57 protein-coding genes (2 of these 57 running past the window's edge) are annotated in these 57,671 nt (G+C 49.0%); 24 read left to right on the top strand and 33 right to left on the bottom strand.

Going from position 1 to position 57,671, the window contains the following annotated elements:
* The 6 genes from ACO0LL_RS05255 to ACO0LL_RS05230 all read left to right on the top strand — a co-directional run.
* Positions 1-177 carry the 3' portion of a Maf-like protein gene (locus ACO0LL_RS05255; RefSeq protein WP_422949831.1) on the top strand. It extends 435 nt beyond the left edge of the window, so the window shows 177 of its 612 coding nt (coding positions 436-612); its start codon lies beyond the left edge, outside the window; its stop codon occupies positions 175-177.
* Between the two features lie 55 nt (positions 178-232).
* Complete coding sequence (locus ACO0LL_RS05250; protein ID WP_422949830.1) at positions 233-985, top strand: SAM-dependent methyltransferase; 753 nt, start codon at positions 233-235, stop codon at positions 983-985.
* Between the two features lie 65 nt (positions 986-1,050).
* Positions 1,051-2,211 carry an iron-containing alcohol dehydrogenase gene (locus ACO0LL_RS05245; RefSeq protein WP_422949829.1) on the top strand — a complete coding sequence of 387 codons (1,161 nt, stop codon included), beginning with the start codon at positions 1,051-1,053 and terminating at the stop codon, positions 2,209-2,211.
* Between the two features lie 516 nt (positions 2,212-2,727).
* Entirely contained in the window at positions 2,728-3,750 is a 1,023-nt protein-coding gene (locus ACO0LL_RS05240) for a phospholipase (RefSeq protein WP_422949828.1), read from the top strand.
* A 7-nt stretch (positions 3,751-3,757) separates the two neighbouring features.
* Complete coding sequence (locus tag ACO0LL_RS05235; RefSeq protein WP_422949827.1) at positions 3,758-5,155, top strand: peptidylprolyl isomerase; 1,398 nt, start codon at positions 3,758-3,760, stop codon at positions 5,153-5,155.
* Between the two features lie 24 nt (positions 5,156-5,179).
* Positions 5,180-5,773, top strand: a complete 594-nt coding sequence (locus ACO0LL_RS05230; RefSeq protein ID WP_422949826.1) for a hypothetical protein — start codon at positions 5,180-5,182, stop codon at positions 5,771-5,773.
* A gap of 114 nt (positions 5,774-5,887) precedes the next feature.
* Here ACO0LL_RS05230 and ACO0LL_RS05225 read toward each other — a convergent pair whose 3' ends face one another.
* From ACO0LL_RS05225 to ispD, 8 genes are all read right to left on the bottom strand, one after another.
* Entirely contained in the window at positions 5,888-7,111 is a 1,224-nt protein-coding gene (locus tag ACO0LL_RS05225; RefSeq protein WP_422949825.1) for a hypothetical protein, read from the bottom strand.
* A gap of 86 nt (positions 7,112-7,197) precedes the next feature.
* Positions 7,198-7,968, bottom strand: coding sequence for a hypothetical protein (locus tag ACO0LL_RS05220; RefSeq protein ID WP_422949824.1), 771 nt, complete (start codon positions 7,966-7,968; stop codon positions 7,198-7,200).
* 9 nt (positions 7,969-7,977) lie between these two features.
* Positions 7,978-8,580 (bottom strand): hypothetical protein, encoded by a 603-nt coding sequence (locus tag ACO0LL_RS05215; protein WP_422949823.1) that lies wholly within the window; start codon positions 8,578-8,580, stop codon positions 7,978-7,980.
* Positions 8,577-8,855 carry a DnaJ domain-containing protein gene (locus ACO0LL_RS05210; protein WP_422949822.1) on the bottom strand — a complete coding sequence of 93 codons (279 nt, stop codon included), beginning with the start codon at positions 8,853-8,855 and terminating at the stop codon, positions 8,577-8,579. The genes ACO0LL_RS05215 and ACO0LL_RS05210 overlap by 4 nt, the downstream gene beginning before the upstream one ends.
* 128 nt (positions 8,856-8,983) lie before the next feature.
* Entirely contained in the window at positions 8,984-9,463 is a 480-nt protein-coding gene (locus ACO0LL_RS05205) for an FKBP-type peptidyl-prolyl cis-trans isomerase (protein WP_110253571.1), read from the bottom strand.
* A 309-nt stretch (positions 9,464-9,772) separates the two neighbouring features.
* Positions 9,773-10,045 (bottom strand): DUF4404 family protein, encoded by a 273-nt coding sequence (locus tag ACO0LL_RS05200; protein WP_110253575.1) that lies wholly within the window; start codon positions 10,043-10,045, stop codon positions 9,773-9,775.
* Positions 10,046-10,112: 67 nt separating this feature from the next.
* Positions 10,113-10,616 carry a 2-C-methyl-D-erythritol 2,4-cyclodiphosphate synthase gene (ispF, locus tag ACO0LL_RS05195; protein ID WP_422949821.1) on the bottom strand — a complete coding sequence of 168 codons (504 nt, stop codon included), beginning with the start codon at positions 10,614-10,616 and terminating at the stop codon, positions 10,113-10,115.
* Between the two features lie 10 nt (positions 10,617-10,626).
* Entirely contained in the window at positions 10,627-11,355 is a 729-nt protein-coding gene (ispD, locus tag ACO0LL_RS05190; RefSeq protein WP_422949820.1) for a 2-C-methyl-D-erythritol 4-phosphate cytidylyltransferase, read from the bottom strand.
* A 126-nt stretch (positions 11,356-11,481) separates the two neighbouring features.
* Between ispD and mfd the strand changes: the two genes are divergently transcribed.
* Both mfd and serB read left to right on the top strand, forming a co-directional pair.
* Positions 11,482-14,913, top strand: a complete 3,432-nt coding sequence (mfd, locus tag ACO0LL_RS05185; RefSeq protein ID WP_422949819.1) for a transcription-repair coupling factor — start codon at positions 11,482-11,484, stop codon at positions 14,911-14,913.
* A 37-nt stretch (positions 14,914-14,950) separates the two neighbouring features.
* Positions 14,951-15,799, top strand: coding sequence for a phosphoserine phosphatase SerB (gene serB / locus ACO0LL_RS05180; protein WP_422949818.1), 849 nt, complete (start codon positions 14,951-14,953; stop codon positions 15,797-15,799).
* A gap of 60 nt (positions 15,800-15,859) precedes the next feature.
* Here the strand turns inward: serB and ACO0LL_RS05175 are convergent, their stop codons facing one another.
* A complete protein-coding gene (locus tag ACO0LL_RS05175) occupies positions 15,860-16,363 on the bottom strand; it encodes a hypothetical protein (protein ID WP_422949817.1) in 504 nt (167 codons plus the stop codon).
* A gap of 406 nt (positions 16,364-16,769) precedes the next feature.
* Here ACO0LL_RS05175 and ACO0LL_RS05170 point away from each other — a divergent pair, with 406 nt between their 5' ends.
* Both ACO0LL_RS05170 and ACO0LL_RS05165 read left to right on the top strand, forming a co-directional pair.
* Complete coding sequence (locus ACO0LL_RS05170) at positions 16,770-17,837, top strand: phosphotransferase family protein (protein WP_422949816.1); 1,068 nt, start codon at positions 16,770-16,772, stop codon at positions 17,835-17,837.
* Between the two features lie 69 nt (positions 17,838-17,906).
* The gene (locus ACO0LL_RS05165) at positions 17,907-19,166 is read left to right on the top strand and encodes an acyl-CoA dehydrogenase family protein (RefSeq protein WP_422949815.1); all 1,260 of its coding nucleotides are present in this window, start codon (positions 17,907-17,909) and stop codon (positions 19,164-19,166) included.
* Between the two features lie 162 nt (positions 19,167-19,328).
* On the opposite strand, the gene hmpA is transcribed toward ACO0LL_RS05165, so the two are convergent.
* The 3 genes from hmpA to ACO0LL_RS05150 all read right to left on the bottom strand — a co-directional run bounded on the left by hmpA (position 19,329) and on the right by ACO0LL_RS05150 (position 21,749).
* Positions 19,329-20,546, bottom strand: coding sequence for an NO-inducible flavohemoprotein (gene hmpA / locus ACO0LL_RS05160; RefSeq protein ID WP_422949814.1), 1,218 nt, complete (start codon positions 20,544-20,546; stop codon positions 19,329-19,331).
* A gap of 228 nt (positions 20,547-20,774) precedes the next feature.
* On the bottom strand, positions 20,775-21,335 hold the full coding sequence (locus ACO0LL_RS05155; protein WP_422949813.1) for an HNH endonuclease: 561 nt from the start codon (positions 21,333-21,335) through the stop codon (positions 20,775-20,777).
* Positions 21,336-21,515: 180 nt separating this feature from the next.
* Complete coding sequence (locus tag ACO0LL_RS05150) at positions 21,516-21,749, bottom strand: hypothetical protein (protein ID WP_422949812.1); 234 nt, start codon at positions 21,747-21,749, stop codon at positions 21,516-21,518.
* Positions 21,750-22,220: 471 nt separating this feature from the next.
* Between ACO0LL_RS05150 and ACO0LL_RS05145 the strand changes: the two genes are divergently transcribed.
* Positions 22,221-22,415: a hypothetical protein gene (locus ACO0LL_RS05145; protein ID WP_422949811.1), complete on the top strand. Its 195-nt coding sequence runs from the start codon at positions 22,221-22,223 to the stop codon at positions 22,413-22,415.
* 165 nt (positions 22,416-22,580) lie between these two features.
* Here ACO0LL_RS05145 and ACO0LL_RS05140 read toward each other — a convergent pair whose 3' ends face one another.
* Entirely contained in the window at positions 22,581-23,540 is a 960-nt protein-coding gene (locus tag ACO0LL_RS05140; protein WP_422949810.1) for a helix-turn-helix transcriptional regulator, read from the bottom strand.
* A 100-nt stretch (positions 23,541-23,640) separates the two neighbouring features.
* Between ACO0LL_RS05140 and ACO0LL_RS05135 the strand changes: the two genes are divergently transcribed.
* A complete protein-coding gene (locus ACO0LL_RS05135) occupies positions 23,641-24,129 on the top strand; it encodes a DUF1579 domain-containing protein (RefSeq protein ID WP_422949809.1) in 489 nt (162 codons plus the stop codon).
* Positions 24,130-24,186: 57 nt separating this feature from the next.
* Here ACO0LL_RS05135 and ACO0LL_RS05130 read toward each other — a convergent pair whose 3' ends face one another.
* Positions 24,187-25,146: a bifunctional helix-turn-helix transcriptional regulator/GNAT family N-acetyltransferase gene (locus tag ACO0LL_RS05130; RefSeq protein ID WP_422949808.1), complete on the bottom strand. Its 960-nt coding sequence runs from the start codon at positions 25,144-25,146 to the stop codon at positions 24,187-24,189.
* A gap of 259 nt (positions 25,147-25,405) precedes the next feature.
* Here ACO0LL_RS05130 and ACO0LL_RS05125 point away from each other — a divergent pair, with 259 nt between their 5' ends.
* The 4 genes from ACO0LL_RS05125 (at position 25,406) to ACO0LL_RS05110 (ending at position 28,529) form a co-directional block, all read left to right on the top strand.
* On the top strand, positions 25,406-25,717 hold the full coding sequence (locus ACO0LL_RS05125) for a FeoA family protein (RefSeq protein WP_422949807.1): 312 nt from the start codon (positions 25,406-25,408) through the stop codon (positions 25,715-25,717).
* On the top strand, positions 25,717-27,606 hold the full coding sequence (gene feoB, locus ACO0LL_RS05120; protein WP_422949806.1) for a ferrous iron transporter B: 1,890 nt from the start codon (positions 25,717-25,719) through the stop codon (positions 27,604-27,606). The genes ACO0LL_RS05125 and feoB overlap by 1 nt, the downstream gene beginning before the upstream one ends.
* A 2-nt stretch (positions 27,607-27,608) precedes the next feature.
* Complete coding sequence (locus ACO0LL_RS05115) at positions 27,609-27,872, top strand: hypothetical protein (RefSeq protein ID WP_422949805.1); 264 nt, start codon at positions 27,609-27,611, stop codon at positions 27,870-27,872.
* Positions 27,873-27,986: 114 nt separating this feature from the next.
* Positions 27,987-28,529, top strand: a complete 543-nt coding sequence (locus ACO0LL_RS05110; RefSeq protein ID WP_422949804.1) for a hypothetical protein — start codon at positions 27,987-27,989, stop codon at positions 28,527-28,529.
* 107 nt (positions 28,530-28,636) lie between these two features.
* On the opposite strand, the gene ACO0LL_RS05105 is transcribed toward ACO0LL_RS05110, so the two are convergent.
* Together ACO0LL_RS05105 and ACO0LL_RS05100 are read right to left on the bottom strand one after the other, a co-directional pair.
* Positions 28,637-30,238 carry an ABC-F family ATPase gene (locus tag ACO0LL_RS05105; protein WP_422949803.1) on the bottom strand — a complete coding sequence of 534 codons (1,602 nt, stop codon included), beginning with the start codon at positions 30,236-30,238 and terminating at the stop codon, positions 28,637-28,639.
* Positions 30,239-30,465: 227 nt separating this feature from the next.
* On the bottom strand, positions 30,466-32,544 hold the full coding sequence (locus ACO0LL_RS05100) for a 3-hydroxyacyl-CoA dehydrogenase NAD-binding domain-containing protein (RefSeq protein WP_422949802.1): 2,079 nt from the start codon (positions 32,542-32,544) through the stop codon (positions 30,466-30,468).
* A gap of 351 nt (positions 32,545-32,895) precedes the next feature.
* On the opposite strand from ACO0LL_RS05100, the gene ACO0LL_RS05095 reads away from it, so the two are divergent.
* Positions 32,896-34,368, top strand: coding sequence for a diguanylate cyclase (locus ACO0LL_RS05095; protein WP_422949801.1), 1,473 nt, complete (start codon positions 32,896-32,898; stop codon positions 34,366-34,368).
* Positions 34,369-34,473: 105 nt separating this feature from the next.
* Here ACO0LL_RS05095 and ACO0LL_RS05090 read toward each other — a convergent pair whose 3' ends face one another.
* A complete protein-coding gene (locus tag ACO0LL_RS05090) occupies positions 34,474-35,247 on the bottom strand; it encodes an SDR family oxidoreductase (protein ID WP_422949800.1) in 774 nt (257 codons plus the stop codon).
* A gap of 208 nt (positions 35,248-35,455) precedes the next feature.
* Positions 35,456-36,136 carry an SDR family NAD(P)-dependent oxidoreductase gene (locus ACO0LL_RS05085; RefSeq protein ID WP_422949799.1) on the bottom strand — a complete coding sequence of 227 codons (681 nt, stop codon included), beginning with the start codon at positions 36,134-36,136 and terminating at the stop codon, positions 35,456-35,458.
* Positions 36,137-36,292: 156 nt separating this feature from the next.
* On the opposite strand from ACO0LL_RS05085, the gene ACO0LL_RS05080 reads away from it, so the two are divergent.
* Positions 36,293-37,183 (top strand): LysR family transcriptional regulator, encoded by an 891-nt coding sequence (locus tag ACO0LL_RS05080; protein WP_422949798.1) that lies wholly within the window; start codon positions 36,293-36,295, stop codon positions 37,181-37,183.
* Between the two features lie 466 nt (positions 37,184-37,649).
* Here ACO0LL_RS05080 and ACO0LL_RS05075 read toward each other — a convergent pair whose 3' ends face one another.
* The 12 genes from ACO0LL_RS05075 to mltG all read right to left on the bottom strand — a co-directional run bounded on the left by ACO0LL_RS05075 (position 37,650) and on the right by mltG (position 49,335).
* Positions 37,650-38,360, bottom strand: a complete 711-nt coding sequence (locus ACO0LL_RS05075) for an ABC transporter ATP-binding protein (protein WP_422949797.1) — start codon at positions 38,358-38,360, stop codon at positions 37,650-37,652.
* Positions 38,357-39,121: an ABC transporter ATP-binding protein gene (locus ACO0LL_RS05070; RefSeq protein ID WP_422949796.1), complete on the bottom strand. Its 765-nt coding sequence runs from the start codon at positions 39,119-39,121 to the stop codon at positions 38,357-38,359. The genes ACO0LL_RS05075 and ACO0LL_RS05070 overlap by 4 nt, the downstream gene beginning before the upstream one ends.
* Positions 39,118-40,404 carry a branched-chain amino acid ABC transporter permease gene (locus ACO0LL_RS05065; protein ID WP_422949795.1) on the bottom strand — a complete coding sequence of 429 codons (1,287 nt, stop codon included), beginning with the start codon at positions 40,402-40,404 and terminating at the stop codon, positions 39,118-39,120. Before ACO0LL_RS05065 ends, ACO0LL_RS05070 begins: the two co-directional genes overlap by 4 nt.
* A gap of 3 nt (positions 40,405-40,407) precedes the next feature.
* On the bottom strand, positions 40,408-41,355 hold the full coding sequence (locus tag ACO0LL_RS05060; RefSeq protein WP_422949794.1) for a branched-chain amino acid ABC transporter permease: 948 nt from the start codon (positions 41,353-41,355) through the stop codon (positions 40,408-40,410).
* A 94-nt stretch (positions 41,356-41,449) separates the two neighbouring features.
* The gene (locus ACO0LL_RS05055; protein WP_422949793.1) at positions 41,450-42,685 is read right to left on the bottom strand and encodes a branched-chain amino acid ABC transporter substrate-binding protein; all 1,236 of its coding nucleotides are present in this window, start codon (positions 42,683-42,685) and stop codon (positions 41,450-41,452) included.
* A 98-nt stretch (positions 42,686-42,783) separates the two neighbouring features.
* The gene (locus tag ACO0LL_RS05050) at positions 42,784-44,436 is read right to left on the bottom strand and encodes a 3-(methylthio)propionyl-CoA ligase (RefSeq protein ID WP_422949792.1); all 1,653 of its coding nucleotides are present in this window, start codon (positions 44,434-44,436) and stop codon (positions 42,784-42,786) included.
* A 265-nt stretch (positions 44,437-44,701) separates the two neighbouring features.
* Positions 44,702-45,607, bottom strand: coding sequence for a 23S rRNA (adenine(2030)-N(6))-methyltransferase RlmJ (locus ACO0LL_RS05045; RefSeq protein ID WP_422949791.1), 906 nt, complete (start codon positions 45,605-45,607; stop codon positions 44,702-44,704).
* Between the two features lie 94 nt (positions 45,608-45,701).
* The gene (locus tag ACO0LL_RS05040) at positions 45,702-46,205 is read right to left on the bottom strand and encodes a GNAT family N-acetyltransferase (RefSeq protein WP_422949790.1); all 504 of its coding nucleotides are present in this window, start codon (positions 46,203-46,205) and stop codon (positions 45,702-45,704) included.
* 5 nt (positions 46,206-46,210) lie between these two features.
* Positions 46,211-46,600 (bottom strand): PilZ domain-containing protein, encoded by a 390-nt coding sequence (locus ACO0LL_RS05035; protein ID WP_162041274.1) that lies wholly within the window; start codon positions 46,598-46,600, stop codon positions 46,211-46,213.
* 24 nt (positions 46,601-46,624) lie between these two features.
* Entirely contained in the window at positions 46,625-47,665 is a 1,041-nt protein-coding gene (holB, locus tag ACO0LL_RS05030) for a DNA polymerase III subunit delta' (RefSeq protein ID WP_422949789.1), read from the bottom strand.
* Positions 47,662-48,309 carry a dTMP kinase gene (tmk, locus tag ACO0LL_RS05025; RefSeq protein ID WP_422949788.1) on the bottom strand — a complete coding sequence of 216 codons (648 nt, stop codon included), beginning with the start codon at positions 48,307-48,309 and terminating at the stop codon, positions 47,662-47,664. The genes holB and tmk overlap by 4 nt, the downstream gene beginning before the upstream one ends.
* Positions 48,310-48,348: 39 nt before the next feature.
* A complete protein-coding gene (gene mltG, locus ACO0LL_RS05020; protein ID WP_422949787.1) occupies positions 48,349-49,335 on the bottom strand; it encodes an endolytic transglycosylase MltG in 987 nt (328 codons plus the stop codon).
* Positions 49,336-49,475: 140 nt separating this feature from the next.
* Here mltG and ACO0LL_RS05015 point away from each other — a divergent pair, with 140 nt between their 5' ends.
* From ACO0LL_RS05015 to ACO0LL_RS05005, 3 genes are read left to right on the top strand one after another with little or no spacing between them, the layout of a single operon-like run.
* Entirely contained in the window at positions 49,476-50,516 is a 1,041-nt protein-coding gene (locus tag ACO0LL_RS05015) for a YgfZ/GcvT domain-containing protein (RefSeq protein ID WP_422949786.1), read from the top strand.
* A 29-nt stretch (positions 50,517-50,545) separates the two neighbouring features.
* A complete protein-coding gene (locus ACO0LL_RS05010; RefSeq protein WP_422949785.1) occupies positions 50,546-50,833 on the top strand; it encodes a DUF4936 family protein in 288 nt (95 codons plus the stop codon).
* Positions 50,824-51,570 carry an NRDE family protein gene (locus ACO0LL_RS05005; protein WP_422949784.1) on the top strand — a complete coding sequence of 249 codons (747 nt, stop codon included), beginning with the start codon at positions 50,824-50,826 and terminating at the stop codon, positions 51,568-51,570. The genes ACO0LL_RS05010 and ACO0LL_RS05005 overlap by 10 nt, the downstream gene beginning before the upstream one ends.
* Before the next feature lie 26 nt (positions 51,571-51,596).
* Here ACO0LL_RS05005 and ACO0LL_RS05000 read toward each other — a convergent pair whose 3' ends face one another.
* From ACO0LL_RS05000 to ACO0LL_RS04990, 3 genes are all read right to left on the bottom strand, one after another.
* Entirely contained in the window at positions 51,597-52,838 is a 1,242-nt protein-coding gene (locus ACO0LL_RS05000) for an MFS transporter (protein ID WP_422949783.1), read from the bottom strand.
* A gap of 85 nt (positions 52,839-52,923) precedes the next feature.
* On the bottom strand, positions 52,924-54,234 hold the full coding sequence (locus tag ACO0LL_RS04995; protein WP_422949782.1) for a homoserine dehydrogenase: 1,311 nt from the start codon (positions 54,232-54,234) through the stop codon (positions 52,924-52,926).
* A gap of 28 nt (positions 54,235-54,262) precedes the next feature.
* On the bottom strand, positions 54,263-55,492 hold the full coding sequence (locus ACO0LL_RS04990; RefSeq protein WP_422949781.1) for a pyridoxal phosphate-dependent aminotransferase: 1,230 nt from the start codon (positions 55,490-55,492) through the stop codon (positions 54,263-54,265).
* Positions 55,493-55,855: 363 nt separating this feature from the next.
* Between ACO0LL_RS04990 and bla the strand changes: the two genes are divergently transcribed.
* The 3 genes from bla to ACO0LL_RS04975 form a co-directional block, all read left to right on the top strand.
* Complete coding sequence (gene bla, locus ACO0LL_RS04985; RefSeq protein WP_422949780.1) at positions 55,856-56,767, top strand: class A beta-lactamase; 912 nt, start codon at positions 55,856-55,858, stop codon at positions 56,765-56,767.
* Positions 56,768-56,841: 74 nt separating this feature from the next.
* Positions 56,842-57,219 (top strand): Mth938-like domain-containing protein, encoded by a 378-nt coding sequence (locus ACO0LL_RS04980; protein WP_422949779.1) that lies wholly within the window; start codon positions 56,842-56,844, stop codon positions 57,217-57,219.
* Positions 57,216-57,671, top strand: the 5' portion of a protein-coding gene (locus tag ACO0LL_RS04975) for a glycosyltransferase family 39 protein (protein ID WP_422949778.1). Its footprint extends 1,236 nt past the window's final position; 456 of the gene's 1,692 nt are visible here — the first part of the coding sequence; the start codon lies at positions 57,216-57,218; its stop codon lies beyond the right edge, outside the window. The genes ACO0LL_RS04980 and ACO0LL_RS04975 overlap by 4 nt, the downstream gene beginning before the upstream one ends.

Here is a 57,671-nt window from a genome sequence, read left to right as displayed (position 1 = left end):
GCCTATTTGCGCATAGAACAACCTTATGATTGTGCAGGCAGCGCCAAAAATGAAGGCCTGGGTATCGCCATCATAGAAGGCATCAACAGTAATGATCCGACAGCGCTGACTGGCCTGCCGCTGATTGCCCTGACCAGCATGTTGCGCAATACTGGCCTGAGCTTCTTCAATCTTTGAATTGATCACATCATTGATAACTTCATCCATTTCATAAAATAAAAAATTAAAACCTATGACAGGCACGCTTTATTTAATCCCCAATACCCTTGGTCTGAACGAAGATCAGCAAGTTAATTTACTTGCCAGCATCATCCCTGACACCGTACAAAAAATGACGGCCGAACTCAGTCATTTTGTCGCTGAAAATGCCAAAACCACGCGCGCTTATCTGAAATACCTGTCACAGGCACACCCTCTGCAAAAAGCCATGCAGGAAATCCAGATCAGCGAATTGAATATCAACACGCCTGCGCAAGCACTGGAAGGCTTGCTGCAACCACTATTGCAAGGTCATGATGTGGGTTTGATATCTGAGGCTGGTGTGCCCGCCGTTGCTGACCCTGGTGCTAACCTGGTCAGGCTCGCTCATCAGCGTAATATTAAGGTGCGCCCACTGGTTGGCCCCTCCTCGCTATTGCTGGCCTTGATGGGCAGTGGACTGAACGGCCAGAGTTTTGCCTTTTATGGCTATTTGCCGACAGATGCTGCGCTGCGTGCAAAGCGCATTAAAGAACTCGAAGAGAGATCAAAAAAAGAGAAACAGACACAGCTACTCATAGAAACTCCTTACCGCAATGCAGCCATGCTGGAAGCACTGAGTAATCACTGCAATCCAGGCACCCTGATATGCGTCGCAACAGATTTGAGCCTCGATACAGAGTCACTGCAAACAAAAACTGCGGCTGAGTGGAAAAGCAGTTTAAACAAGCAACAAGGCCCTGATTTTCATAAAAAACCGACAGTTTTCTTATTCTTGAGCAATTAAAAAAGTGCACGACCGGTCGATTTTTTCTATTTGCGCTAAGATGTCTTTTTTCTGGAGGAATGCACATGCTGAATTTTGATTTTTATAACCCCACACAAATCCTGTTTGGCAAAGGACGCATAGCCGACCTGAATAAAGCCATCCCGGCTGAAGCTCATGTGTTGATGCTGTATGGCGGTGGCAGCATCAAACAAAATGGCGTCTATGATGAAGTCATCGCTGCACTTGGCACACGCCAGGTGACGGAATTTACTGGCATAGAACCCAATCCCAGCTATGAAACCCTGATGAAGGCTGTTGAACTCATCAAGCAAAACAAGATAGATTTTTTGCTTGCAGTTGGTGGTGGCTCTGTTATCGATGGTACCAAATTCATCGCCGCTGCAGCCTTGTTTGAAGGCGATGATCCCTGGGTCATCATGGAAAAACGTGGCAGCAATGTGACCAAGGCCATGCCATTTGGCAGCGTACTGACTTTGCCAGCAACTGGCTCTGAAATGAATAATGGCGGTGTTGTTACCCGCAAATCCATCAAGGCAAAAATGGCTTTCTCCAGCCGTCATTGCTTCCCGCAATTCTCGGTACTTGACCCCGCCAAGACTTTCACCCTGCCAGTACGCCAGATAGGCAATGGCGCAGTTGATGCTTTTGTCCACATCATGGAACAATACCTGACCTACCCAGTGAATTCACCAGTGCAAGACAGGTTTGCTGAAGGCTTGTTGCTGACTTTGATAGAAGAAGGCCCGAAAGCCCTGGCCAACCCTGAAGATTATGACGTGCGCGCCAACCTGATGTGGTGTGCCACCATGGCTCTGAATGGCCTGATCTCTACCGGCGTGCCGCAAGACTGGGCCACGCATATGATAGGTCATGAACTGACCGCCTTGCATAACATTGACCACGCCCAAACCCTGGCCATCGTCCTGCCTAGCATGCTGCGCGTACGCAAAGAAGGCAAACGGGCAAAGTTGCTGCAATTTGCAGAGCGAGTCTGGGGCTTGCACGATGGGGATGAAGACAGCCGTATAGAAACTGCCATCAGCCGCATGCAGGATTATTTTGAGCAAATGGGTGTCAAAACCCGTCTCAGTGATTATCAACTCGGCAGCGACGATATTGCACCTATCCTGTCAGCACTGGAAACCCATCGCATGGTCAGCCTGGGTGAGAAACGTGATGTGACGCTGGATGTCAGCCGTCAGGTACTGGAATTAAGTCTGTAACGTGCATACCTGGGATTTGCCATCTTTTGAAACGAAAGGATGGCAAATCCCGGCAAATACTACCGTTACGTTTTAACAACATCACCCCCTGTGATTTTTGAAATTTTCACCGCCAGCCCCTCCTCCCGATATTATTCCTCAAGGAATATCTGCTGCACCGCAATGCATTAACAAGTCAGCCTCAAACTCATATCCTGCCTGAGATTCCTCACCATTGTGCGCATCCCGAAGTTTGCATCACAGCAATCAAAAAAGATTACTTTTTCTTATATCTACGCACAAAAAATGACATATTGATTACGGAAAACTAGAGGTCAACTTCTAGAAAAAACAGTAATGCCGCCGTTTTCGTCCATGTTAAAAAGCCAATTCGCTGAAATTATTTAATTTCCAATATCTGCACATGCCAGCGGCTGCTTCCGGTTTCGCTCTGTAGAGGGCGGGAGTTTGTCACGGCAATCATTTCAGCGGTCTGAGTTTCGCTCCTTTTCACAAATCAAACCTGAAGGACGTTCCATGAAATCCGTTTTTAAACTGGCTGCTGTCACCGCCTTACTCTGTTGTTTTACCCCTGCACATGCTTTCCTGCAAGAGACCCATCGCCGTATCGCTATTGATGCCGTCAACTTCATGAAAAACAACCCCGACAAAACCAATTACAAAGCACTGGCAAGTGGCTTGGCTCGGGCAGGTATTACCGTGGATCAGTTCGCCACGGCCATGGGCCAGGGTGCCTATGATGTTGATGATTTTGCTGATACTTATATTTGCGGTGCAGTGACCGGCGATTGCCAGTTGGCACCTATCTGGGGCGCAGCACAAAGTATCGTCAAATATACTTCTTACTGGCATTTCCAAAACCATACTGCTGGCCCTGATGTGCATGGCAATCCATTTGGCGGCTATAACTATGCCAAACTCACTGTCGCTGGTGATGTAGATAATCTGGCAGCATCCTGGCTGGTCGGCGATTATCTTGATGACGGTCCTGGCGGTATGAAGGGCTGGTTTGGCGACAATAGCAAGTACAACACTTACGGCGTCACCGAGGCGCATTACCGTCTGGGCGGCTACTCCACACCCAGTCAGTATGCTGACTTTGAAAAAATCCCATTCCAGCCCATAGACAACCTGGCGCAATACTGGTTCCAGCAGTTTCTGAGCAGCCCCAGCCTGCAAAGCCTGGGGTTTGTCATGCATTCCACCGACTTGTTGCAGCCTCATCACACCTGGACTACATCAGCCCGCAATCATTCAGGCTGGGAACAATGGGTCGGCAGCTATTACGATAGCCAACAACTGAATGACCCAGCTTTGGTTGCTGCAGCGATGGCCGACTTCACTCCTTTGGCTGCGAATGCGACTGACATACGCCAGTTGCTGACACAAGGTGGCACATATTCTTACCAAAACGGTGGCATCGTACTGTCCTCCACCGACCAGAATGACCGCGTCCGCGTTGGTCGCCTGGTAGTGCCGCACGCCATTGCCATGATGGTTCATGTATTGAACCGCGCTGCCAACCGTCTCAATAGCTGAGGTTACCATGTACAGACCAGGTCATAGCCTGCAATGGAGTATACGCATCACAGGCTGTTGCCTGTCTGTTCTGTATCTGACAATGTCTGCCGCCGCCGTGGCGGTGGATATTGCCCCAGCGATTGCCCCAGCGACGAAACAGAATCAAATAGCACTGCAGCCCGAGCTGGCCGCACATCTCAATGGTGCGCCGGTTTACAGACTGACACTGGATGTGCTTACCCAGATGGCGCAATTGGAGAAACCCAAAACCAGAAGCACTGACATCCTTGACAGCATCATCAATAATCGTCTGCTCACTGACAAAACGCGTAGCCAGTTTACTGATGAAGAACTGCAAGCGTCCCGCCGGGTAGCCTTTGAACCTGATGTGGTGCTGGATAATCAATTAAGCGGTTATTTGCGCACCGTTTATCGCAAGGATCTGGAAGCTTCGATAAGCAAGCTTCCGGGCGGCAAGCTGGATGCACTGATACAGGAACAGGGCAAGCTGGGGGAAGATGAACTGAACAGTGTTTTCGGCGCCAGGAACAGAGTGATACTCGATTACACCCTGGGCACAGCCCAACAGGCTGCCGCCGCACAAGTGACCGTCCTGCGCTGCAACTTTGCGGCCGCCACCACCACCATCAGCCTTTATGATGTGTTCCGCCGCCAGAATGTGCAAGGGCGAGTAGAATTTTTTAACCGCAACCGTGACTTCATACGTCAGCAAGCCCAACTTTATCTGGCCAACCTGTATGTGCTTGACTGGGCACGCCTGCGTTTTGGCGAAGCGGCACTCAGAGATTTACGGCAGGCAGTTGCGGAGCAAAATTCGGTCAGAGCCATCAAGAGTCTGCATGGCATAGGCGCTGATACCGATTCAGAAAGCCGGCTTTTAAACCAGCTCGCTGCTGAGGTAAAACCAAAAGAAGTGTCAGCTTATTTCCGCAGTCATAAGGAAGAATTTAAACGCATTGTTTCCGTCAGATCGCGCCACATCCGCCTCGACAATGAAGCACAGGCAAGGCAGGTTGCCGAACTGGCGCGCCAGGGCAGCAATTTTGCCAGTCTGGCACAGCGATATTCCACTGCGGCAGATGCAAGGCAAGGCGGCGACATGGGCATGATTGTTCATAACGGACAATTATCCTGGCTGGAGCAACTGGCTTACATGCAGGAGCCCGGCAAAGTGTCCGCCCCCATTCGCGCCGCCGTTGCACCTGATGAGAAAGCCCATTGGGAAATCGTGCTGGTGGAACAACGCAATGACGGCTACCAGGACCCAGCCTCAGAAGAAGTACGTTATCAAGCCAGCCGGGCACTAGCGCAGGAAAAAGCGATCCGTCAGCTATCTGTTCTGCAAACGCAATTACGTAAAAACGCAAGAATTGACGTTAACAAAACCGTACTGACAAATTAATTGAAATTGTGAGGCAATGTATTTATGAACAAAGGCATACTCATTGCAATGACCATACTTGCAGCTGCAACACTGATGATCTGGCAACTTTGGCCACAAGCTGAAGATAGTCAAGCCAGCCATCCAGAAACAGTTTCTACATCCAGCGCCAATGCAACTGGCAAACCTGAGCAGATGAGGACATCTTCCTGGCCGCCACCATTTCCTGAATCGGTAGAGGAGAGAAAATTTGTTCCACTACTGCCTACCGGGCCAGAGCTTTCTGCGGCCCAGAGCCTGGTAACCACCCGCGATGGTGATCCGCGCACGCCACCCATTCAGCATGATGAACCGATACAGGAAACACCTACGGCAGCCGAACTTGCTGATGCCAAGGCTTACCAGCAATATGAAACCAGGCAAAATAGCCGTCTGTATGCTGCCTATGTGAAAGCCGCGGATGAAGAAATACCACGCCTGCGTGAAGCGATAGTCCGGGCACGAGATATGGGCATTCCGGCAGCAGAAATTGCCAAGGGCGAAGAAAAACTACGCCGCATCACTGCCATGCAAGGTCAAATGCTTGCCGAGCACCCGGAGCTGCAAAATATTGCAACTGGCAGGGCGGGGCAGAAATGAAAAATTTAAATTCAAATCGAAAGATATTGACCTGACACGGTGTCTTGTCGTGCTCGAATGCCACAGAAGCATGCCGGATTAAATTGCAGCAAGAAATCAATCCGGCGTCGGGATTTATTTCTTGACTGTTTTTTGAATATGACAATTCGCATCCAGGAAACGCATGGCCCCGGTGTAATTGGTATCCCAGTCATCCATTAAATAATTACCGGCTTCTTCGACGAAATTATTCCAGTCTTCCAGCAAGCCTTCCTGCTTTTCGTGAGGTGCTGCTGTTTTAATCCAGTCTGTTGCCAGTTCTGGAGTAAATCCCTCATCACGAAATTTTTTCACCAGGCTTTTTGCTGTTTTCTCTGGCAAGGTGGTTTTAGGTGTAATGCCGCCGACAATGCAGACAAACAAAGTCAGCAAGGAATCGATGTCGGTTTTACCCTTGGTTAATTTCGTCCATTCCTTGGACACCAGGGCATCGTATTCAGAAGTGTCTTCGACTTCATGATCACGCAAATAATAACGATCCTTGAGTTCATACACCAGCTTATCAAGAGATGCCGATTTATCCTGCAGGCGCGGCAGATCATGGGATTTGATCTCACCCAGTACGCGCTCAACGATGGCATGAAATTTCTCTGGTATATCAGCCAGATCTATTACGGATAAAGCCTTCTTCAACTTCGCTGCAGTATATGCACGGATAGCGTCGATGAGGCTGGCGAACTCCACCTGGTTTTGCAGTGTCGCCTCAGGCTTGCCAAACATTTGCAACAACAAAGCGGTGCGGACTACGGAGACAGCCTCGACATCTTCTTCTTTGAGGTAACTGGCAGACAAGCCCAGTTCTTCACCAAACCAGTAGCCAGCTTCGATTTCCAACGCATTCATTTGACGGTGTTCAAGCGTATTCCTATATTCAATCGGCTTTTCCTTGAGTGACCAGGCTTCCAGAAAATCTTCTACCTTGCCCTTGGCTTCATGACCCAGCAAAGCATATTCCGGCATGGCGAACAAGGCTTTCAGCAAACCTGATCCGCCGCGCGACAAAGTCAAAAAGGTATTGTCTCGTATCAATTTGGCAGCCAGTTCCAGGTCACCCTTGGTGGTCTCAATCAGATACAAACTAGCCAGGTTGACGATACGCTTGCGTGCCGCTTCAATTTCAGGGCGCAGGTATTTACTGCCAAAAGCATCCGCTATCTGCACCATGCCTTTTGGGGCTTCTGCCTCAATCGCAGCAATTTTGGTGGTGGAGATAATTGCCTTTTGCACGCCATAACGCAGCGCCGTTTCAAAGTAAGGGCGATTATCAAGCAGGGCAATTTCAAAAGTATTTTCAGGCATAAATACCAGAATAGAAGCAGGCTATGGAAATGAAAAGCAGGCAGAAAAACTTCTGCCTGCCACGTACATCAAAATAACATCAACAATTACAAGGCTGACTCTTCGTCATCATCCTTGTCGTCGCCATCATCATTGTTTTTAGGACGTTCCTCCTGCTCTTCTTCAGCAGCGCCCTCGCCACCTTCCAGCAACTCATCTTGCGCCAGGCTAGCTTGATAAGCCTTGTAACGTGCGCGCAATTTCATCAACACTTCGCGGAAAATTTCTGGCAATTCATAGCGCAGGACGTATGTCACCTGCATCCAGTCATGATCTTCCAGATTGGCCATATCCAAAGGCGACGCCAGGCTCTCGGTGTCACGTGTCAGGTTCAACAAATCATCATCACGTGCCTGGGTTTTGTTGTCGTCACCGTATTCATACAAGTCGAAAGTCGCGTAGCGGTAAAAATGCTCTACCATTTGCGCCCTGTCGAGCAGGTAATCGACAAGGGCGTCATAGCCACCCTCCACTTCTGCGATTTCATACAAAAATTCTGCCGGGTCAGCACCTTCACGGAAAATAACGGAATTGACCATGCCACGCAATTGCTCGTGGGTCTGGTCGCCATAGCGGCGTTCCAGCACCACGGCCTGGGCAAATTGCTCAGGGGTGACCAGCAGATTCACCAAAGACTCTTTGGATGCATCGTATTCGCGGATAATCGCCAGCAAATCCTTTGCGGGGAATTCATCCAGGGCGGCTACCAGTGCTTTGTCGCCTTCGGTTTCGGCCAGATTAGCCAGCGCATGTTCAGCACCGGCGATATCACCCGCCTTGACCAGGCTTTGGGCTTCGATTAATGCAGGATAATTCATCTGTACTCCTTATTCTTTGCGGTCAAAACCTTGCTCAGCCAACCAGTCTGCACCGGCTTCGCCCAGATCATAATCATCACCATCATCACCGTCATCGCGACCATGCCTGCCATACTGGCCATCAAGGTCGCCATGTTCTTTCAGCTCTTCATTTTCCTCATTGGCTTCTTTATCTTCATCCTCGTCAGCACCTGCCGCATCGCTGGCACCAGCCTTGCGTGTGGTATTGCTGCGATTCAGATATTCAAGCGCTGCCGCCGTCACCATAAAAGCTTCGCCGTCAGGGTCTTTCAGAACAATACGGCTCAGTGGTTCAGCCCAAGGTTCAAGCTTGACTGCTGCTGACAAAGTTTTCCAGGAAGGGAATTTGCCTGCTTCTTTGGTAATCAATGATTCCATTGTTAATGGATTCATGAAGATGAAACCCTGATGAAAAGCCACTGCCAACATTTCAGGATTACTGGCCATCATGGGCAGCAACATGGGTAGTTGTTCAGCCTTTTCACGCAATCTGGCCTTGAGCACGTTTTTGCCCTCGGAATCGGATTTCAAATCTTCCAATTCAGCCTTATAGAGCGGGATAATATCTTCAAAAAAACGTGACAATTTCACTGCAATACTCCTGATAAATAATTTTTCCAGATTTCGGTCGCTGTCTCGATAGGAGAATCCAGCAAATTGCGCCTGCGATTTTCATCATAGGCAGTACGTGCTGCCTCATCCGACAAAATATCGTAAGCTTCTTTGACCGCATGGAATTTTTCCGGCGCCAGTTCAGAATCATTTCTGTCTGGATGAAACTCTGCAGCCTTTTGACGAAACGCCTTCTTGACGTCTGTCAGACTCGCATTGGTGGCAATACCGAGAATAAAATAATAGTCTTTCATACACACCCTTGGCTTGCACTTGGACTTGAATTGACACTGCAGATCAGCAGCGAAGAACAAGGGGAACCATGTAAATGGATTCCCCTATGCAGGAACAAGCAGAATTCAGCTATTCCTGTGCATACATATTAATGATGATGACCGTGTTCGCCATGTACGTGACCGTGCACAACTTCTTCATCAGTGGCTTCACGAACTTCCAGCACTTCTGCATCGAAACGTATGGTCATGCCAGCCAGGGGATGGTTACCATCGACAGTGACCACGCCTGCATCGATAGCAGTAACGCGGAATTGCATGGTTTCGCCAGTTTCTGGCTCGCGTGTCTCAAACATCATGCCAACTTCGATATCAGGAGGGAAAGCGCTGATATCTTCTTCGCGCACGAATTCCGGATCAAATTCGCCAAAACCTTCTTCTGGTGCCAAAGTCACAGAGACTTTGTCACCTACGGCTTTACCATCCAGCGCGGCTTCCACTGCTGGCAAAATATTATCATATCCACCATGCAAATAAACGATGGGCTGCTGATTCTGGTCTATGACCTCGCCCTCAGCACTGAACATGGTGTAATTCAAAGTGACAGCGGTATTTTGTGTGATTTGCATGACAAATAAATAGAGTAATTGCGCATTACTGCGACAAGATTGAAATGAGAAACCCATGAAAGGCTCAGATACCTAGCCATATATAGCCTACAAGCACCCATTTCAATAGGCTAACCGCGTATTGTAGCAGAGCTGTCCTCTATTTTTGGCGTTTGCTATCTTTGTTATTCTGTCTCTCCAGTTCGAGATATTTTTTCTTCGACCTTTACTGAGGGCTTAGCTTGGCTATAACGCAATCTTATTTTCCATCGGGCAATAAAAAACCGCCAGCGGCGGTTTTAAAAGTGATGCTGGGTTGATGAATGCCTCTCAAACACCAATTTTTTCAAGCATGGTGCCCAGTTCACGTAAGGCCGGTTCCAGCTTGGGGTGCTGTGCAGCAAATTTCGCTGACAGAGCCTGCGAACGCTCACTCAAAGCCGCGAATACGGGGTCATCATGATTTTGTGTGTTTGCCAGGACATGTTGAATATCCTCATTCAATTTCTCCAGCAAGGACTTCAATTCATCATCAACCGCTTCAGTGCTTGCCAGTTCTTGATGCAACAGGCCCAGCAGATGTTTCAATTGTTCTTGTTTCATATCGTATCTCCTTGATGGAACATTCTTAACTTCGTTGCAGCTTAGCTTTTTGCAGCTTACTTGGAGTTTAGTTGCTGACTCGCGGAAAAACCAGTACCACGGCTTCGGCAGCTATACCCTCTTCCCTACCCAGATAACCAAGACGTTCATTGGTTTTTGCCTTGATATTGACCTGATTGATATCGACCTGCATATCTTCTGCAATATTTGCCGCCATGCCTGCAATATGCGGTGCCATCTTCGGTGCCTGGGCAATGATGGTGGCATCCAAATTACCCACCTCATAACCCGCAGCATGAATACGTTTGACAGCCTCACGCAGTAAAACACGCGAATCAGCACCGGCAAAGCGGGTGTCGGTATCCGGGAAATGCTTGCCTATATCACCCAGGGCGACTGAACCAAACAGCGCATCGGTAATCGCATGCAATAACACATCTGCATCTGAATGCCCAAGCAAGCCTGTGGTGTGCGGAACAGTCACCCCACCAATAATCAATTTACGACCAGGTACCAATGCATGACAGTCATAACCCTGACCTATTCTGAGCGGTAACATCTTATTTTGCATCAAACTTCCTTTATTCTTGCGAGCTATTCAAATACTGGGCGATTAATGCCATATCGCCGGGCAAAGTCAGTTTCATATTGCGCACATGTCCTTCAACCAGTATGGGGGCATGGCCAGCAGCTTCAATAGCACTGGCTTCATCAGTAACCTGATCTGCCGCATCCAGAGCGTCGCACAATAGCTGATAACGGAACATTTGTGGGGTTTGTGCCAGCCACAAGCCATCACGGGATATGGTTTGTACTTTGCCGTTTTCTACTCGCTTGACCGTGTCAACCACAGGCAAGGCAAGCAATCCGCCGACTGTATCGTCCGCAACACTATCAATCAAATGTTGCAGCAAGCCAGATGTCAAACCTGGCCTGGCAGCATCGTGTACAAGTACCCAGTCCTGATTGTCCAAAGTATTGGCTAGCTCGCTCAAGCCATTTCTGACCGTATCACGGCGACTGGCACCACCACAGCGCAAGACGCTCAGGTTTTCTGCTTTTGCCAGATATTCATCGACATAAGCATCATCCAGACTAACGACAACATAGGTATGCTGTATTTTAGAAAAACCAAGAAATGCATCGACAGTGTGTTGCAAAACTGATTTACTACCTATGCACATATATTGCTTAGGTGTGGTTGCACCCATACGCGAACCCACGCCCGCAGCAGGAATCAGCGCAACATAGCGAGGCGTATTTGTCACCTTTTCAGCTTCAGAATGATGTTCTTGCAATTGTTTTTCCATGAATGTCACAAGCTCTTGAAGCTGCCCCGATAAGAAAGAGCCCCTTCGTTTATAATTAGGCGCTCATTTTAACCGCGTATCTTGTTCCGTAAGCAGCTTTTACGGCATTCCACATGTATAGCCGCAATGTCATTTGATTTCAGCAAATCCTTAGCAAAACCCGGCCATAAACTGGCACTCCCCAATTTGCATGGTTCTTCCGATGCTTATGCCTTGGCGCAAGCAGCGACGGCGCTCAAGGCTGACAAGCGCATGCTGACCATTTTTGTCGCCAACCCGGGAGATGCCCAGCGCCTGCTGGATGAAATCCCCTGGTTTAATGCAGAATTGCGCTGCCATTTGCTGCCAGACTGGGAAACCCTGCCTTACGATGCCTTTTCACCGCATCAGGACCTGGTATCTGAACGCCTGGCCAGCCTGCATGAAATCCAGAATGGCAATTGCGATGTCTTGCTGGCACCGGCTACTACCGCCTTGTTGCGCATGGCACCGCCCTTTTTCCTGGCAGCCTACACCTTCTTTTTCAAAAAAGGTGACCGTCTTGATGAGGCGAAGCTAAAAACCCAGCTGACACTGGCGGGTTACAGCCATGTCAACCAGGTCATGTCGCCGGGTGAATATTCTGTGCGCGGTGGCCTGATCGACCTGTTTCCCATGGGTTCAGCCCTGCCTTACCGTCTGGATCTGTTTGGCGACACCATAGAAACCATACGCACTTTTGATGCTGACACCCAGCGCTCGCTCTACCCTGTGCCGGAAGTACGCTTGCTGCCTGGGCGCGAATTTCCCATGGATGAACCTGCGCGCGCTGCCTTTCGCAGCCGCTGGCGCGAAACTTTTGAAGGTGATCCTTCACGTTCCAGCATCTACAAGGATATAGGCAATGGCATACCCTCAGCCGGCATAGAATATTACCTGCCGCTGTTCTTTGAGCAAACCGCCACCTTATTTGATTACCTGCCGGAAGCGCCGCATTTTGCCTTGGTCGGCGATATCGACGATGCCATCAGACGTTTCTGGAACGATACCCGCTCACGCTACCAGTTTTTAAAGTCTGACCGCGAACGTCCGGTACTGGCACCAGAAACTGTATTTTTACGCGATGAAGACTTCTTTGCTGCGATGAAACCGCTGGCACGCTGGACTATCGCGGCCACAGATAAAGCCGCTGCTGCTTCAGAAGTGTCCAGCTTTTTACCAGATATCGCCGTCAATCGCCGCGCTGATGATCCGCTGACGAACTTGCGCTCCTTCCTGCTGCAAACAGATAAACGCGTAATGATCTGCGCCGAGACTCTGGGCCGGCGCGAAACCCTGCAGCAGTATTTCACTGAATACGATATCCGGCTGAGCCTGTGCGAAGGCTATACCGACTTTGCCACGGCAGATGCCAAGCTCATGCTAGGAGTTGCGCCCCTGCACGCTGGCTTTGTGCTGGCAGATGGTCTGGCTTTTATTACCGAAGCCGAGCTGTATGCCGGCAGTGGCAAACGCATAGGCCGTAAAAAGCAGGAAGCAGTTACTCAGGTTGAGCACATGGTGCGCGATCTGTCAGAACTTAAAATTGGCGATCCCGTCGTTCATAGCAACCATGGTATAGGCCGTTACATGGGCCTGATCAGCATGGATCTGGGCGAAGGTGAAACTGAATTCCTGCATCTGGAATACGCTAAAGATACCAAGCTGTATGTACCGGTATCGCAATTACATGTCATTTCACGTTACTCCGGCGCTTCGCCAGATGACGCGCCCTTGCACAGCCTGGGTTCTGGTCAGTGGGAAAAAGCAAAGAAAAAAGCGGCTCAGCAAATTCGCGATACTGCCGCCGAACTGCTGAACCTGTATGCCCGTCGTGCAGCACGCCAGGGTCATGCCTTTGAATATTCTGCGCGTGACTACGAAGCCTTTGCCGACAGCTTTGGCTTTGATGAAACGCCGGACCAGGCAGCCGCCATCACCGCCGTGATTGGCGACATGACCTCGGGCAAGCCTATGGACAGGCTGATTTGCGGGGACGTGGGCTTTGGCAAGACAGAAGTGGCATTGCGTGCCGCCTTTGTAGCCGTCATGGGTGGCAAGCAAGTCGCCATCCTGGCGCCTACCACCCTGCTGGCCGAACAACATGCCCAGACTTTTGCTGACCGCTTTGCCGCCTGGCCGGTGAAAATTGCTGAATTATCGCGCTTCCGCTCTGGCAAGGAAATCAGCATCGCCATGAAGGGAATGGGCGACGGCACTGTTGACATCGTCATTGGCACGCATAAATTACTGTCTGGCGACGTCAAATTCTCGCGCCTTGGCCTGGTGATTATTGATGAAGAACACCGCTTTGGTGTACGCCAAAAAGAAGCCTTGAAGGCCTTGCGTGCAGAAGTTGATGTGCTGACGCTGACCGCAACACCGATACCACGCACCCTGGGTATGGCGCTGGAGGGCTTGCGCGACTTTTCTGTCATCGCGACAGCCCCGCAAAAACGTTTGGCAATCAAGACATTTGTACGCGGCGAAGATGATTCCGTCATCCGCGAAGCCTGTTTGCGTGAACTGAAGCGTGGCGGCCAAGTTTATTTCCTGCACAATGAAGTCGAGACCATAGAAAACCGCAAGGCCATGCTGGAAGCCCTGCTGCCAGAGGCACGCGTAGTCGTGGCACATGGTCAGATGCATGAGCGTGACCTGGAAAAAGTCATGCGTGACTTTGTGGCTCAGCGGCATAATATTTTGCTGTGTACGACGATTATTGAAACCGGTATCGACGTACCCACTGCCAATACCATCATCATGCACAGGGCGGACAAATTTGGCCTGGCGCAGTTGCATCAGTTGCGTGGCCGCGTAGGTCGTTCCCACCATCAAGCCTATGCCTATTTGCTGGTGCATGATGTACAAAGCTTGACCAAACAGGCGAATCGTCGCCTGGAAGCTATCCAGCAGATGGAAGAACTGGGTAGCGGCTTTTACCTGGCCATGCATGATCTTGAGATACGTGGCGCAGGTGAAGTGTTGGGTGATAACCAGTCTGGTGAAATGCATGAAATAGGTTTCCAGATGTATTCCGACATGCTCAGTGAAGCAGTGCGCTCGCTGAAGAACGGCAAGGAACCCGATCTGGCCGCGCCGCTGTCGACGACGACAGAAATCAACCTGCATATCCCTGCCCTGCTGCCGAATGAATTCTGTGGTGACGTACATGAACGACTGTCCATCTACAAGCGCCTGGCCAATTGCAGCAGCGCCAATGGCATTGATGATATGCAGGAAGAAATGATAGACCGCTTTGGCAAATTGCCAGAACCCGTTAAGTCACTGCTGGAAACACATAGACTGCGCGTTGCAGCCAAGCCACTCGGCATCATCAAGATTGATGCGCATAGCGAAGCCGCGACCCTGCAGTTTGAACCCAAGCCGCCGATAGATGGCATGCGCATCATAGAACTGGTGCAAAAAAACAAAAACATCAAGCTCAATGGTCAGGACAAGTTGCGTATCACTGCCGCCATGCCGGATCTGGCCAGCCGCGTAGCCCAGATCAAGGCTACCATCAAGGCGTTGCATTAATTAATTAAATAAAATAAGCAAATAAAAAGAGATCACCATGCATTTGACCATACAAGGCGTGAACAACACACTCAGCAATAACACTGCACTCATTCAGAATATCGCAGGCCAGACCAAGGCAAAACTGGTGCAATTGAATGCCCAGGCAGTGCGCCTTGATGATGCAGAATATGATGAACAGACCTTAAGCGCAATACGCGAAAACTGCTTCGCTGCCCAACTGGATATCACGGATCTGGACCAGCAACTTGCCATGGCAGATTTCAAGCTGGTCGCCATGGACATGGATTCAACCTTGATCAGCATAGAGTGCATCGATGAAATCGCTGACATGCAGGGCTTGAAACCGCAAGTAGCAGAAATCACCGAGGCCGCCATGCGCGGCGAGCTGGAATTCCAGGAAAGCCTGATCCGTCGCGTCGCCCTGCTCAAAGGACTTGACGCCAGCGCCTTGCAACGCGTCTATGACGAACGCCTACAATTGTCCCTGGGTGCGGACCAGATGTTGAAGTCCATACAGCGAGCCGGTCTCAAGACTTTGCTGGTGTCCGGCGGCTTTACTTTCTTCACCGACCGCATGAAGTCACGCCTGAATCTGGACTACACCCACTCCAATGTGCTTGAAATTCAGGACGGCAAATTGACTGGCAAAGTCATAGGCACCATTGTCGATGCTGATGAAAAGCAGAGAACCGTGGAACGCGTATGTGCCGAGATGGGTATTCCCACCAGCCAGGCCATCGTCATGGGCGACGGCGCAAATGACTTGAAGATGATGAAAATCTCTGGCCTGTCAGTCGCATTCAGGGCCAAACCTGTGGTGCGTGCACAGGCAGATGTGGCCCTGAATTTTGTCGGGCTGGATGGGGTGTTAAATCTGCTTTGAATATATGGTTTGGTTCAATGCTTAATCTGCCACTAGTTACAATGGGCGTCAGCCACTGGTCTAATCGAACAGATTCGACAACAGCGGCCCAAAGTGATTAGCCGGATGCACGGGGTCACGTTTCCTGTCGCTTATTCTCGTCGCTGAATCCGGCTTTTCCAAATAGGTCTGGTAAGTTTTTTGCGTATACACGTAGTCGTTATAGGTAAAAGCGATACCACCGTTCCATGCCAAACCTAAGGGCATGCCTTCATACTTTTCAAGAAAGGCCATCAATCCTTCTTTGGTACGCAGCTCGGGATAGTCGTTCTTCTGTATCCTGGCTTCTACATATAAATTCAAATTGTTTTTGAAGGTATCCCATGCTTCCATGCTGACTCCAGCTTGCGGGCTCACTGCAGCCCTAACCTTATCGAGCTCAGCTTCAGACAAGGACTTGGGTATTGAGGTATACACTGTCACATTAGGTTTTCTGGCATCAATAATCACATAGCCAGGCGCTGCGGCCGCTGGCATAGAAGTGAACAACAAGATGGCGAGGCTGACGAGGATATGTTTGAGCATGTATATTTCCTTGTATGGCAAAGTTATAGAGGAAATACAAGTCTGCGGCATTGAACCAGGCACAGCAACAAGCTACTAAAAAGTCGCGTTTCCTTATACAGAGCGTATCGTCAAAAACACGCCCCGATAAATAATAGATTGTAGTAATTGAAGTGGAAGGCAGCACTTCAGAGTAAGGTGTGAGGCTCAAAGGAACAGTGCGCGCATGGCCAGCTCTCTACGTTCAACTGGGCACCTCGCTAACTTTCAACAATGCAGTCGTTCAAAAAATGAGCAAATGTCATAAGCACACAATAAATAGTACGAACGTTCTATTATTTGAGTTAGAATAGTTTCAGCTCATCCAGCACATCCACCTGTGCCAGGAGTAAGATCATACAAAAACTGAAACAATTGGGAGACACCGATGTTTGAAGAATTCATGGGCACCATGCCGGTAGCTGAGCGTCAAAAATTTGATATGGCGGCACTGGCAGACTATATGCGTCAGCATGTGGAAGGTTTCGACGCTGCGCTGGCAGACAAGCTGGTCGTGGAGCAATTCAAGGGTGGGCAGTCCAACCCTACTTTCAAACTCAGTGCGGGTGATCAGCGTTATGTCATGCGCGCCAAACCCGGCCCAGTCGCAAAACTGCTGCCTTCTGCCCATGCCATAGAACGTGAATTCAAAGTCATGAATGCCTTGAACAAGGCAGGCTTCCCGGCAGCGCGCCAATATGCCTTGTGTGCGGATGAGGATGTTATGGGCCGCGCCTTCTACATCATGGAATTTGTCGATGGCCGCGTGCTGTGGGATCAATCCCTGCCAGGTATGACGCCAGTTCAACGTGGTGAAATCTACGACGAAATGAATCGCGTCATCGCGCAATTGCATACCATCGACTATGCCGCTATTGGTCTGGCCGACTACGGCAAGCCAGGCAATTATTTTGCCCGCCAGATAGATCGCTGGACCAAACAATATCGTGCTTCCGAGACTGAAAAAATCGAAGCTATGGACAATCTTATTGAATGGTTGCCGCACAATATCCCACCTGGTGACGACACGAGTATCGTACATGGCGATTACCGTCTGGATAATATGATGTTTCATCCAACTGAGCCACGCATCATGGCGATACTGGATTGGGAACTGTCTACTCTCGGCCACCCTCTGGCTGACTTCTCTTACCACTGCATGAGCTGGCATGTAACCCCCGGCCAGTTCCGTGGCATCGCCGGTCTTGATCACAAGGCATTGGGTATCCCCAATGAGCAGGAATACATTGCCAAATATTGCGAGCGCACTGGTAAAACCATACGCCAGGAAGATTTCAATTTTTATCTGGCCTATAACCTGTTCCGCATGGCGGGGATTTTGCAAGGCATCATGAAACGTTATGTTGATGGCACAGCGTCCAGCGCCCAGGCCAAAAAATCTGGCGAAGCGGCACGCCCCATGGCTGAACTGGGCTGGAGCTACGCTAAAAAGTAATCATTTATTCAGACAGCACATTCTCTCAGTTCCAAAGCAGCGCAAAACGACAATATCATTGGAGACAACATGGAATTCGAATACTCAGATCGCTGTAAAGACTTGCAAGGCCGGCTCTTGCGTTTCATGGATGAGCATATTTATCCTAATGAAAAAGCTTATAAAGAAGAAATTGACCGCAATGGCCTGGAAAAAGGCAATCGCTGGATCGCCACCCAGATCATTGAAGACTTAAAGCCGAAAGCGCGTGCGCAAGGCTTGTGGAATTTATTCCTGCCAAAATCGGTACGCGCGCCAGAAGGCTTGTCGAATCTGGATTACGCGCCACTGTGCGAAATCATGGGCCGTGTAAGCTGGGCACCAGAAGTATTCAACTGCTCGGCCCCTGACACCGGCAATATGGAAACCATAGAACGCTATGGCAGCGAAGAACACAAAAAACAGTGGCTGGAGCCGCTGTTGCGTGGCGAAATCCGCTCTGCCTTTGCAATGACAGAGCCTGGGGTTGCCTCATCAGATGCCACCAACATAGAAACCCGTATTGACCGCGATGGCGACGACTATGTCATCAATGGCCACAAATGGTGGATATCTGGCGCAGGTGACCCACGTTGTGCGGTTTATATATTGATGGGAAAGACTGATTTCAACGCTGCCCGTCACTCACAACAATCGATGATACTGGTGGATGCCAAAACCCCGGGCATTACGGTAGTACGCCCTCTTCCCGTGTTTGGTTACGACGATGCACCACATGGTCATTGCGAAATCCTGTTTGAAAACGTGCGTGTGCCTGCATCGAATATTCTTTTAGGTGAAGGCCGTGGTTTTGAAATTGCCCAAGGTCGTCTTGGCCCTGGCCGTATCCATCACTGCATGCGCGCCATCGGTGTGGCAGAACGCGCACTGGAATTGATGTGCAAGCGCCTGAACAACCGCACTGCCTTTGGCAAGAAGATTTCTGAACAAAGCATCTGGCGTGAGCGCATTGCAGAGTCGCGCATACAAATTGATACGGCACGTCTGTTAACCCTGAAGGCAGCTTATATGATGGATACCGTCGGCAACAAACATGCGCAGGCAGAGATCGCCATGATCAAGGTTCTGGCACCGAACGTCACCCAGCAAGTGCTGGACTGGGCGATACAGGCCCATGGTGCTGGTGGTGTTTCTGGCGATTTCCCGCTGGCGGCACAATGGGCTGGCAACCGCACTTTACGTCTGGCAGATGGCCCGGATGAAGTGCATAGAAATGCGATCGCCAAACTAGAGTTGGCCAAACATATCAGCCTGACTGAAGATCTGGGTTTGCCAATTACCCGTTCCTGAATAAACTCAGATTGAATCAGTGCGCAATTCGTTGGCAACATGAGTTGCGCACTGTACCCTCACCTGATTTTATTTGACCTGAAAAATCACATTAATACAGAGCTACAGCAAGGCAATAGCATAGGTTTCAAATTACACAAAGCCTGACATTGCGGTGGCTCATCAATGTGCGAATCCGCCACTCCCAAAAGCCTCTTTATGAATACGTGCAGATGTGATGCCAAGGCTCTGCAAACTGGCGATTTGCGCCTGCATGAACGGACGCGGTCCACAGATGTAATAATCGGCTTCAGGTAAAATAAAATCACTCGCCACAGTCTGCAGATCCAGTCGCCCTTGCTGATCATAATCTATGGACTGCAGATCTTCTGCGCGAGGCACCTCGTAATACGTCAATGATTTGATCTGTCCGTATTGCTCGCTCAATTCGCGAACTTGTTGTTTGAATGCATGCACTCCACCATGCCTGCAAGCATGCACGAAACGTATTTTGCGTCTGGTGTTTTGTTTGAGCAAATGCTCCAGCATGGCAAGTTTGGGAGTTACACCTACACCCGCACTGATCAGAACCACGGGTGTATCCCTGTCCTCATGCAAGACATAATCCCCCATAGGTGGTGCCACATCAATTAATGCTCCTTCATGACAGTCCCTGTGCAATACATTGGAAACCAGGCCAGCTGGTTTGGTCGCCATTGCAGCCTCACGTTTGACGGATATACGCAAATAGGCTTGACCAGGCGCACATGAAAGGCTGTACTGACGTGGTTGCATCATACCCAATTCAGGCACAAATACTTTGACAGAGATGTACTGACCTGGCTTGTAATCAGGCACCGATCCACCATCGGCAGGTTGCAAATAGAAGGACGTTATTTCTTCACTTTCCACTACTTTTTTGCTGACGATGAAGCCGCGCCATCCTGTCCACCCTCCGGAGGTCATTGCCGCTTTTGCATAAATGGCGCTCTCTTGTGCAATCAATATATCTGCCAGTTGCCCATAGGCTGCAGCCCAGGCTGCCAATAACTCATCGCTGGCAGCGTCTCCCAATACCTCTTTGATCGATGCCAATAGATGCATGCCAACGACAGGATAATGCTCTGCCCTGATACCAACGCTGACGTGCTTGTTCGCTACCAGGGTCAAAACCGGCATCAGGACCGAAGGGTCATCAATGTGTTCGGCATACGCCAATACAGCCATTGCCAAAGCTTGTTGCTGGCTGCCAGATTGCTGATTACCCTGATTAAAGACAGGTTTCAATTCCGGGTTATGTAAAAACATGCGCGCATAAAAATGGCGGGTCAAGGCGACACCATGTTCTTTCAATACCGGTACCGTGGCTTTTACTAGATTTCTTGTATTAATGTTTAACATATCCAATTATATAAATGTATTTTAAATGCATGTTTAAAGCCAAATGAAAATGAAAGACTTTAAACAATCGGTGAAATTCAAAGTTAATGTGGAGCCATCATACCCCATATAACATGCATTGTAAATGCATGTTATAAATTGCACTGACAATTGTGCTGCTTGAATAAAATCCTGAATTTAAAAAGGCATGAATCCACTTACATGCAGCAAGGATTCATGCCCCACGCGCTACAGCAGACGACTGTGTCTGGGTAATTTCGCTGAAAGATACTCCAGTTGATCAGCAATCACATTCCTGCCGCTAAGGATGAAATGCTCGAAACGGCAAGGTGCATACGGCACATAAATCAAAGGTTTGAAGTCATGCACAAACTTGTTACCTTTGGCGTGATTGCATTCCTTGCAAGCAGTTACGCAATTTTCCCATGCATCTTTTCCACCGCGAGAAGTTGGCAGAATGTGGTCGCGTGATAATTCCTGGTAAGGAAAAGTCTCGCCACAATAAGCACAGATGTGCCTGTCACGCGCATATAGCAGGCGGTTACCGTCGCCCAAGGGAATCTGATGACGGCTGTTCCTGGACATGCGTTCACTATTACGTATAGAAATAATAGGCTTGATGAAGATTTTTGATTGTTCACCATCCTTGTTGTAGCCACCACGCAGCATGATGACCCGATCACCTATATCCCATGCCACTTTTTTTGCGGCGTACTGAGTCGCAGCGTCGTTCTGACTTATCCAGTCATACGGTACCCCTGCTATATCCAAAACCAATATTTGTTGCATACATCACCTGTTTGTATGGGATGTTTTTCCAATTTGGGAAGACGGATTGATAGGTGCTCGCTGCACATGCCATCGCAATCACGACGACTTGTTCTTTCATTGTAGCCACGATTTGCTGATGCTGTAAGGCATGATGATCAAATTTCAGCCGAATCGGCATTTCACTGCGTTTCACTGGATTTAACGACGTTTTTTCCAGGAATATTCTGGCCCAGCATCAGCGACACCAGCATGACCAACTAAATCAGGATTTTCACACGACATAGTGATATGGCGAATCGCTGCGCCATGACGCTGCTCTGCGCGCAAAGACTCAGTGAATCGCAAGGCATCAGCCATGCAATCATTGGCAAACTCTTTCGAACAGGCCTGTTCTTTTCCATCAGTACGGATGGACCAATAAATCATAAACATAATTTTCTATTTTTCTTGTTTTTATAGGATGACAAAATACATGCCTTAACTCGCCACAGGAATTTTCTTTTTTGCAGTGTTATCCGTAGTGGGAAGTATAGGCCTCATCACAAAATGAAGCGCCAGCATGTTAAAAATGACCTGATCTCAAGTCACTTTTAACATGCTGCGAATATCATTCAATATTCACAGCATGCCCCCTGCCCGTCACATGCACAAACATGTAGCGGAAGGGGCTATCTATACATCTTCCCGAATTGTTAAAGAATCCCGTGTTATCCGGCGTTTCCCGGCACGACCGCCAAACGGCGGGTTTTACTACTGGGTTTCCAAAAGCCATCTGTCAAAGCATGGATTTTAGAAACCAAAAAAGGCAAAAAGCCCGGAGCTTTAAAGGCATCCGGGCTTTTCAGCTCTCATCAAGTAGCAGATTCATATCTGCTTTCTTGATTTCAAGGGTTTGCACCCCGAATGTCCATCATCATAGCCCTGCAGAATGCAAGCTCACTGCCGCCATCCTGGCCGCCAAAGCCTGTGGCCGTGTCGCATGCCGGCACCAGTGCCGCCGCAGAAATCGTTCCTGCTGCAATAACTTCAGCTTCGCTTATCCCCATCCACTTGCCCAATAGCCTGCCTGCCCGCGTCGCGAGGCCAGGACTTGCCTGAATCAGTGATTGATAAGTGCTTTGCGTATTCATATGCTTGTTAATTGCTAGGCTTTCTCATTATTGACCATGCCATCTTGTCATAGTTTTTTCTAATTCACAAGCCTAAAAGAATAATTTCTTCATTTAAAGAAGAAATTATATGCTTTGTGGCGTTTATCTCAGATTAGGGCAGGCAATTCTGTAATAAGCGGTTTGCCACATCTTTAAGCTCAGTGTGCAATTGCGCAGGCTTACGAATTTCAAAATCAAAGGGCAAAGCGGCCAATTGTCTTGCAAACCAAGTCAAATCTTCAGACTGGTTATACAGCAGCACTCCCTCCGTAGTTTGCTCCAACACAGCAATCGAGTCAGACAGATGTCTGCGCGCCCTTTGCATATCCGTTTTCAACAAAACTTCGACACTATAGGCGCGGGGAATAGCCGCCACAGCGCTACGCAGATACGTGATGACACTGAAATTGGCAGGAACATCAAAATGTCTGGCCTGTAGACCTGCATGTATCACCCTGTCGAGCCTGAAACTACGTATATCTCGTCGTAAATGGCAAAAGCCAACGAAGTACCAGCATGCTGCGTGGAAGGCCAGACCATAGCCATCGACCACCCTTTCGCTTTCAACATCATTCGCACCGCGGTATCGCAAGTGCATCGCTTGTTTGTGCGCAACGGCATGGCTTAGCATGGCCAAGATATCTTTATCTGCCGGTATTGCCGCGGATTGAAGATTGAGTTCTATCGCTGCATCTGCGGCCTTCAATCTTTGTCTGAGCTTGTCCGGCAGGATTCTTTGTAATTTTGCTTGCGCGCTTTCTATGGACGATGCAGCGTCCAGCAGCTTCATTTGACGTGCAACAGACAGGGCAATGGAAATGGCAAAGCCCTCCTCTTCATTAAACATCATGGGCGGCAATTTAAAACCGGGCATGATGGAATACCCGCCATGGCGACCGCGCGCAGTCATGATGGGTATGCCCATTTCTTCCAGCGTGACGATATAACGACGCAGACTGCGCCGGTCAATGTCGAGTTTTTGCGCCAGGTCGGCACCACTAATCTGCCCTTGATTTTGCAAGAGTTCCAGCAGTGCGAGGACGCGGGTGGTCGGATGATAACTTTGAGACATATGCCAAGTTTATGCAATTAATAGGATGAATTATGCCCTATATAGTCTCTATTCTTTCGCTTATTGCTTCTACCGGAGCATATTTAACTGAGGGGAAAACATGAATATCGCAACAAATACTACAGGCGTTGCCGATTTTGATTTTTTTATTGGTAGTTGGAAGGTCAAACATCGCCGCCTTAAAGAGCGGCTTGCTAACTGCCAGGACTGGCTGGAATTTGATGGCAATACCACCGTCAGCAAAATTCTCGGCGGCGCTGGCAATGTCGATGACAACTTGCTTGATATGCCAGGTGGCGCATACCGTGCAGCGACCTTACGTTCATTCGATGTAGAAAAAGGCATCTGGTCCATCTGGTGGCTGGATGGCCGTTACCCGACTCAACTGGACGTGCCCATGCAAGGACGTTTTAAGAATGGCAAGGGACAATTTTATGCAGATGACATCTTTGCTGGCCAGGCAATACGAGTGCGCTTTTTATGGAGCGTGCCAGCGCCCGATCAACCTCGCTGGGAGCAGGCATTTTCAGTGGATGGTGGTACTCATTGGGAAACCAATTGGGTCATGGATTTTCACAGAATAGAATAATTTCGCAAGCATGTCGCCTGTGCGCTGTACTGCTGGTAACCAAAATTTAACGGGCCTTTACCTCATAATGCGGCGTGCAAATCGTTGTTCTATGACCTCCTCGCCCCATTGTCGGCCCGGGAGCTCTTCAAGCATGATAAAGCCAGCTTGTTCATACAAGCGGCGTGCGGCATCCAGGCCTTTAAATGTCCATAGTTGTATTTCACTGAATTGCTGCTGCTCGCAAAAGGAAACTGCTGCACTCAGTAAACGCCTGCCCATCCCGCTACCACGTAATTCGTCATCGACGATAAACCAGCGCAGGTGAGCAATGTTGTCGCCAAGGTCTTCACCATCGATCGCGATGGTGGCGACAACTTTGCCTTCACTGACTGCAGACCATAGTTGATTGCATGGTGTATCCAGGCGCCCGATAAATCCGGCCATGCCACTGGCGACTTTGGCTTCAAAGAAATGCCAGAATCCTGAAGTACGCGCATAGTAGCGCGCATGCATTTCTACCGCCCGGCCAAGCACACCGGGGTGATAGCCGCATTGAATACTTATCTCAGGAGTGACAGTTGGCGACACGCCCTCACGGACAGCCTCGAGTGCTTTTGCGTACGTAATCAAGCCAGCCTGCACTTTCTCATGAGCTGACACGGGAATGTTTTTCAACGCATTACTGACTTGCAGGTGAGCGAACTGGTTGATGCCGTCCAGGGTTTGCCTGCCTTGTACTGTTAATGCGAGTTCCTTCCCTCTCGCATCTTTTTGGCTGCTGGTCTCTATTAATTCACCGCTGTCTATTAGTTTGCGCACCATACGGCTGACACTGGATTTTTCCAGACAGAGCAGATCGCAAAGTACCGTTGCACTCAGTGCGCCATGTTCACCAATCTCAATTAAGGCATGTACTGCAGATGCAGGCAAACTTGTACCAGCAAGTGTTGGCTTCATAAACCCAAGCTCCCGCACCAGCCTGCGCGAAGCATCGCGGATTTCTTGAATCGGTGGCGATGACATTGCAGCGTTCATGATTCACTCCCATATAGTTGCATAATACAACTATATTTCACTGTCCCTGCTCATGCAAGAATTTATTTGAGGTTGTGCGTTTAAATAATTAATAAAAAGATAAATTTGTTACTAAAGGAAAAATAAACTCATTAAAGCTCTGTGGAATCGCAAAGCTAGCTACTGCCAGCCTGTATAGCGATTGAAACATAAGCGGTATTGATATATATTCTCATTATCATTTAGAGTTGCATTTTTTCTTTGCTACAGGAATTTCGCCATGAGCAGTTTGCCATTGCAGCAAGCAGTTGCTACCACATTGAATCTGATGAAAGTCGGTGACTCTGGTGTCGTTGAAGATGTGCAAGAGCAAGGCGATGCGAAAGACGATAGCCTGTTTAATATTACCCGCCGCCTGAAAGAGCTAGGCTTTGTTAAAGGCGAATCGGTAAAGATATTACACAAAGGCTATTTTGGTGGAGAACCATTGGCAGTCAGGATAGGCCAATCTACCTTTGCACTGCGAAATTTTGAAGCAGCCTTGATTGGTGTTGTCCCCGGCGTTACTCACTCAGGAAAAGTAGGAACATAGTGAACGAATTGTTTTCTCCGCTCATCGCTCTTGTCGGTAACCCTAACTGCGGAAAAACTGCACTTTTCAATCGATTGACAGGTGCACGGCAAAAAGTAGCAAACTATGCAGGTGTCACGATAGAACGGAAAGAAGGTAAATTCCGTTCTGATGCAGGGCGTCAGTGGCAGGTATTGGATTTGCCTGGCACCTATAGCCTGCATGCCATCACCCCCGATGAAAAAATCACCCAGGAAGTAGTCACCGGCCAGCGTACTGATGAAACCATGCCAGATGCCGTGGTATGCGTAGTCGATGCGACTAACTTGAAACGTGGCTTGCGCGTAGTGTTTGAACTGCTTGCGCTTGGCCAACCGCTGATACTGGCAGTGAACATGATGGATATCGCCAAGAAGCGTCATATCCACATCGATATTTCTGCTTTAAGCCGCAAGCTGAATATTCCTGTGGTCGAAACTATTGCAGTCGATCCCAAAGGAATCGATGAGCTTTTGACTGAACTCGAGGCACTGGCGCAAACGCTGCAACCAAATGGCAACATCACACCGCATGCACTTTCTGCACAAAGCCCTGAGAGCTTGCAACAACAAGCTAACGCGGTGTTGGAAGCCTGTGTCACGCAAGATGTTGATGCAGTCAGCGAACGCGCGGCCAGCTTGAGCTATCGCATGGATAGCTGGATATTGCATCCTGCTGTAGGCCCCGTCATTTTTGCGACCCTGATGTTCCTGGTATTTCAGGCAGTATTCGCCTGGGCACAGGCACCGATGGATTTGATCAAGTCAACAATCGATGCTGCTGGCACTGCAGTTGAATCTGCGCTGGCACCTGGCGTACTGCAAGGCTTGCTGGTCAAGGGCGTGATAGGCGGTGCTGGCAGCGTGCTGGTGTTTTTGCCGCAGATTGTCATCCTGTTCTTCTTCATCCTGATCATGGAAGATTCTGGCTATTTGCCACGTGCTGCATTTTTGCTGGACAGGGTAATGGGCAAAGTCGGTCTGTCTGGTCGCGCCTTCATTCCCCTGCTGTCCAGTTTTGCCTGCGCCATCCCTGGCATCATGGCGACCAGGACAATACAAAACCCGCGTGACCGTCTGGTGACGATCATGATTGCCCCCTTGATGACCTGTTCAGCGCGCCTGCCAGTATATGCCCTGATCATCGCGGCCTTTATTCCTGATCAGACCGTATTGGGCATATTGAATCTGCAGGGCCTGGTGCTGTTTGTCCTGTATCTGGGTGGCATAATCTCCGCCATGCTGGTAGCCTACTTCTTTAAAAAGAAATGGGGCAGCGAAGTGCATCAACAGGCTTTGATGCTGGAATTGCCTGATTACCGCTGGCCAAATGTACGCAACCTGCTGCTGGGTTTGTGGGAAAGAATCAAGATTTTCACTACCCGCGTCGGCACCATTATTCTGTCTCTCATGATTTTGCTGTGGTTCCTCAGCAGCTTCCCTGGCGCGCCAGAAAATGCAACGCAGCCACCGATTTATTACAGCATTGCCGGCTACCTGGGTCGCGCGCTGGAAGTGATATTTGCGCCTATTGGTTTTAACTGGCAAATCTGTATTGCCCTGGTACCTGGATTGGCAGCACGTGAAGTTGCCGTCGCCGCACTGGGTACGGTATATGCGCTCTCACAATCTGGTGAAGAACTGAGCCGCTCGCTTGAACCCTTGATTGCCCACTCCTGGAGCATACCAACTGCCCTGTCCCTGTTGGCCTGGTATGTTTTTGCACCACAGTGCGTGGCAACCCTGAGTGTGGTCAAACGTGAGACCAATACCTTGCGCTACCCGGCCATCATGGCGGCTTACTTGTTTGGCCTCGCCTATTGCGCCTCTTTCCTGACCTATCATATTTCCAGCTTTTTCTTAGGGAGATGAACATGCAAAACCTGATCGCAGCTCTGTTATTGGCTCTGGCGTCCGGGTATCTGTTATTGAAATGGATGCCTGCCGCGGCCAAGGAAAAAATCCGCGCGTTCAGTCTCTATCATGTCCCTGCACTTGCCCCTGTGTTGAACAAGCTGGTAAAGCAGACTGCCGCTTGTGGTTCTGGCTGCAGCAACTGCTCATCTTCCACAAACGACACATGCACCAGCTCTTCCGAATTAAAAACTGTGAAGCTGGTCCGCAAGGCATCTAATTAAAGATTAGAACCGCATTTGCCGCATTTCATTGGCAGCCCGGCTGAATTGATGTATCCTCGAATAAAGTGGAAACAATTTCTGCTATATCGAGACAAGCAAAGGCCGTAGCTGGATATGAACGCAAGCATCTACGACAAGACCGAAAAAGGCCGAGAAGAAATCACGACCAGAAAGTATCAACTGGCATCCAGATTGCGTACTTTATTGGTCATGATAGACGGCAAGCAAAGCGCTGCTGACATCATGAAAAAAGTGGCGGCTCTGGGTTTGACAGAACAAAACCTGCAAGAACTGCTGGAACAGGAATTCATTATTGAAATCGCTGTACAGACAGAAACTTCCCCCAACATTACAGATACATCTCCAGCATCTGAATCAATAGCGACACTTGCAGGCATTACCGCAAAATCGCCAGAACCTGCCGCACTGGAAATGACAGATTCCGAGCGCTTCCAGGCACTGTACAACTTCTACAATGAGACGATCAAGAGTGCCATCGGTTTGCGTGGCTACGGTTTGCAACTCAAGGTAGAGCGCGCCGCAAATATTGACGATTTTCGTGCGTTGCGACAGGCCTATGTAGAAGCAGTGCAAAAAGCCAAGGGGCCAGAAATGGCACGCAGCCTGAGCGACCGGCTTGATTTGCTGTTAGGTTAGACTTGGTTTGGTTTAGGAAAGCTTGGCTGGATTAAATTGACATAAGCAGTTGCGCGCGTAAAAAAGCCAGGCGAACCTGGCTTTTTTGCTTTATTCACAAAAAACTTTTATTCAATACCCTGGCTGCTCAGATATTCCTCATACGTACCCTGGAAGTCGATGATTTTATTTTCCTTGATTTCCAATACACGTGTCGCCAACGAAGACACGAATTCACGGTCATGCGACACGAAAATCAAAGTGCCTGCGTATTTTTCCAGCGCGATATTCAGTGATTCGATAGATTCCATATCCATGTGATTGGTTGGCTCATCCATCAACAAGACATTATGGCGACCCAGCATCAGCTTGCCATACATCATGCGACCTTTTTCACCACCTGACAAAACCTTGACAGATTTTTTGACATCATCACCACCAAACAGCAAGCGACCGAGGATGGAGCGTACGGCCTGATCATCATCGCCCTCTTGTGTCCACTGACCTATCCAGTCAGTCAGGTTTTTGTCCGATGCAAATTCCTCGGTAGGATCTTGCGGCATATAGCCGACATTGGCATTTTCTGCCCATTTGACCGTACCATAATCCGCATGCATACCTGCGATGTCATCGCCACCGATGCAACGCAACAGCGTGGTTTTACCGATGCCGTTGGCACCGATAATCGCGATTCTTTCACCCGCCTCCACCATCAGGTCGACGTTCTTGAACAATGGCTTGTCATAAGCTTTGCTCAGGGATTGCACTTCCACTGCCAGACGGTGCAATTTCTTTTCGCCATCAAAACGCACGAAAGGATTCTGGCGGCTGGATGGTTTGAAATCTTCAATCTTGATTTTATCAATCTGCTTGGCACGTGAAGTGGCCTGACGTGCCTTGGATTTATTCGCGGAGAAGCGGCGTACAAAGTCTTGCAGCTCAGCGACTTTTTCCTTGGCCTTGGCATTGTTTGCCATTTGCTGCGCGCGTGCCTGTGACGATGCCAGCATGTAGTCATCGTAATTACCTGGATACACTTTCAGCGTGCCGTAATCCATATCGGCCATGTGCGTACATACCTGATTCAGGAAATGGCGATCATGCGAAATGATGATCATGGTGGAATTACGTTCGTTCAGAATATCTTCCAGCCAGCGAATGGTATTGATGTCCAGGTTATTCGTCGGTTCATCAAGCAACAAAATGTCCGGATTGGAGAACAAGGCCTGCGCCAGCAAGACGCGCAGTTTCCAGCCTGGCGCAACCGCGCTCATAACGCCCTGATGCTGGTCGGTTGGTATGCCAACACCCAGCAATAATTCACCGGCACGCGCCTCGGCAGTGTAACCATCGTACTCGGCAAACTTGGCTTCCAGGTCTGCTGCTTTCATGTAGTCGTCATCAGTCGCTTCAGGATTGGCGTAAATCGCATCCCGTTCCGACATCGCGGCCCACATTTCTATGTGACCCATCATGACCACGTCCAGCACGCGCATGTCTTCAAAAGCAAACTGATCCTGGCGCAATTTACCCAGGCGCTCATTCTGATCCAGCATGACCGTGCCTGATGATTGCTCAAGGTCACCGCCGAGAATCTTCATGAAGGTGGATTTGCCGCAGCCGTTGGCACCAATCAGGCCATAGCGGTTACCTTCGCCAAATTTGACAGAGATATTTTCAAACAGCGGCTTGGGGCCGAACTGCATGGTGATATTAGCGGTAGAAAGCACAGAAAACCTTTTGCAATAAAGATGGGGATTAACCGCGCATTATAGCATTGTGCTTTTGGTGGCTTGCAGACAAGCCCATGATTTATAGAGAAATTATGGAATTTGGAAGGCAGATATCTGCGTCCCGGCAGATTTTGTTGGTGAGATTACTTCTTTACCAATAGGAAATGGCTTGGCTGAAGATTAATTCCGCAGACAAGCCACTTATGAATTTCAATTAAATTAACTTAATTGAAAGTTTTTCCTTCTGCAGCCAGTTTTGCCAGCAAAGGAGCTGGTTTCCAGGCATCGCCATGGCGGCCTTTGGCATATTTCTCCATGGCCATGACTACATTTGGCAAGCCCACGGTATCAGCGTAAAACATAGGGCCACCAGTATGTAATGGGAAGCCATAGCCAGTCAGATACACCATATCGATATCAGACGCACGTGTCGCGATACCCTCTTCCAGGATATAGGCTGCCTCATTGACCAGCGCAAATATCAGGCGTTCGACAATTTCCTGATCGGAAATCTTGCGGCGTGTAATACCCAGGTCAGCAGAGTGCTGGATGATCATGTCATTCACAATGGAAGACGGATAAGCTTTGCGGTCGCCCGGTTTATAGTCATACCAGCCTGCACCGGTTTTTTGCCCGAAGCGACCCAGTTCGCACAGCAAATCTGCTGTTTTGGAATAAGTGATTTGTGGTTTTTCTACATAACGGCGTTTGCGGATATACCAGCCTATGTCATTACCAGCCAAATCGCCCATGCGGAAAGGACCCATGGCAAAGCCCATTTTTTCTACGGCTTTATCAACCTGTTCAGGTGTGCAGCCCTCTTCCAGCAGGAAGCCTGCCTGACGGCTGTATTGTTCTATCATGCGATTGCCAATGAAACCATCGCACACGCCAGATACCACACCGGTTTTCTTGATTTTCTTGGACAGGCCCAACACTGTCGCCAGCACGTCTTTGGAAGTTTTTTTACCGCGTACAATTTCCAGCAATTTCATGACATTTGCCGGGCTGAAGAAATGGGTGCCGATGACATCTTCAGGACGCTTGGTGAAGTCAGCGATTTTATCGACGTCCAGTGTGGATGTATTCGACGCCAGAATTGCGCCCTGCTTCATGACTTCATCGAGCTTCTTGAAGACTTGTTCCTTGACGCCCATGTCTTCAAACACAGCTTCAATGACGATGTCGGCCTGTGCAATCTCTTCATACGACAAAGTGCCTGTAATCAGGCCAACACACTGGTCAAATTTCTCTTGCGTCAGCTTGCCTTTTTTAAGCGTGTTTTCATAATTCTTGCGTATCGTCGCCAGACCTTTATCCAGCGCCTCCTGCTTCATTTCCAGAATTTGCACGGGGATACCAGCATTCGCAAAGTTCATCGCAATACCGCCACCCATGGTGCCGGCGCCGATAACGGCGACTGATTTGATAGGACGAGTTGGCGTGTCATCAGGTACATCCGGCAATTTGCTGGCCGCACGTTCGCCAAAGAAGGCATGACGCAAGGCTTTGGATTCTGTGGTTTGCACCAGATCGACAAACAATTCACGCTCAAATTTGATGCCATCATCAAATTTCTTTGTCACAGCGGCTGCTACTGCTTCCACGCATTTCAAAGGTGCTGGGAAAGGGCCAGCCATGGCGCGTACTGTATTGCGTGAGAATTGCAGATAGGCTTCATAGTTCGGATAATCAATCTTGATATCACGTACTCTCGGCAATGGGCGCACATCAGCAACTTTTGCAGCAAATGCGAGTGCCGCTTCTAGTACATCGCCTTCCACCACTTCATTGAAAATCGCTGTCTTGGCAAGTTTTTCAGACGGTACTGCTGTGCCGGAAACGATCATGTTCAAAGCCATTTCCAGGCCCAGCACACGCGGCAGGCGCTGTGTACCACCGGCACCAGGCAGGATGCCCAATTTAACTTCAGGCAAGGCTATTTGTGCACCTTTGGATGCGACGCGGTAATTACAACCCAGCGCCAACTCCAGGCCCCCCCCCATGCACACTGTGTGAATAGCAGCGATGACTGGCTTGTCAGATCCTTCGACCACATTGATCAGCGTGTGCAGGCTAGGTTCTGCAGATGCCTTGGGGGAATTGAATTCTTTGATATCCGCACCGCCGGAGAATGCTTTACCGGCACCTGTAATCACGATGGCTTTGACGGCATCATCGTTCAAGGCCTGCTTCATGCCATTCACCGCTGCTGCGCGGGTAGCATGACCCAAACCATTTACAGGCGGATTGTTCAGGGTAATTACGGCGATATTGCCATTCACTTGATATTCGGCGCTCATGTCTCTTCCTATAGGTGAAATACTGCTTGGATTTGCCAGTTCAGTGCTTTTAAAAATCTGGTGTAAGCTTATTTTTGCTTACTATACCGCAAAATAGTACGAGCGTATTATTTTATTTCAGTTCCAATACTGCCGCATGTGAAAATAATTCAGACTTGCTGAAATCCTGGTGAAATCTTGGTGGAATACACCGTGATCTGCCTGCACGACTTACTATCTGCTACAGTACTTTAGTCCACGGCGCAGCAAAACATCGGAAAATCTGAAGTTGAAAACCCGTCTTCAACTGAGATGGAGTAACCCAGAAATTATTCATTTCAACGCCAACGACGAACTGGAGTTTTTGAATTGATGATGCATCCAACATCAAGCTGGACTGAGCAAATCAAGGCGGCAGCCATTACTGGCGTCGTCGTGTTTGCTGCATGCCTGCTAGGGATACTCAGCCGTTCCATGGGGCATCTCGCAGCCTTGTGGCCAGCCAACGCACTGCTGATTGGATTATTTGTACGCTTTCGTCCATTAAATAATCCCGGTGGATGGCTGGGCGCAACAGCCGCTTATATTACGGCCTACTCCCTGACTTACAACGCAGCAGGCACAATGACAGCCCAGAATTTGTATGCCAGTTTGATGCTGACTGGCGGCAATCTTGCCTGCGTCATCGCTGGTGTTTTGCTTTTTTCCTGGCTGGATGATGAACACCGCCGCTTGAAACATCCGCTTTCTGTACTTTACCTTGCGCTGGTTGCATCATGCGCCGCTGCAGTAGCTGGCGTGGTTGGTACGATGACAGATCCTATACTGTCCAATGCCGGTCCGCTCAAAGGCTGGGCATTCTGGTTCGTGAATGAACTGGTCAATTTGATGGCAGTTTTACCTGTCATGCTGAGCTTGCCGGATTTATCAGGGTTCAGATTAAACCGCCGCCGCACTTTCAAGACCGAGCATATTCATCCCGGCAAAATCTTGCCCATATGCGCTCTTCTGATGTCTTTTACCCTGGGCATCATGGTAGGCGGCCCGGGTGCACCTGTCTTCCCTATCCCGGCCCTGCTGTGGTGTGCATTGAGCTACGACATTTTCATCACCAGCATACTGACTTTGCTATATAGCGGCTGGGTATTGATCTCCATGTCGCTTGGCTACCTGCCGATTTCCATCGTCAACATGAATTCGCGCCCCATGTTGCTCTCAATACGCATAGGGGTGAGTCTGCTGGCACTGGCGCCGTTAACAGTGGCTTGCGTCATGGCTGCACGTGAAGAACTCCTGAGGCAACTTAAATACATCGCTGAACATGATCAATTAACCAGCCTGCTCAACCGCCGTGCCTTTAATGAGCGCGCTTCCAGCCTGCTGATGAAGCTTGCTGAGCAAAACAGGCCAGTAGCCGTATTGATGCTGGACATTGATAAATTCAAGGATGTGAATGATACCTACGGGCATGCCGGTGGTGACCGTGTACTGATCGCTTTTGCACGCATAGCGAGTGCAGGCCTGCGAGATATTGATATTCTGGGCCGCATAGGCGGTGAAGAATTTGCCGCCATATTGCCGGGTTGTGGACGCAAGGAAGCAGAAATGATTGCGCAACGCGTGCGCAACAAGCTCGCCAATACATCCATAGACATAGGCGATGACCAGCAAATAGCAGTGACTGTCAGTATAGGCGCCAGCTTTGTCCGTCAAGCTGTGCCTGATATTGAGCCGCTGCTATTGGTCGCCGACAAGGCCCTTTACCGCGCTAAAGAAAACGGACGGAACCGGGTAGAGATTAATGATTTTACTGATGTAAAACAAGAAAATGCTCAGGCTCATTAATAATCTGGATGATTATTAATGAGCCTGATGTTCCTCTCACTATCTATGGATACAGATTCTCTAAAGATGACTTTACTGAACTTTGACAGCAAGGGTTATAAATCGTTAGAAGACGCTTGGCACCAGATTCTCCCCTCCGGACACTTCGATGACTGTTCCACTGACATAAGGATTGGTCATCAAAAACAACGCTGCATGCCCGACATCCTCTGTGGCCCCAGCATGACGCGCTGGGAAGGTTGTGCGCACGCGTTCGTTCAATGCGATGCGCTCATCAACCGACAAAACATTCCACAACCCGGTGTCGATGTAGCCTGGACGTATTGTGTTAACCCGAATCGGCGCCATCTCCAGCGCGAGTGAGCCCGATAAGGATTCCACTGCAGCAAACGCAGCAACTACGGCCGCCAGGCCCAGTTTTGGTCGCGCCGCAGTTCCACCTGTAAGAAAAGTAATCGACCCGCCGACTTGCAGGTGAGGCGCGGCATACCGCGCACAGGCCCAGCTACCCATGAATTTAGCATCCATATAGCTTCGCACACCGCGCATGTCGTCTGCCATGAACGTCCCCCACGTACCAAAGCCAGGTCCTGAGGTAACGACTAGATGGTCAAAGGGGCCAATGATGTCAAATGTTTTGCGCACAGCAGCCTCATCAGCGATATCTAGTGTTACCTGCTCGAAATTGACTAACTCCGGATGCTGCTCCACCGAGGTAATACGCCGACTGGCAACAATCACGGATGCACCCGCTGCATATGCTGAGAGTGCGATACCCAGTCCAATACCCGTTTTTCCGCCAACCACCACTACTCGCTTCCCATTGAGGCTTGATGGAGACAAAGTCGGTTGTTCAAAATTATTTGTGCTTGCGTTCATAGTTCTCTTCACCTTAGTCTGTAGTTTATGAATGCCCCCTAGTCACAGTTGAGTAGTAATCAGCAGTTACTCAAGCGTCTTAGGGAGCTGTGTATCTGTTTGAATAAAACTTATTCAAACAGCAAAAAGGAAGTTGGGTTGGCCATTGGATGCATACACTCCACCAACTACGGCAACAATCGCGCCATTAATGAAGCTGGTATCGTCGCTAGCCAGAAACGCGATCAAGGCGGCAACCTATTCCAGGGTTGCGACGCGGCCAATCGGCATGCGGATGCGGAAAGCGGCGAGCAGTGGCTCGTTTTTTTGTTAACTCGACGGTCGCATCGGTGGCGGTCAGGCTTGGTGCCACCGCATTAACGCGAACACCGCGTGCACCAAATTCCAAAGCTAGTGCACGGGTGTAATTGGTTATCGCCCCCTTAGCGGCGTTATAAGCACTCATGCTCCAGTCGCCGACCATGCGCGAAGCAGAAGACAGGTTGACAATTACGCCCCTGGTTTTCAACAGATGGGGCAAGGCCGCGCGCACGCCGAAATAGACACTGTCGAGATTGGTGCCCATGACCGTGCACCTGTCGGCAGTCCTACCCTGTTCGAAAGGGCCGAAGATCGCCATGCCAGCATTATTGACTAGAACATCAAGCTTGCCCAACTTTGCGACCGAATCCGCGACTAAGCAGTGAACGTAATATTCATTGGGCACGTCGCCCGCGTGGATCAAGGCTTGTTGCGGGTCGAGGCCCGCCAGGGTATCGTAGAGCTTGTGCTCGCGTCGACCAATTAACGTTACCAACGCTCCCTCTTGCAGAAATCGGCGAGCAGTAACGGCTCCGATACCGGATCCTGCACCTGTGACGATGACCACCTTATCCTCAAATCTTTTCATGACGTTCCCCATTAAATTACGCGGATGTTCGTCCGCAAAACAGGAACCATCATAATTACCTTTCTATCGATTGATAATCCACCCATTTTGAATCAAACTAATTCCAAATAAGAATAAATCAATCTAATTAATAACTTTCATCGCATTAAGGAAATTATGGACCGCTTTCAAGAATTGTCTGCTTTTATTGCCGTTGTTGAAACTGGAGGCTTTTCTGCCGCTGCGCGCAGAACGGGTGACTCGCAATCTACGATCAGTAAATCCGTCGGAGCACTTGAAAAACGGCTGGGGGTCATATTATTCAGGCGCAACACTCGTAGCGTTACGTTGACGGACGAAGGCCAGCGTTACTATCAACGCGCCAAACCACTGCTTGATGAGATCGATTCAGTCGACAGTGAAATGACCAGTCTGACAGCGAAGGTTGCCGGTCAAGTCCGTATCGCAGTTGCTGCTACATTCGGGCGCCTCCACATTCTTCCACTTGTGCCAGGATTACTCAAGTTGTATCCGGAATTGGAAGTAGGTCTGGTGCTGTCAGACTCCGTGCGTGATATGGTCGATGATCGAATCGATCTCGCCATTCGCGTCGGTACCGTAAGTGAACTTGATTCGGTGGTTCGAAAGGTGGCGACGACCAAGCTGGTATGTGCCGGTGCGCGGAAATATTTCGACAAGCACGGCATTCCCGCCACCCCTGCCGATTTGAGCCACCATAATTGCCTAGTGTATGAAGGGGGGAGTACTGGCGGCGTGTGGCCGTTTATTGACTCACAGGGAAAATACAGCGTTCCAGTCTCTGGCAATCTAAAGTCAAACAGCGTTGAAACCATCCGGGCAGGCGTATTGGCCGGCGTTGGAATTGGCATGTTCACTCATCTTTCGCTTGCCAACGAATTAAGACATTTTGATATCGTCACTGTACTTGACGACTTTCTGCAAGAGACCTTGGACGTGAGCCTGATTTGGCCAAATCGCCGCTTCGTCTCTTCTCGCGTCCGCTTAGTTACCGATTATTTTGATGCCGCACTTCGGAAAAGCACTTGATTCCAATTTTTCGCCTCCAGTACAAGTAAATTGGTGTCGACCTGTCGATTGTTTGTTCGTTTGCTCGCTGAATTGACCCTATCAGTTTGATCCACCTTTCATTTCCTGGCTAGGGCTACGACCATCTTCAAATCCCACTTTTTTAAAATCCAGATGAAGCTGTTTTAAGCTACATCCTTATTTACGATTTTTACTTGCTTCAGTTTTAAGTCAACTTGAAAGCTGTAATACATATTTGTCGATGGCACTGGTTTTTTGTCGTTCTGTATAAGCTTTTTTAAAAAATAAAGCTGCGGAACCAAGTTTTTCCACTTAGAGACTGAAGATCGACGGGAAAATCACACTGTGAGTCTTTGAAATATAAGAAATATTCATAATCACATTAATTTTCACGCAGAGTGCGAATACTCTTTATCTGGAGACAATTGGCTACCGCACCTCTATGCACGAAAGATACGATTACCCCCTAAACCTCCAGCCATTCTTTACGGATGTTTTCATTGGCACGCAAATCTGCTGGCGTGCCCTCAAACACAATGCTGCCATGTCCCATGACATATACCCGTTGTGAAATCTCCAGGGCAATGGCGAGCTTTTGTTCAACCAGTAAAACGGAGATACCGCGGTTTTTCAACTCTTTCAGATATTCAGCTACCAGTTCAACAATCTTTGGTGCCAGACCTTCTGTCGGCTCGTCAATCATGATGAGATCAGGGTCACCCATCAAAGTGCGACATAGCGTCAGCATTTGCTGCTCACCACCAGACATCACGCCTGCCTGGGTATTCCTGCGTTCGCGCAGACGTGGGAACATCTGGTACATATCTTCTATGCTCCAGCGTGGCTTACTGTCTTTAGGGCGGCCAGATTTCTCACCCAGCATCAAGTTTTGCTCGACAGTCAAGGTGGGGAAGATATCGCGGTTCTCTGGCACATACCCCAGGCCCTTATGGGCAATCTGAAAGGCTTTCAGACCGATGATTTCCTCTCCTTTGAATAGGATGGAACCGGTCGCACTCACCTGCCCCATGGTTGCTTTAACGGTAGTAGAACGCCCTACGCCATTGCGACCCAACAAGCTAACAATTTCGCCTGCATTGACCTGCATATCAACACCATGCAAGACATGGCTTTTGCCATAAAAGGCATTGAGATTTTTTATTGTCAGTAAGCTCATTCAACCTCCACCGGTGCATGACCACCAAGATAGGCGTCTTTGACTTTTTGATTATTGCGGATATTGGCGGGTGTGTCACAGGCAATGACCTCACCATAGACGACCACGGCAATTTTATCGGCCAGGCCGAAGACCACGCTCATATCGTGCTCCACCATCAATAGTGATTTGCCGACGGTGACCTTGCGTATCAATTCCACTGCAGCATCAGACTCAGAACGGCTCATGCCTGCGGTAGGTTCATCAAGCAAAATCACGTCAGCACCGCCAGCGATGGTGATGCCGATTTCCAGCGCACGCTGTTCTGCATAGGTTAGCATGCCAGCCGTGACATTGCGCCTGCGCTTGAGGCCAATTTGCTCCAGTACAGCCTCTGCCCTTTCATGTGCATCCTTCAAGCCATTCAACCTGTGCCAGAACGAGTATTTATAACCCAGCGACCACAAGACTGCGCAGCGCAGGTTTTCATACACAGACAGGCGATGAAAAATATTCGTAATCTGAAAACTTCGTGACAGGCCACGGCGGTTGATTTCATACGGCTTCAAGTGCGTGATGCTCTCGCCATTGAGCAGGATGTCTCCCGATGTAATAGGAAAACGCCCAGAAATCAAATTAAACAGTGTGGATTTACCAGCACCATTAGGGCCGATAATCGCAAATCGTTCGCCTTTTGGCACTTGCAAATTTGCACCCTTGATGATTTCTGCACTGCCAAAGGACTTTCGTACCTCTTTTAATTCAAGCGAAAAGCCTGTCATGCTTGCACCCTCCGCATTTGTTCTTCAATTTCAGTATTGACTTGCCCCCAATGTTCGGCAAAACCACCCTTAAGTTTGGCGCAGACAAAAAAACCTATGCCAATAACAATGATCGTCATTGTCCACCAGGTGCTGCTGGCAGTGTCTATTGAAACACCAAACATTTCTATGACTGCACTTTGCGTCGCCTCAAGGGTGCGTTGATACAGCATTTCTACGGCCAATATGACACCAGCGGTGGTAATTGCTGCTGCAAGCACCAGTTTCCACATGCTTGGCCACACTCGTTTAAACAAGCCAAATTTAGCCACGCGCAAATTCATCATGATGATGCTGGCCATACCGCCCGGTGCATACATGACGATGATTATGAAGAAGACACCCAGATATAATTGCCAGGCCTTGGTCAGATCTGACAGCATCACGGTCAAAAACACACCTATGATTGCTCCTATCATAGGTCCGAAAAAGAAACCCACTCCACCAATAAAGGTAAACAGCAGCACAGCTCCGGAGCGTATGGCACTTACATTTTCTGCAGTCACGATTTCAAAGTTAATCGCTGACAAACCACCGGCAATACCTGCAAAGAAAGCTGAAAGTATCAATGTCAGGTAACGCACCCATTGGGTATCGTAGCCTATGAATTCAACTCGCTCAGGATTATCGCGAACGGCATTGACGATACGACCCAAGGGCGTATGCGTAAAAGCATACATGCCTATGGTACTGATGAATAACCAAAAAGCGATCAGGTAATACACCTGAATTTGCGGCCCATAAGTGATACCCAAAAAGGATGAACCGATGATGCGGTTGGTGGAAATACCACCTTCACCACCAAAGAAACTTGGGAACATCAGCGAGCAGGCAAACACCAGCTCCACCATACCCAGAGTAATCATGGAGAAAGTCGTACCTGATTTTTTGGTCGTGACATAACCAAACAAAACCCCAAAGAACATGCCGGCGACACCGCCGATCAGCGGGATCAGCGTGACTGGAAAAATCAGGCTACCCGCCGTCATGAGATTCATCGCATGAATGGCGAAGAAAGCCCCAAGGCCGGAATAAACCGCATGGCCGAATGACAGCATGCCCCCCTGCCCCAGTAGCATATTGTACGAAAGGCCAAAGATCATTAAAGTGCCAATTTGCGACAGCAAGGACAATGATCCGCCAGTGCTAAAAATCATTGGTGCGAGTATCAGCAGGAAAGCAAAGCTGCCCCAGATAATCCAGCGTGCAAGATTGATAGGTTTGAATACTAAAGCTTTGCTCATCTTTTATCCTTCACGAGTGCCGAGTAAGCCTCTGGGCCTGAAAATCAGGATGAGTACCAATAAGAGATAAGGCAAGATAGGCGCTACTTGCGCAATCGTCAGACTCAGCAAAGCATAACCAGGTGCGGTGGCACTGATGATCATGCCCAGTTTGGCGAACACGGACACAAAGGAGTAGTCCAGAGCAACCGCAAAAGTCTGCAATACACCTATCAGCAGTGATGCCACAAAAGCACCCGCCAATGACCCCATGCCGCCAACAACAACGACGACGAAAATAATACTGCCCAGGGTAGATGCCATACCCGGCTCGGTGACAAAGGCATTGCCACCGACCACGCCGGCAAGCCCGGCCAATGCGCAACCGCCGCCAAATACCAGCATGAAGACGCGGGGAACATTGTGTCCCAATGCTTCTACAGTATCAGGATGAGTGAGGGCTGCCTGTATCACCAGGCCTATGCGGGTACGCGTCAGCAATAGATAAATCGAAGCGAGCATCACCAACGCAACCAGCATCATGAAACCGCGATAGATAGGGAAAGTCGTTGTGTACAGCGTAAACAAAGGGCCATCCAAAGATGCAGGGATAGGATAAGGAACAGTTGACCTGCCCCAGATCAATTGCACCAGTTCGACAATCACATAAGACAGCCCGAAGGTAAATAGTAGTTCGGGAATATGTCCGTATTTATGCACGGAACGCAGGCCATATCGCTCCACCATCGCACCGAGCAAACCGACTAGCAGTGGTGCTAAAAACAAAGCCGGCCAAAAGCCGATCTTGACGCTGATGGTATAGGCGAAATAAGCGCCCAACATGTAAAAACTGGCGTGGGCGAAATTGAGTACGCCCATCATGCTGAAGATCAGCGTCAGTCCGGATGAAAGCATGAACAACAGCAATCCGTAACTGACACCGTTCAGCAAAGTGATCAGTGTGAATTCCACAGCAAAGATCCTTTTCAGAAAATTCTTGAACGATCGTACTATTTATAGGTAAAAAAAGAGAGTGCGCATCAAGCGACTCTCTTTTTTTAAAGAATTAGCCTGGTCGTTTCATCTGGCAAGAAGATGGCTGCGATGCGACGAATGCATCTATCTTCTGATTGGTTTTCCAACCCATGCCGGTATTTTCCTGGTCGAATTTAACATCCTTGCCATTGGTTTTAACCCAGGTTGCTATATACAAAGGCTGTTGAATCTGGTGATCAACCTTACGCATGTTCGCGTCACCATTCAGGCTCTTGAAATTCAAGCCCTCCAGTGCAAATGCGACTTTGACTGGATCAACAGATTTAGCCTGCTTGACAGCCTGGCCCATGGCAGCCAGGACAGAATAAGTCGCCATGGAATAATAGTCATCCTTATACTTGGTTTTAAAGCCCTCTACGATATCCTTGCCAGCGAAGGTCTCGTTATTTGGATTCCAGTAACCCACATATTTGACGCGATCCATACCAGCAGCACCCATGGCAGTTGGCACGCCCGTTGTCGCTGCATAATAGGTATAGAAATTTGATTTCAGATCAGCATCCTTGGCAGATTTAATCAGCAAAGCCAGGTCGGCACCCCAGTTACCGGTGATGACAGTGTCCGCGCCGGAAGCTTTGATTTTTGCCACATACGGGGAGAAATCCTTGACCTGGCCAATAGGATGCAGATCATCGCCAACAATTTGTATATCAGGACGCTTGCGTGCCAAATACTCCTTGGCAGCGCGGGTAACTTGCTGTCCAAACGAGTAGTTCTGACCAATGATGTATACCTTCTTGATGTTCTTGTCTGCTGCCATGAAAGTCGTCAGCGCTTCCATCTTCATGTCCGAGTTGGAATCAAAACGAAAATGCCAGAAACTGCATTTGCTATTGGTCATGTCAGGATCAACAGCTGCGTGATTCAGATAAACGATTTCCTTGCCTGGATTACGCTCATTATGTTTATTGACAGCATCCTGCAAAGCCAGGCCCACGGCAGAGCCATTACCTTGCGTGATGTAGCGAAAGCCTTTATCAATCACTGTTTTCAATACATTCAGTGACTCCTGTGCACTACCTTTATTATCAAAACCGACGACTTCGAATTTGTGTTCGCCAGCCCATTTTTCAGCATTGGCTTTATCAGCAATGTACTGATACGAGTTCAGAATATTTTGCCCAACTGGCGCAAAAGCACCCGACAGTGGATCGATGTAGGCGATCTTGATGGTATCGGCCATCACTGCGGGTACGGCGAAGGTTAAAGCGACTGCAGCGAGGCTGGCACGTAAAGGAAATTTCATTTGTCTCTCTCCGGTATTCTCATTGTTGGAATCTAGATTTTTTTCGTTTTATCGCTACTTCCAGAACTTGAACTATACATAGTCAGGTTCTGCACGTCTTATGCAGTTGGTAGTTTATATTCCTTAAATTGCTCCCTCAGTTTATTTTTCAAAATTTTTCCTGTTGCACCTAATGGCAGACTTTCAATAAAAACCACGTCATCAGGCAGCCACCATTTCGCAACTTTTCCATCAAAAAATTGCAGCAATTCTTCTCTTGTAACTTCTGCTCCGGGTTTCTTGACTGCTAACAACAATGGACGTTCATCCCATTTGGGATGAAATACACCGATACAGGCCGCTTGCAGGATTGCCGGGTGTGACACCGCTACATTTTCCAGGTCTATCGTACCTATCCACTCACCACCCGACTTGACCACATCCTTGCTGCGGTCAGTGATCTGCATATAACCATCATCATCGATGGTAGCCACATCACCAGTCGGGAACCAGCCATCTTCAAGAACATCACCGCCTTCATTCTTGTAATAGCTATTGATAATCCAGGGGCCTTTGACCAGCAGGTTGCCATAGGTTTTGCCGTCCCATGGCAACTCCTGACCAGCATCGTCAACGATCTTCATATCCACGCCGTACAAGACATGGCCTTGTTTCTGGAGTATCGCTTGCTTCTCTTCTTCGGCCAGATCAGCATGTTTGGTCATCAAGGTACCAGCAGTGCCAAGTGGAGACATCTCTGTCATGCCCCATGCATGCACGACTTCTACCCCGTAAGTGTTGCGCAAGGTTTTCATCATGGCTGGCGGGCAGGCAGAACCTCCGATCACCGTGCGTTTAAAAGTCGAGAATTTCAGATTATTCTGTGCCACATAAGTCAACAGGCCCAGCCAGACTGTGGGTACGCCAGCAGAGAAAGTGACTTTTTCCTGTTCAAACAATTCATAGAGAGATTTGCCGTCCAGATGCGGACCAGGGAAAACCAGTTTAGCGCCATTCAGAGGTGCAGAATAAGGAAGGCCCCATGCATTCACATGGAACATGGGCACTACCGGCAAAACAGAATCACGTGCCGATACATTCAAGCCATCTGGCAAGGATGAGCCATAAGAATGCAGGATGGTTGAGCGATGAGAATACAAGGCCCCTTTAGGGTTGCCTGTCGTGCCTGAGGTATAGCACAGACTGGAAGCAGAATTCTCATCGAAGAGTGGCCAGACAAAATCATCACTATTGGCTTCGATTAAATCTTCATAGGCCATCAGGTTAGGGATTTTGCCATCGGTTGGCAATTTGTCCCGGTCGCACATCATGATATAGCCTTTGATACCAGGGCAATGCGCGACAATTGCCTGAACGATGGGCAGGAAGGTCATGTCAAACAACAGGTATTGGTCTTCTGCGTGATTGGCAATGTACGCAATCTGTTCTGGGTGTAATCTCGGATTAATCGTATGCAAGACAGCGCCGGAACCTGACACAGCATAATAAGCTTCCAGATGACGGTAACCATTCCAGGCCAGGGTGGAAATACGGTCACCCAGTTGCACACCGAGTTTGGCGAAAGCATTCGCCAGTTGTTTTGATCTCTTATGACATTCGCTGTAGTTATAGCGATGAATATCCCCTTCCACCCGGCGGGAAACAATTTCATTCTTTCCAAAATAACGGTCGGCATGTTCAATGAGGCTGGAGATAAGCATGGGCTTGCTCATCATTTGCCCCATCACGGGACTCTTCACATAAGACGACATTTGTTCTCCTGAAATGTGCAGCGTTATCGATTACTTTGGCAATTAAGCAAATTGCTGAATTTTATTCTTCGTCGATTTTTGTACGACCGTACTAATCCGTCAATCAGTATTTTTTTTGCAATGCACAAAGTAGTCTCTATTCGCTTCCTATGTTTTTCCTTCCCCACAAACAAAAATGCGGAAGATAAGCTCTCCCGCATCGCACCATTCAACAAATTTACTTTGTGTCGAAAAAAGAGTCCGACACCCTTAGTCTGCCACCTTCTTAACGCTTACCCGGCGGGCCACCTTCTCCCGACTCCAGCACAAAACCTGCTTTTGCATCTTTTCCCAATACCTTGACCAGATAGGGCATGACTTCTTTTAGAGTAGCCAGCAAAGTCCATGGCGGATTAAGGATAAACATGCCACTGCTATGCAAGCCAAAACCATCTGGCGTTGGGCCACTGATGGACAAGGTGACATTCAGCCAGCTATTCGCCTGCAGGCGCTTGAGTTTTTCTGGCAAAGAACGGGATTCCTGACGTTGCAGTACCGGATACCAGACAGCAAAGGTGCCGGTAGGGAAACGCTTCAGGCCATCTTCCAGAGACACTTTGACGCGTCGGTAATCGTCCTTGACTTCGTAAGGGGGATCTATCAGCACCAGGCCACGACGGGATGGAGGTGGTAGCAAGGCTTTCAGGCTCTCAAAACCATCGCCGGCAGAAATGATGACACGTTTGCCCCTGACGGTTTGACGCTGGCCCTGCTCTGCCGCATGGTTATCTAGCTTGCGGAAATTTTCGCTCAGTATTTTAATTTCGCTGGGGTGCAATTCAAACAGGCGCAGGCGGTCTTGTTCGCGCATGACGATATTGGCGCAGTAAGGTGAACCTGGGTAATAACGCATTTTGCCGCTGGGATTGAGGCCCTTGATCAAATCCATGTAGGCGGCAAAAGACTCAGGAATATCCTTTCTATCCCACAAAGGACCGATGCCAGTTTCAAACTCGGCATTTTTACTCGCATAACCACTGTCAAGTGCATACAAACCGGCACCTGCATGTGTGTCTATATAGGTATAGGCAGTGTCTTTCTGTCCCAGATATTCCAGCAATTGAATCAGAACAAAGTGCTTCAGGACGTCGGCATGATTACCGGCATGAAAGCCGTGGCGGTAGCTCAGCATAATAAATCTTTCAAAAATGAATAGGCGACCTGCCAATGGCAAGTCGCCCTAAAATGGTAGCAAGCGGTAAGAAACTAGCTAATTTAGCTTGAACCTAGCCTACCCGTTTGCCAAGTATGATCAAATCGCGCTCTATGCCGTCGAGCGTCGCCACCTTTGGCATATTTGCAAAGGTGGCAAAGTCAAATGCAGCAAATAACTTCAAACTTGGCACATTATGACCAAAAATGAAGCCCAGCAAAGTGTGAACCTTGATTTCAGGAACATGCGCAATAGCCTGCGTCAGGAAATAACGCCCCAGACCCTGACCACGTGCCGCCTCATGCAAGTAGATGGATAATTCAGCAGTACCAGAATAAGCAGGCCTGCCATAAAAATTTGAGAATGACAACCAGCCTATGATTTGATCATTTTGCTCGCAGACCCAAAGTGGCCGCGATTCAGGTTTGTGCTCATGAAACCACGCATGGCGCGATTCTACCGTAATTGGCTCTGTATCGGCGGTAACCACGCGCGAAGCAACGGTGGAATTATAAATAGCGACAATTTGCGGCAAATCTTCAAACTGTGCCAGTCTATGAGTAAATTCTGCGGCCATCGTCATTAAATTGTATGAGTAGCCCGGGAAGAACGTACTGCCGCACCTAGCAATTCTTCTACACGCAAGCGTATGCGGTTACCGCTCTCATCCTCAGGGAAATGCACACCTATGCCTTGCGACTTGTTATTACCCGCGCCTGCCGGTGTAATCCAGGCAACCTTACCAGCGATAGGATATTTATTGGGGTCATCCAATAAAGTCAAAATCAGGTAAATCTCTTCACCCAGACGATAGGTCTTATTGGTAGGCACGAAAATGCCGCCATTTTTTAAAAATGGCATATAGGCTGCAAACAGGGCAGCCTTTTCTTTAATCGCCAGCGACAACACCGAAGGACGATTCGGCGAAGGCATATTAAGCGGAGCACCTGGATCTGCTGGTAAATCTGACATGTTCTGGCTTTCGCAATTCTTTAATCAAATAGTGCCGAATAATGCGGAATATTCAAGCAGCATATCTTCCAAAAATAATTTGGCCGACAAAGGGTGACTGGCAATCGCCTGTCTTTCATTGCAATTCTTGATGAATTGCTGCAAAGCTGACTCATCAACCTGCATGGACAATGCCTTCAACTCCCTCTCATAGCGAGGATGATACCGGATTCTGCCACTTTGTTTATAGGAAAATATATCGTAGAGCCAACGTTGTAGCCAGCCGACGACGACTGGCATTTCCATTTTCTGCATCTTGTCGGCAGTTTTCAGGCTGAGTTCCGTACCAGGTTTGCTCAAAAACCGTATAAATTCATCCAGATCAGCACGCAAGTCTGAATGTGCCATATCAAATGCCGCCAAAGGCGCTCCACCCTGCTGGGCCAGCCAGACATCAGCATCCTTGATACCCTGTTTATGCAGCCACTCCAGCGCAATACCGGCATCCGGCAAGCCGAGTCCAAATTTATGGCAACGCGATAAGATGGTAGGTAATAATCTGTCTATGCTATTCGATACCAGAATGAATACCGTATTGGCATTGGGTTCTTCCAATGATTTCAACAGCGCATTTGCCGCTGGCACATTCAATGCCTCTGCTGGATACAAGACGATGACACGCCGGCCGCTACGATGGGTAGAAATATTCATGAAATCCGACAATGCCCGGACTTGATTAATGACGATTTCCTTGGAAGGTGCTTTGCTGGCCTTGCTGGTTTTCGCGGGAGCCTCAGCATCGTCACCAGCCGGCGCATCTTCTTCATCAAGCAGTTCTGGCCTGACGCGGCGATAATCCGGGTGGCTGTATTGAGCAAACCAACCGCAAGAACCACATTGCTGGCAGGCGTGCCCACCCTGCCCCGGGTTTTCGCAAAGCAGTGACTGTGCCAAATGCTCGGCAAACACAGTTTTACCTATACCTTGTGGCCCATGCAACAAAAAGGCGTGCGGCAGGCGCTGCCCCAGAGCCTGTATTTGTTGCCAGGAATCCTCTTGCCAGCTATATAAAGGGTGTTGCGTCATATTGCTTGCCGCGCAGAGCTTAGGAGATCATCAATCAATACATCCAGTTGCAAGCGTATAGCTTCTATACTTTGCGTGGAATCGATAATCCTGAAACGTTGAGGAAATTCTTTGGCGCGGCGCAGGTATTCATTGCGGGTGGCGGCAAAAAAATCTGCTTTTTCCTGTTCAAACTTGTCCAAGTCGCGGGTTGCATCCAGGCGCGCGCGCGCCACTTCCAGCGGCACATCAAACAACAGTGTCAAATCTGGCTGCAAATGCGGATGCACCCATTGTTCCAGCGCATTGAGTTTATCCAGCGACAAATTCCTGCCACCGCCCTGATACGCAAAGCTGGCATCGGTAAAACGGTCTGAAATAACCCAGTCGCCACGTGCCAGGGCTGGCTCTATGACCTGGGCAATGTGCTCGCGCCTGACGGCAAACATCAGCAAGGCCTCTGTTTCCAGATGCATTTTTTGTTTTAATAGCAATTCGCGCAAGGTTTCACCCAATGGCGTGCCACCAGGCTCACGGCTGCAAATCACTTTTACATCTTCAGCTTGCAGCTGGTTTTGCAAACGCTCTGCCACATAGGCGATATGGGTGGATTTACCCGCACCGTCTATGCCTTCAAAACTGATAAATTTTCCTGAGTGCTTCATTATTTAATTCTATATTCTATTATATGCACCTTGACGCCATCAACGTTGGTACTTGTTCACTGCGCGATTATGGTCATTCAGATTATCGGAAAACTGACTGGTGCCATTTCCACGCGCCACGAAGTATAAAGCATCACTATGGGCAGGGTCCAAAGCTGCAGAAATGGATTGCATACCGGGCAAGGCAATCGGCGTCGGTGGCAAACCGACCCGGGTATAGGTGTTATAGGGAGTATCAGTCAACAAGTCGCGCTTATATATCTTGCCCTGATATCGCTCACCCATGCCATAGATAACAGTTGGATCGGTTTGCAGCAACATGCCCGTACGCAGGCGATTGACAAAAACCGAGGCTATCATGGGGCGTTCAGATTTTTGTCCCGTTTCTTTTTCTATGATGGAAGCCATGATCAAGGCCTCATAGCGGTTCTTGTAAGGCAAGGCATCTGCGCGCTTCTTCCAGGCCTCATCCAGCTTCTTCAATAATTGGCTATGCGCCTGCTGGTACAGTTGCATGTCTGTACTGCCCTTGGCAAAACGATAGGTATCCGGAAAGAACAGTCCTTCCGCCTGTGGAAAATCTGGCGTGATCTTACGCATCAGTTCAGCTTCACTCATGCCCAAGGTTTCATGCCTGATGGCAGGATGCGCATCCACCAGCTTGCGCATTTGCTGGAAAGTCCATCCTTCTATTACTGCCAGGCTGGCCATGGAAAAATCGCCATTGACGATCTTGTTCAGTAACTCCACCGGCGTTTTACCTGCCTCGATTTCGAAAGAACCAGCTTTCAGGCGATTTTCTTTACCCATCACGCGTGCCAGCGCTTCAAACATCAGGGGCTGAATCGGCACGCCAGCGTCATACACCTGGCGGGCAGACGAACGAACGCTACTGCCCGGCTTGATGGTGAATTCCTTGACCTCGCCCTCTGCAAAAATGGCTTGCTGCATCCAGTAATAGAAGCCACCACCTGCAGCCAGCGCCAACAGGATCAATAATACTAATAGTTTTTTTATGAAACCCATGTAGGCAGCTTAATCAAAATTGAGGGAGTTCTGACGAGATTTTGCAGACGCTACTATAATTCGCCTGAACAGGTGCAGGCGGTATTGTAAAGCCAGCGCAGACAATAAGCGAATCAGCAAAGAAGAGTGAGTATAACAATATGACGTGGGAAGACTTTTTATCCAGCCAGGGCGCAACCGTGGAAGACCTGAATACAACCGGTTTTACTCCACACTGGCAATCAGATGCCCTGCAAACGGGATTTATTGCCCCTTTGACTGATCTGGGCCTGATCAGGGTTACTGGCGAAGACGCCCCTTCTTTTTTGCATAATCAATTAAGCAATGACGTAGAGCACTTGGGAAGTGCCGAGCTGCGCCGTGCCGCTTACTGCACCCCAAAAGGTCGCATGCTGGCCAGCTTTGTGTATTGGAAAGATGGCCAGGATATTATCTTGCAGCTATCAAAAAGCATACAAGCTACTGTACAAAAACGCTTGCAAATGTTTGTTTTGCGGGCGAAAGCCAAATTACACGATATCAATGCAGAGTACGTTGTTCTGGGGCTGGGTGGGATTGCTGCCCCGGCGGCACTGCAAGAATGGTTTCCTGAATTGCCAGCCAGACCTGACCAAAAGCTGAGTAATGAGTATGGCAGCCTGCTACGCGTCGCAGATGCCAACAATGCACCGCGTTATCAATGGATAGTGCCGCTGGAAATTGCACAGCAAGGCTGGCTCAAATTAAGCACCCAGCTACAAGTGCTTAACACAAGTGCCTGGCGCGTAACTGAAATCCAGGCTGGCATCGCCATCGTCATCGCCAGCACGCAAGAAAAATTTGTCCCGCAGATGATCAATTTTGAACTCATCGGGGGCGTGAATTTTAAAAAAGGCTGCTACCCCGGCCAGGAAATAGTCGCGCGCAGCCAATACTTGGGCAAACTCAAGCGCCGTATGGCAATAGCTCTGGTGCACGCAAAAGATGTAATAGCAGGAACCGAAGTATTTCATAGCGATGATGTCAGCCAACCCTGCGGCATGATCGTTAATGCAGAACAACATCAGGAAGACAGCTCACTGGCCTTGATAGAAATGAAGCTGGCTGATCAGGAGAGTGGTCAGCTCACACTGGGTTCAGCGACTGGCGCAGCGATAGAACTGCAAGCGCTGCCTTACGCGATAACAGACATTACACAATAATCGCGCAATAAAGAATCAAAAGCAGGCATATGAATTGCTATATCTATTTTAAAGCCAGCGCTGGCAAAGAAGCAGAAGTACTGCAGCAGGAAAGGTTGTTGCAAAACCTGATGCGCCAGGCCGATCAGCAAAGCCCATGCTTGCAGAGACGCCCGACAGAACAGGATGGTATGCATACCTGGATGGAGATTTATCATCAGGTCACGTCTGATTTTGAACAGCGTCTTGAGCTGGCTTACGCGCAAACCGGATTGCAGCAATTACAGTCTGGTGAGCGACATGTGGAATATTTTGTGGATGTAGACTTATGTGCCTGATCGTCTTTGCCTGGAAACTGATACCCTGCACACCTATCGTGTTTGCAGGCAACCGTGATGAATTTTATGACCGGCCTGCGGCTGCGGCTGACTGGTGGCAAGACTACCCTAATATATACGGCGGACGCGACCTGCAATCTGGCGGCACATGGCTGGGCATGACTACAGTGGATGGAGCCGATAGCCTGACCAGTAAATTTGCTGCCATTACCAATATCCGTGCACCGTCGGAAAAGCGTGAAGATGCTCCATCGCGCGGAGAACTGGTTGCCAATTACCTCAAGAGTGATTTAAGTGCGCAAGAGTATATTGCCAGCATTCGTGACACTGTTGCTGACTATAACGGTTTCAATTTACTGATCGGCGACAAGGAAGACCTGATCTGGTTTTCCAACCGCAATCAGGATGATGTACGGAATGGCCAGCCCCTGCCTCCAGGCATCTATGGTATTTCCAATGCGTCACTGGATACGCCCTGGCCAAAAGTTGTCAGGACCAAGGCAGAATTTGCCAGCATGATATGCCAGCGTGCGCCAGTGGATGCCTATTTTGAAGTGCTGGCCAACACCACCCCCGCCCCCGATTGCCGCTTGCCTGATACTGGCGTTTCTTTTGAAATGGAACGACTATTATCATCGCCCTGCATAGTTTCGCCGAGTTACGGCACCCGGGTTTCTACGGTCGTCAAAGTCCATAAAGACTATCCAGCAGAATTCAATGAAAAGTTGTTGCGCTGAATAATTTTGCCCAGCACTGCATACATCTATATTTTTTCCAAGCTTGCTTTCCACAACAAGGCAGCCGCCAGCAACTTCAATAGGCAAGGTAAAGCGGCGTAAGCCAATGTCAACGCCTGCAAGCCACTCTCGCTGGCAACGCCCGGCACATAGCCCAAGTACTCAAGTGCTGGCAACGCCAGGCCTGCAGCCAGCGCCAGGTTCATCTTGCTGGCCCAGTTCCAAACACCAAAATAACTGGCTTCGTTCTTGTCACTATGTCCTGCCGCATGAATGACTCCTGCCAGCAAGGCGGGTGGTAAAGCCAGATCGGCTCCCAGGCTCATACCTGAAAAAATGCAAATCAGGGAAAAAACCCAGGCATCACCAACACCCAATGCAAGTACGCCAACAAAACTGAGTACAGACAAAAGCATTGCTAATAACCATGCTTTGACTTCACCTTTTCTGTGTGCCAGACGAGTCCATAAAGGCATGGATAAAGCAGCTGCCAAAAAATACATCAACAACAAAATCCCGAATAAATGTTCCAGATGCAAACGATCTTTTGTGAAAAACAGGAACAAGGTTGCCGGTATCGCTGCGGCAATACCGTTAACCACAAAGACTAGAAACAAGGCGCGAAAACTACGGTTGGCGAATAAATGGCGCAAAGACAGCGGCACATGAGCCACACCTGCCACCCCGGACTTTCGCGGTGTATTGCGTATCAGCAACCATGCAGTTATCAGCAGACTGATACTCAACATGCCAGACAAGATCGTGACATTGCCAAACTGGATGATGACGGCGGTCGCGATCACACCAACCAAACCACATGCCTCACGTACACTGGTCAGCCTTACTCTTTGTCCAGGCTCTTGCGTCAGGGCCGCCCCCCAACTCTGGTAAGCAATACTGGCCAGACTGAATCCAGCATACACCACTACCAGCGTCACAAAGAACCACAGAAAAGCAGGATTGCCTGATAAATGAGGAGGATGAAAAAGAGCAATGAAACCGGCAATCAACAATGGCAAGGCCAGTGTGATATATGGCGCGTAAGTACGGCTTTGCGGTCTGCGGTCTATCACCGCACCAATAAAAGGATCAATGAAGGCATCCATAATACGGGTCAGTAATAGCGCCGTGCCTATCGCAGACAAAGACATACCCAGGCGGTCTGCATAAAATTGGGGCACATAGACATAGATGGGCAGCGCCACCATCGCCAGCGGGAAGCCAAACATGGCGTAAGACAGTAATTGCGATAGAGGGAGGCGCGGCATGTTGCCCTGTTTGTCTTGTTTGGAGAAAGAAAAAAGCGTGGTCATTATTCCATGACCACGCTTTTTTCGTTTGAAGTCTGTTGATTTAGCTCAATTCTTCCAGGCGCAACTTCGTCACTTCGCCAAACACTGAATCGAGCTTTTCGATTTTCTCTATCGCTGCGACAATATTTTTTTCCTTGGTCTGATGCGTAAGGATGATGATATCCGTCTGCGTTTCGCCTTCTGCTGGTTCTTTTTGCAGCATAGCATCAATAGAAATCGTCAAATCTGCCAGGATGCGTGTCACATCCGCCAGAACACCAGGTTTGTCTGCTACGTGCATGCGCAGATAATAGCTGGTGACGATTTCTGCCATAGGCAGGACTGGCAAATCACTGAGGGAATTAGACTGGAAAGCCAGGTAAGGCACGCGATGCTCAGGATCAGCCGTTGCCAGGCGCGTGATATCAACCAGATCGGCAATCACTGCAGAAGCAGTAGGTTCAGAGCCTGCACCCTTGCCATAGTAAAGCGTCGCACCTACTGCATCACCATGCACCAGCACTGCATTCATGGCGCCCTCCACATTCGCGATCAGGCGCTTTTCCGGGATCAGGGTTGGATGCACGCGCAGTTCTATGCCATCTTCAGTGCGCTTGCTAATGCCCAGCAATTTGATGCGATAACCCAGTTCTTCTGCATAACGGATATCGCTGGCTTGCAGCTTGGTGATGCCTTCGACGTGGGCTTTATCAAACTGCATGGGAATACCATAGGCAATGGATGCCATGATGGTCGCTTTATGCGCAGCATCGACACCTTCGATATCAAAGGTAGGATCGGCTTCTGCATAGCCCAGTTCTTGCGCCTGTTTCAGCACAGTGGCAAAGTCCAGGCCCTTATCACGCATTTCAGACAAGATGAAATTGGTCGTGCCATTGATGATGCCAGCGATCCATTGTATGCGATTGGCAGTGAGGCCTTCACGCAAAGCCTTGATGATAGGAATGCCACCAGCAACCGCCGCCTCAAATGCGACCATGACACCTTTTTCTTCTGCCGCTTTAAAGATTTCATTGCCATGCGTAGCCAGCAAAGCCTTATTGGCTGTGACCACATGCTTGCCGTTGGCGATTGCTTTCATAACCAAGTCTTTGGCAATACCATAGCCGCCTATCAATTCGATGACGATATCAATATCCGGGTTTGTAACCACCAGATTGGCATCATTGACGACTTCACATTCACCATTGGTCAACTCACGTGCCCGCTCAACGTTCAGGTCTGCCACCATGGCAATCTCAATCGAGCGACCTGCGCGACGCGTAATCTCTAATTGATTGCGCTTCAAAACGTTGAAAGTGCCGGAGCCGACGGTGCCTATGCCTAACAGGCCTACTTTGATGGGTTTCATAAGTTTTCTAAACAGTAAATTAAATTAATTAATTGGTGCCGTGACGCTTTCGGTATGACTCCAAGAAACTGGCAATACGTCCGAAAGCATCTGTCAAATCATCCGTATTGGGCAAGAACACCACACGGAAATGGTCGGGATTGATCCAGTTAAATCCCGTTCCCTGTACCAGTAACACGCGCTGCTCGGTCAGCAATTCGTGGATAAACTCCTGGTCATCCTTGATGGGATACATCACGGGGTCCAGTTTGGGAAACATATACAGCGCAGCCTTGGGTTTGACACATGTCACACCAGGAATTGCCGTCAATAGCTTGTGCGCCAGATCGCGCTGCTTGAGCAAGCGTCCACCCGGCCCAACCAGATCATTGATACTCTGGTAGCCGCCAAGCGCAGTCTGAATGGCAAACTGGCCTGGTGCATTTGCACACAAACGCATGGAGGCTAACATATTCAAGCCTTCAATATAATCCTTGGCATGACGTTTTTCTCCGGATACAACCATCCAGCCAGCACGATAGCCGCAAGAACGATAGTTTTTTGAAAGACCATTCAGCGTCAGGAACAGCACATCATCAGCCAGAGACGCAATGGAGGTATGTACTTCGCCATCATACAAAGTCTTGTCGTAAATTTCATCTGCAAAAACGATGAGCTGATGCTGGCGTGCTACTTCGACTATTTGCTGCAAGACCTCAACCGGGTACAAGGCACCAGTAGGGTTATTCGGATTGATAACTACGATGGCCTTGGTATTAGGCGTGATCTTGCTCTTGATATCGTCAATATCCGGCATCCAGTCTGCACTTTCGTCACAGACATAATGCACAGGCTTGCCGCCTGACAGACTGACAGCAGCTGTCCACAAGGGATAATCAGGCGCCGGCACTAATACTTCATCACCAATATTGAGCAAGGCATTCATGCCCATGACGATCAGTTCTGAAGCGCCATTGCCTATATAAATATCTTCTATGGTCACACCACGGATATGTTTTTCCTGGGTGTAATGCATGATGGCTTTGCGCGGCGCAAACATACCTTTGGAGTCGGTATAACCGGCTGCATTTTGCATGTTGCGTATCATATCCTGCACGATTTCATCGGGCGGGTCAAAATTGAAAACTGCCAGATTGCCGATGTTGAGCTTGATGATCTTGTGACCTTCATCTTCCATCTGCTTGGCTTTTTCCATGACCGGGCCACGGATGTCATAACAAACGTCTGCTAGTTTTTGTGATTTTTGTATGGGGCGCACCGCAACAATCCTTGATAATATTCATGAGTTGGCTACATCCACATTTCCAATCCAGACCGAAATGAGATAAAAGCACATGTTAAGCTGCAATACAGAAATGCTGCACTGCCAAACGTTCCATTCTGCACAATGCGCCGAATTTTATCAATCAGAACTTAGCAAAAGCTGAATTCCAGAATAGATTTGCATAGATAGAGTCGCATCATGTATCGTAAATGATGGTTTTACAACCTAATGCGCTTGAGCAAACATAGCTACGAGGACAAAAAATGAATGTTAAGGGGCTGAATACTAAATATTGAATATTGACTATCAGCCCCAAGCACACATATAGAGTGTGTACTTATTCCAGTAGAAACCACCATGAAAAAACTACTCCTATCTCTATTGTTCAGCATGGTCAGCGTGAATGCGGCATTTGCACAAAACGTGATTGAATCCATTGCGACGGACAGCGGCGGCAGGTTGGGTGCCAGCCTGCTGGTGTTGGAAACTGGCCAAAGCTTGTGGATATTGCCTGACACTGCTGCTCCCATGCAAGGTGTCAGCAAATTGCCTATCGTTATGGCTGCACTAGCTGCCGTCGATAAAAACAAGCTCAAGCTGGATCAAAAAGTCAGTATCAGCAAAGAAGATTTGATGCCTGCAGACCTGCCCAGCCCTCTGCGTGATGAACATCCAGACGGTAATTTTAAAATTACCGTCAAAGAATTGATGCATCACGCCATTGTTGATAGCGATGGAACAGCTAGTGATGCATTGCTGCGCTTGCTAGGCGGGCCACCTATGGTCATGCAATATCTGGTGCAACTGGACATCCAAGATATCAAAGTCCTGGACACAGAAAAGGACATGGCAAAATCGTGGAGTACGCAATACCGCAATACGGCCACACCCAAAGCCATGATCAAATTGCTGCAAACTTTGCAGCAAGGCAAGGCCTTAAGTCCCAAAAGCAGTGAATTATTGCTGAAATGGATGGTCGATACTGAAGCGGATCTGAAATCCACTTCAAACACCTCTCCCAATCCCAATGCCGCCCGCATCAATGCTTTACTGCCTGCAGGCACAGCCGTGGTTCACAAAGCTGGTAGTTCACCCACACATGGCAGCCTGACTGCTGCCCATAATGACGTAGGAATTGTGACTTTGCCTAATGGTCACCACATGGCGGTAGCTGTATTTTTGACGGATAGCAAGGCTCCCCATGCATCCCGTGATTTAACGATCGCCAAAATTACCCGCGTTGGCTGGGATGCCTGGTCAAAAAAATAGGCCGGCGCCCCATGACAGCGTATAAAAAACGTTACAATGCGCCTCTTTACAGTCTTAACCCTTGAGCTATATCGATGAAGTTGCACTCTACTCCTACGCAGCAATACCAGACCATCACTGCTTATGAAAAAGACAGTGTAGAAATTAATGCAATTACTTACAATTACAGCCTGATCGTGTTGCCAGAGTCCAAGCCGCAGCAATGGTCGGCCACCAGTTTCGAGCAATTGACTGCTGAAGATTTTGCGCAAATTGAAGCCACTGTTCCCGACGTCGTCATTTTAGGTACAGGCAACAAACAGCGCTTTGTTCATCCCAAACTAACCGCCGCACTGGCTGCCAAACGTATAGGCGTTGAATGCATGGACAATCAAGCTGCCTGCCGCACCTATAATATTCTGATGGCCGAGGGCCGTAAGGTTGCGCTGGCCTTGATTATGGAAACTGCATGAACCAGAACTCTCCTTACGATTCACCGCGTACATTATGGACGCTGACTATCGCTTTTTTGCTGGTCTGGTTTTACATGCTATGTGCCAGGACACTGGTGCCAACCGATGAAGGCCGTTATGCAGAAATGGCGCGTGAAATGCTGGCCTCGGGAGATTGGATTACCCTGCGCCTGAACGGTATCAAGTATTTTGAAAAGCCACCCCTGCAAAACTGGATGAATGCCCTGACCTTTGCCATCTTTGGTCTCGGCGACTGGCAGGCTCGTTTATGGACTGGCCTAAATGGCTTGCTTGGTGTTGCCGCTGTAGCTTATACCGGCAACAAGATATTCAGCCGCCGCGTTGGTATCGTTGCCGCTTTGGTACTGGGCTCAAGTTTCTGGTGGGCGGGCATGGGCCACGTCAACTCTCTGGACATGGGCCTGTCCGGCATGATGACGCTGGCTCTGTGT

Source organism: Undibacterium sp. TC4M20W (assembly GCF_049340245.1).
Taxonomy (GTDB): domain Bacteria; phylum Pseudomonadota; class Gammaproteobacteria; order Burkholderiales; family Burkholderiaceae_D; genus Undibacterium.
This window is presented reverse-complemented; position numbering and strand designations above follow the sequence as displayed.

Coding starts and splice junctions, on each gene's coding strand:
- ACO0LL_RS05000 (WP_422949783.1), bottom strand. CDS start 52,838: ATGCCGCGCCTCCCTCTATCGCAATTACTGTCTTACGCCATGTTTGGC.
- ACO0LL_RS05165 (WP_422949815.1), top strand. CDS start 17,907: ATGGAATTCGAATACTCAGATCGCTGTAAAGACTTGCAAGGCCGGCTC.
- ACO0LL_RS05035 (WP_162041274.1), bottom strand. CDS start 46,600: ATGTCAGATTTACCAGCAGATCCAGGTGCTCCGCTTAATATGCCTTCG.
- bla (WP_422949780.1), top strand. CDS start 55,856: ATGAAAAAACTACTCCTATCTCTATTGTTCAGCATGGTCAGCGTGAAT.
- mfd (WP_422949819.1), top strand. CDS start 11,482: ATGTCATTTGATTTCAGCAAATCCTTAGCAAAACCCGGCCATAAACTG.
- serB (WP_422949818.1), top strand. CDS start 14,951: ATGCATTTGACCATACAAGGCGTGAACAACACACTCAGCAATAACACT.
- ACO0LL_RS05055 (WP_422949793.1), bottom strand. CDS start 42,685: ATGAAATTTCCTTTACGTGCCAGCCTCGCTGCAGTCGCTTTAACCTTC.
- ACO0LL_RS05085 (WP_422949799.1), bottom strand. CDS start 36,136: ATGAAAAGATTTGAGGATAAGGTGGTCATCGTCACAGGTGCAGGATCC.
- ACO0LL_RS05140 (WP_422949810.1), bottom strand. CDS start 23,540: ATGTCTCAAAGTTATCATCCGACCACCCGCGTCCTCGCACTGCTGGAA.
- ACO0LL_RS05250 (WP_422949830.1), top strand. CDS start 233: ATGACAGGCACGCTTTATTTAATCCCCAATACCCTTGGTCTGAACGAA.
- ACO0LL_RS05005 (WP_422949784.1), top strand. CDS start 50,824: ATGTGCCTGATCGTCTTTGCCTGGAAACTGATACCCTGCACACCTATC.
- ACO0LL_RS05040 (WP_422949790.1), bottom strand. CDS start 46,205: ATGGCCGCAGAATTTACTCATAGACTGGCACAGTTTGAAGATTTGCCG.
- ACO0LL_RS04980 (WP_422949779.1), top strand. CDS start 56,842: ATGAAGTTGCACTCTACTCCTACGCAGCAATACCAGACCATCACTGCT.
- ispD (WP_422949820.1), bottom strand. CDS start 11,355: ATGGAAAAACAATTGCAAGAACATCATTCTGAAGCTGAAAAGGTGACA.
- ACO0LL_RS05230 (WP_422949826.1), top strand. CDS start 5,180: ATGAACAAAGGCATACTCATTGCAATGACCATACTTGCAGCTGCAACA.
- mltG (WP_422949787.1), bottom strand. CDS start 49,335: ATGGGTTTCATAAAAAAACTATTAGTATTATTGATCCTGTTGGCGCTG.
- ACO0LL_RS05015 (WP_422949786.1), top strand. CDS start 49,476: ATGACGTGGGAAGACTTTTTATCCAGCCAGGGCGCAACCGTGGAAGAC.
- ACO0LL_RS04995 (WP_422949782.1), bottom strand. CDS start 54,234: ATGAAACCCATCAAAGTAGGCCTGTTAGGCATAGGCACCGTCGGCTCC.
- ACO0LL_RS05045 (WP_422949791.1), bottom strand. CDS start 45,607: ATGCTGAGCTACCGCCACGGCTTTCATGCCGGTAATCATGCCGACGTC.
- ACO0LL_RS05115 (WP_422949805.1), top strand. CDS start 27,609: ATGCAAAACCTGATCGCAGCTCTGTTATTGGCTCTGGCGTCCGGGTAT.
- ACO0LL_RS05145 (WP_422949811.1), top strand. CDS start 22,221: ATGTCCATCATCATAGCCCTGCAGAATGCAAGCTCACTGCCGCCATCC.
- ACO0LL_RS05100 (WP_422949802.1), bottom strand. CDS start 32,544: ATGAGCGCCGAATATCAAGTGAATGGCAATATCGCCGTAATTACCCTG.
- ACO0LL_RS05155 (WP_422949813.1), bottom strand. CDS start 21,335: ATGCAACAAATATTGGTTTTGGATATAGCAGGGGTACCGTATGACTGG.
- ACO0LL_RS05150 (WP_422949812.1), bottom strand. CDS start 21,749: ATGTTTATGATTTATTGGTCCATCCGTACTGATGGAAAAGAACAGGCC.
- ACO0LL_RS05135 (WP_422949809.1), top strand. CDS start 23,641: ATGAATATCGCAACAAATACTACAGGCGTTGCCGATTTTGATTTTTTT.
- ACO0LL_RS05130 (WP_422949808.1), bottom strand. CDS start 25,146: ATGAACGCTGCAATGTCATCGCCACCGATTCAAGAAATCCGCGATGCT.
- ACO0LL_RS05235 (WP_422949827.1), top strand. CDS start 3,758: ATGTACAGACCAGGTCATAGCCTGCAATGGAGTATACGCATCACAGGC.
- ACO0LL_RS05125 (WP_422949807.1), top strand. CDS start 25,406: ATGAGCAGTTTGCCATTGCAGCAAGCAGTTGCTACCACATTGAATCTG.
- ACO0LL_RS05065 (WP_422949795.1), bottom strand. CDS start 40,404: ATGAGCAAAGCTTTAGTATTCAAACCTATCAATCTTGCACGCTGGATT.
- ACO0LL_RS05175 (WP_422949817.1), bottom strand. CDS start 16,363: ATGCTCAAACATATCCTCGTCAGCCTCGCCATCTTGTTGTTCACTTCT.
- ACO0LL_RS05210 (WP_422949822.1), bottom strand. CDS start 8,855: ATGAAAGACTATTATTTTATTCTCGGTATTGCCACCAATGCGAGTCTG.
- ACO0LL_RS05245 (WP_422949829.1), top strand. CDS start 1,051: ATGCTGAATTTTGATTTTTATAACCCCACACAAATCCTGTTTGGCAAA.
- ACO0LL_RS05080 (WP_422949798.1), top strand. CDS start 36,293: ATGGACCGCTTTCAAGAATTGTCTGCTTTTATTGCCGTTGTTGAAACT.
- ACO0LL_RS05070 (WP_422949796.1), bottom strand. CDS start 39,121: ATGACAGGCTTTTCGCTTGAATTAAAAGAGGTACGAAAGTCCTTTGGC.
- ACO0LL_RS05075 (WP_422949797.1), bottom strand. CDS start 38,360: ATGAGCTTACTGACAATAAAAAATCTCAATGCCTTTTATGGCAAAAGC.
- ACO0LL_RS05095 (WP_422949801.1), top strand. CDS start 32,896: ATGATGCATCCAACATCAAGCTGGACTGAGCAAATCAAGGCGGCAGCC.
- ACO0LL_RS05010 (WP_422949785.1), top strand. CDS start 50,546: ATGAATTGCTATATCTATTTTAAAGCCAGCGCTGGCAAAGAAGCAGAA.
- ACO0LL_RS05220 (WP_422949824.1), bottom strand. CDS start 7,968: ATGAATTATCCTGCATTAATCGAAGCCCAAAGCCTGGTCAAGGCGGGT.
- hmpA (WP_422949814.1), bottom strand. CDS start 20,546: ATGTTAAACATTAATACAAGAAATCTAGTAAAAGCCACGGTACCGGTA.
- tmk (WP_422949788.1), bottom strand. CDS start 48,309: ATGAAGCACTCAGGAAAATTTATCAGTTTTGAAGGCATAGACGGTGCG.
- ACO0LL_RS05225 (WP_422949825.1), bottom strand. CDS start 7,111: ATGCCTGAAAATACTTTTGAAATTGCCCTGCTTGATAATCGCCCTTAC.
- ACO0LL_RS05050 (WP_422949792.1), bottom strand. CDS start 44,436: ATGTCGTCTTATGTGAAGAGTCCCGTGATGGGGCAAATGATGAGCAAG.
- ACO0LL_RS05205 (WP_110253571.1), bottom strand. CDS start 9,463: ATGCAAATCACACAAAATACCGCTGTCACTTTGAATTACACCATGTTC.
- ACO0LL_RS05090 (WP_422949800.1), bottom strand. CDS start 35,247: ATGAACGCAAGCACAAATAATTTTGAACAACCGACTTTGTCTCCATCA.
- ACO0LL_RS05240 (WP_422949828.1), top strand. CDS start 2,728: ATGAAATCCGTTTTTAAACTGGCTGCTGTCACCGCCTTACTCTGTTGT.
- holB (WP_422949789.1), bottom strand. CDS start 47,665: ATGACGCAACACCCTTTATATAGCTGGCAAGAGGATTCCTGGCAACAA.
- ACO0LL_RS05110 (WP_422949804.1), top strand. CDS start 27,987: ATGAACGCAAGCATCTACGACAAGACCGAAAAAGGCCGAGAAGAAATC.
- ACO0LL_RS05170 (WP_422949816.1), top strand. CDS start 16,770: ATGTTTGAAGAATTCATGGGCACCATGCCGGTAGCTGAGCGTCAAAAA.
- ACO0LL_RS05200 (WP_110253575.1), bottom strand. CDS start 10,045: ATGAAACAAGAACAATTGAAACATCTGCTGGGCCTGTTGCATCAAGAA.
- ispF (WP_422949821.1), bottom strand. CDS start 10,616: ATGCAAAATAAGATGTTACCGCTCAGAATAGGTCAGGGTTATGACTGT.